Origin of the sequence: Nocardia sp. NPDC050378 (assembly GCF_040655675.1) — a bacterium.
Taxonomy (GTDB): Bacteria; Actinomycetota; Actinomycetes; order Mycobacteriales; family Mycobacteriaceae; genus Nocardia; species Nocardia coubleae.
Map to the genome: position 1 here is coordinate 743,716 of NZ_JBFAKI010000001.1, position 56,555 is coordinate 800,270.

Annotated in this window: 54 protein-coding genes (2 of these 54 only partly in view); 29 read left to right on the forward strand and 25 right to left on the reverse strand. The window is 67.5% G+C overall.

Annotation, left to right across the window (positions count from 1 at the left end; translation table 11 throughout):
* Positions 1-111 carry the final stretch of a polysaccharide deacetylase family protein gene (locus AB0I35_RS03495; RefSeq protein ID WP_357393973.1) on the forward strand. 588 nt of this gene lie to the left of the window's left edge, so only the last 111 of its 699 coding nucleotides appear in the window; its start codon lies beyond the left edge, outside the window; its stop codon occupies positions 109-111.
* On the opposite strand, the gene AB0I35_RS03500 is transcribed toward AB0I35_RS03495, so the two are convergent.
* The gene (locus AB0I35_RS03500) at positions 108-497 is read right to left on the reverse strand and encodes a helix-turn-helix domain-containing protein (RefSeq protein WP_357393975.1); all 390 of its coding nucleotides are present in this window, start codon (positions 495-497) and stop codon (positions 108-110) included. The genes AB0I35_RS03495 and AB0I35_RS03500 overlap by 4 nt on opposite strands.
* Positions 498-588: 91 nt before the next feature.
* On the opposite strand from AB0I35_RS03500, the gene AB0I35_RS03505 reads away from it, so the two are divergent.
* A complete protein-coding gene (locus AB0I35_RS03505) occupies positions 589-1,422 on the forward strand; it encodes an NmrA family NAD(P)-binding protein (protein WP_357393977.1) in 834 nt (277 codons plus the stop codon).
* 73 nt (positions 1,423-1,495) lie between these two features.
* Positions 1,496-1,879, forward strand: coding sequence for a hypothetical protein (locus tag AB0I35_RS03510; RefSeq protein ID WP_357393979.1), 384 nt, complete (start codon positions 1,496-1,498; stop codon positions 1,877-1,879).
* Here AB0I35_RS03510 and AB0I35_RS03515 read toward each other — a convergent pair whose 3' ends face one another.
* Complete coding sequence (locus AB0I35_RS03515; RefSeq protein WP_067484693.1) at positions 1,880-2,257, reverse strand: VOC family protein; 378 nt, start codon at positions 2,255-2,257, stop codon at positions 1,880-1,882. It lies immediately after the preceding gene.
* 82 nt (positions 2,258-2,339) lie between these two features.
* Positions 2,340-2,891, reverse strand: a complete 552-nt coding sequence (locus tag AB0I35_RS03520) for a carboxymuconolactone decarboxylase family protein (protein ID WP_357393980.1) — start codon at positions 2,889-2,891, stop codon at positions 2,340-2,342.
* 186 nt (positions 2,892-3,077) lie between these two features.
* Between AB0I35_RS03520 and AB0I35_RS03525 the strand changes: the two genes are divergently transcribed.
* Entirely contained in the window at positions 3,078-3,959 is an 882-nt protein-coding gene (locus tag AB0I35_RS03525) for an NERD domain-containing protein (protein ID WP_357393982.1), read from the forward strand.
* Positions 3,960-4,041: 82 nt separating this feature from the next.
* Here AB0I35_RS03525 and AB0I35_RS03530 read toward each other — a convergent pair whose 3' ends face one another.
* From AB0I35_RS03530 to urtA, 6 genes are all read right to left on the reverse strand, one after another.
* Positions 4,042-4,746, reverse strand: coding sequence for a GntR family transcriptional regulator (locus AB0I35_RS03530; RefSeq protein WP_357393984.1), 705 nt, complete (start codon positions 4,744-4,746; stop codon positions 4,042-4,044).
* 14 nt (positions 4,747-4,760) lie between these two features.
* Positions 4,761-5,453, reverse strand: coding sequence for an urea ABC transporter ATP-binding subunit UrtE (gene urtE / locus AB0I35_RS03535; RefSeq protein WP_357393986.1), 693 nt, complete (start codon positions 5,451-5,453; stop codon positions 4,761-4,763).
* Entirely contained in the window at positions 5,446-6,252 is an 807-nt protein-coding gene (gene urtD, locus AB0I35_RS03540; protein ID WP_357393987.1) for an urea ABC transporter ATP-binding protein UrtD, read from the reverse strand. The genes urtE and urtD overlap by 8 nt, the downstream gene beginning before the upstream one ends.
* On the reverse strand, positions 6,249-7,361 hold the full coding sequence (gene urtC / locus AB0I35_RS03545; RefSeq protein ID WP_357393989.1) for an urea ABC transporter permease subunit UrtC: 1,113 nt from the start codon (positions 7,359-7,361) through the stop codon (positions 6,249-6,251). The genes urtD and urtC overlap by 4 nt, the downstream gene beginning before the upstream one ends.
* Positions 7,358-8,242 (reverse strand): urea ABC transporter permease subunit UrtB, encoded by an 885-nt coding sequence (urtB, locus tag AB0I35_RS03550; RefSeq protein WP_067484718.1) that lies wholly within the window; start codon positions 8,240-8,242, stop codon positions 7,358-7,360. The genes urtC and urtB overlap by 4 nt, the downstream gene beginning before the upstream one ends.
* A 65-nt stretch (positions 8,243-8,307) precedes the next feature.
* Positions 8,308-9,558: an urea ABC transporter substrate-binding protein gene (urtA, locus tag AB0I35_RS03555; protein ID WP_357393991.1), complete on the reverse strand. Its 1,251-nt coding sequence runs from the start codon at positions 9,556-9,558 to the stop codon at positions 8,308-8,310.
* 319 nt (positions 9,559-9,877) lie between these two features.
* Here urtA and AB0I35_RS03560 point away from each other — a divergent pair, with 319 nt between their 5' ends.
* Positions 9,878-11,707 carry an acyl-CoA dehydrogenase gene (locus AB0I35_RS03560; protein ID WP_357150261.1) on the forward strand — a complete coding sequence of 610 codons (1,830 nt, stop codon included), beginning with the start codon at positions 9,878-9,880 and terminating at the stop codon, positions 11,705-11,707.
* A gap of 3 nt (positions 11,708-11,710) precedes the next feature.
* Here AB0I35_RS03560 and ramB read toward each other — a convergent pair whose 3' ends face one another.
* On the reverse strand, positions 11,711-13,117 hold the full coding sequence (gene ramB, locus AB0I35_RS03565) for an acetate metabolism transcriptional regulator RamB (protein WP_357393992.1): 1,407 nt from the start codon (positions 13,115-13,117) through the stop codon (positions 11,711-11,713).
* A gap of 94 nt (positions 13,118-13,211) precedes the next feature.
* Between ramB and AB0I35_RS03570 the strand changes: the two genes are divergently transcribed.
* The 5 genes from AB0I35_RS03570 (at position 13,212) to AB0I35_RS03590 (ending at position 17,322) form a co-directional block, all read left to right on the forward strand.
* Positions 13,212-14,717, forward strand: a complete 1,506-nt coding sequence (locus AB0I35_RS03570) for an ATP-dependent DNA ligase (RefSeq protein ID WP_357393994.1) — start codon at positions 13,212-13,214, stop codon at positions 14,715-14,717.
* A 63-nt stretch (positions 14,718-14,780) separates the two neighbouring features.
* Positions 14,781-15,944 (forward strand): inorganic phosphate transporter, encoded by a 1,164-nt coding sequence (locus AB0I35_RS03575; RefSeq protein ID WP_357393995.1) that lies wholly within the window; start codon positions 14,781-14,783, stop codon positions 15,942-15,944.
* 13 nt (positions 15,945-15,957) lie between these two features.
* Positions 15,958-16,239: a hypothetical protein gene (locus AB0I35_RS03580; protein WP_357393997.1), complete on the forward strand. Its 282-nt coding sequence runs from the start codon at positions 15,958-15,960 to the stop codon at positions 16,237-16,239.
* A gap of 10 nt (positions 16,240-16,249) precedes the next feature.
* Positions 16,250-16,588: a DUF3349 domain-containing protein gene (locus AB0I35_RS03585; RefSeq protein ID WP_067979280.1), complete on the forward strand. Its 339-nt coding sequence runs from the start codon at positions 16,250-16,252 to the stop codon at positions 16,586-16,588.
* Between the two features lie 74 nt (positions 16,589-16,662).
* A complete protein-coding gene (locus tag AB0I35_RS03590) occupies positions 16,663-17,322 on the forward strand; it encodes a TetR/AcrR family transcriptional regulator (RefSeq protein ID WP_067484741.1) in 660 nt (219 codons plus the stop codon).
* A gap of 56 nt (positions 17,323-17,378) precedes the next feature.
* On the opposite strand, the gene AB0I35_RS03595 is transcribed toward AB0I35_RS03590, so the two are convergent.
* The 3 genes from AB0I35_RS03595 to AB0I35_RS03605 all read right to left on the reverse strand — a co-directional run bounded on the left by AB0I35_RS03595 (position 17,379) and on the right by AB0I35_RS03605 (position 20,266).
* On the reverse strand, positions 17,379-18,392 hold the full coding sequence (locus AB0I35_RS03595) for an alpha/beta hydrolase family protein (protein ID WP_357393999.1): 1,014 nt from the start codon (positions 18,390-18,392) through the stop codon (positions 17,379-17,381).
* A gap of 242 nt (positions 18,393-18,634) precedes the next feature.
* Positions 18,635-19,654 (reverse strand): XdhC family protein, encoded by a 1,020-nt coding sequence (locus AB0I35_RS03600; protein WP_357394000.1) that lies wholly within the window; start codon positions 19,652-19,654, stop codon positions 18,635-18,637.
* Between the two features lie 15 nt (positions 19,655-19,669).
* Positions 19,670-20,266: an NTP transferase domain-containing protein gene (locus AB0I35_RS03605; RefSeq protein WP_357394002.1), complete on the reverse strand. Its 597-nt coding sequence runs from the start codon at positions 20,264-20,266 to the stop codon at positions 19,670-19,672.
* 125 nt (positions 20,267-20,391) lie between these two features.
* Between AB0I35_RS03605 and uraD the strand changes: the two genes are divergently transcribed.
* From uraD to puuE, 9 genes are all read left to right on the forward strand, one after another.
* A complete protein-coding gene (uraD, locus tag AB0I35_RS03610; protein ID WP_357394004.1) occupies positions 20,392-20,880 on the forward strand; it encodes a 2-oxo-4-hydroxy-4-carboxy-5-ureidoimidazoline decarboxylase in 489 nt (162 codons plus the stop codon).
* Positions 20,877-21,194: a hydroxyisourate hydrolase gene (gene uraH / locus AB0I35_RS03615; RefSeq protein ID WP_357394006.1), complete on the forward strand. Its 318-nt coding sequence runs from the start codon at positions 20,877-20,879 to the stop codon at positions 21,192-21,194. Before uraD ends, uraH begins: the two co-directional genes overlap by 4 nt.
* 24 nt (positions 21,195-21,218) lie before the next feature.
* Positions 21,219-22,091 (forward strand): factor-independent urate hydroxylase, encoded by an 873-nt coding sequence (gene pucL / locus AB0I35_RS03620; RefSeq protein WP_357394169.1) that lies wholly within the window; start codon positions 21,219-21,221, stop codon positions 22,089-22,091.
* Complete coding sequence (locus tag AB0I35_RS03625; RefSeq protein WP_357394008.1) at positions 22,088-23,449, forward strand: 8-oxoguanine deaminase; 1,362 nt, start codon at positions 22,088-22,090, stop codon at positions 23,447-23,449. Before pucL ends, AB0I35_RS03625 begins: the two co-directional genes overlap by 4 nt.
* Positions 23,450-23,676: 227 nt before the next feature.
* Positions 23,677-24,522, forward strand: a complete 846-nt coding sequence (locus AB0I35_RS03630) for an FAD binding domain-containing protein (protein WP_357394171.1) — start codon at positions 23,677-23,679, stop codon at positions 24,520-24,522.
* 61 nt (positions 24,523-24,583) lie between these two features.
* A complete protein-coding gene (locus tag AB0I35_RS03635) occupies positions 24,584-27,571 on the forward strand; it encodes a molybdopterin cofactor-binding domain-containing protein (protein WP_357394010.1) in 2,988 nt (995 codons plus the stop codon).
* Positions 27,568-28,818, forward strand: coding sequence for an aldolase/citrate lyase family protein (locus tag AB0I35_RS03640; protein ID WP_357394012.1), 1,251 nt, complete (start codon positions 27,568-27,570; stop codon positions 28,816-28,818). Before AB0I35_RS03635 ends, AB0I35_RS03640 begins: the two co-directional genes overlap by 4 nt.
* Positions 28,815-29,777, forward strand: coding sequence for an allantoicase (gene alc / locus AB0I35_RS03645; RefSeq protein WP_357394014.1), 963 nt, complete (start codon positions 28,815-28,817; stop codon positions 29,775-29,777). Before AB0I35_RS03640 ends, alc begins: the two co-directional genes overlap by 4 nt.
* Positions 29,774-30,718, forward strand: coding sequence for an allantoinase PuuE (gene puuE, locus AB0I35_RS03650; protein WP_357394016.1), 945 nt, complete (start codon positions 29,774-29,776; stop codon positions 30,716-30,718). The genes alc and puuE overlap by 4 nt, the downstream gene beginning before the upstream one ends.
* Here puuE and AB0I35_RS03655 read toward each other — a convergent pair.
* On the reverse strand, positions 30,674-31,792 hold the full coding sequence (locus AB0I35_RS03655; RefSeq protein WP_357394174.1) for a lipase family protein: 1,119 nt from the start codon (positions 31,790-31,792) through the stop codon (positions 30,674-30,676). The genes puuE and AB0I35_RS03655 overlap by 45 nt on opposite strands.
* Positions 31,793-32,303: 511 nt before the next feature.
* Here AB0I35_RS03655 and aceA point away from each other — a divergent pair.
* The 7 genes from aceA to AB0I35_RS03690 all read left to right on the forward strand — a co-directional run bounded on the left by aceA (position 32,304) and on the right by AB0I35_RS03690 (position 42,647).
* A complete protein-coding gene (gene aceA, locus AB0I35_RS03660) occupies positions 32,304-33,593 on the forward strand; it encodes an isocitrate lyase (RefSeq protein WP_067484780.1) in 1,290 nt (429 codons plus the stop codon).
* Between the two features lie 194 nt (positions 33,594-33,787).
* Positions 33,788-34,654 carry a 3-hydroxybutyryl-CoA dehydrogenase gene (locus AB0I35_RS03665; RefSeq protein WP_357394018.1) on the forward strand — a complete coding sequence of 289 codons (867 nt, stop codon included), beginning with the start codon at positions 33,788-33,790 and terminating at the stop codon, positions 34,652-34,654.
* 220 nt (positions 34,655-34,874) lie between these two features.
* Positions 34,875-37,199: a 5-methyltetrahydropteroyltriglutamate--homocysteine S-methyltransferase gene (gene metE / locus AB0I35_RS03670; RefSeq protein ID WP_357394176.1), complete on the forward strand. Its 2,325-nt coding sequence runs from the start codon at positions 34,875-34,877 to the stop codon at positions 37,197-37,199.
* A gap of 148 nt (positions 37,200-37,347) precedes the next feature.
* The gene (locus tag AB0I35_RS03675; RefSeq protein WP_357394020.1) at positions 37,348-37,848 is read left to right on the forward strand and encodes a DUF4365 domain-containing protein; all 501 of its coding nucleotides are present in this window, start codon (positions 37,348-37,350) and stop codon (positions 37,846-37,848) included.
* Between the two features lie 5 nt (positions 37,849-37,853).
* Positions 37,854-38,906, forward strand: coding sequence for a hypothetical protein (locus tag AB0I35_RS03680; protein WP_357394022.1), 1,053 nt, complete (start codon positions 37,854-37,856; stop codon positions 38,904-38,906).
* Positions 38,907-38,934: 28 nt separating this feature from the next.
* Positions 38,935-39,528: a hypothetical protein gene (locus tag AB0I35_RS03685; RefSeq protein WP_357394024.1), complete on the forward strand. Its 594-nt coding sequence runs from the start codon at positions 38,935-38,937 to the stop codon at positions 39,526-39,528.
* Positions 39,525-42,647, forward strand: a complete 3,123-nt coding sequence (locus AB0I35_RS03690; RefSeq protein ID WP_357394026.1) for a DUF87 domain-containing protein — start codon at positions 39,525-39,527, stop codon at positions 42,645-42,647. Before AB0I35_RS03685 ends, AB0I35_RS03690 begins: the two co-directional genes overlap by 4 nt.
* A 6-nt stretch (positions 42,648-42,653) precedes the next feature.
* Here the strand turns inward: AB0I35_RS03690 and AB0I35_RS03695 are convergent, their stop codons facing one another.
* The 3 genes from AB0I35_RS03695 to AB0I35_RS03705 are packed head-to-tail and all read right to left on the reverse strand — an operon-like array spanning position 42,654 to position 45,683.
* A complete protein-coding gene (locus tag AB0I35_RS03695; protein ID WP_357394028.1) occupies positions 42,654-43,385 on the reverse strand; it encodes a ZIP family metal transporter in 732 nt (243 codons plus the stop codon).
* 9 nt (positions 43,386-43,394) lie between these two features.
* Positions 43,395-44,594 (reverse strand): AI-2E family transporter, encoded by a 1,200-nt coding sequence (locus tag AB0I35_RS03700; protein ID WP_357394030.1) that lies wholly within the window; start codon positions 44,592-44,594, stop codon positions 43,395-43,397.
* Between the two features lie 36 nt (positions 44,595-44,630).
* Entirely contained in the window at positions 44,631-45,683 is a 1,053-nt protein-coding gene (locus AB0I35_RS03705; RefSeq protein WP_357150241.1) for an NAD(P)-dependent alcohol dehydrogenase, read from the reverse strand.
* Between the two features lie 118 nt (positions 45,684-45,801).
* Between AB0I35_RS03705 and AB0I35_RS03710 the strand changes: the two genes are divergently transcribed.
* Complete coding sequence (locus AB0I35_RS03710) at positions 45,802-46,881, forward strand: trypsin-like peptidase domain-containing protein (RefSeq protein ID WP_357394032.1); 1,080 nt, start codon at positions 45,802-45,804, stop codon at positions 46,879-46,881.
* Here the strand turns inward: AB0I35_RS03710 and AB0I35_RS03715 are convergent.
* The 8 genes from AB0I35_RS03715 to AB0I35_RS03750 form a co-directional block, all read right to left on the reverse strand.
* Positions 46,878-47,444: a vitamin K epoxide reductase family protein gene (locus tag AB0I35_RS03715; RefSeq protein WP_067484793.1), complete on the reverse strand. Its 567-nt coding sequence runs from the start codon at positions 47,442-47,444 to the stop codon at positions 46,878-46,880. The genes AB0I35_RS03710 and AB0I35_RS03715 overlap by 4 nt on opposite strands.
* A complete protein-coding gene (locus tag AB0I35_RS03720) occupies positions 47,441-48,205 on the reverse strand; it encodes a DsbA family protein (protein WP_357394034.1) in 765 nt (254 codons plus the stop codon). Before AB0I35_RS03720 ends, AB0I35_RS03715 begins: the two co-directional genes overlap by 4 nt.
* A 76-nt stretch (positions 48,206-48,281) precedes the next feature.
* Positions 48,282-49,127: a polyphosphate kinase 2 family protein gene (locus AB0I35_RS03725; RefSeq protein WP_357394036.1), complete on the reverse strand. Its 846-nt coding sequence runs from the start codon at positions 49,125-49,127 to the stop codon at positions 48,282-48,284.
* 15 nt (positions 49,128-49,142) lie between these two features.
* Positions 49,143-50,573: an alanine/glycine:cation symporter family protein gene (locus AB0I35_RS03730; protein ID WP_357394038.1), complete on the reverse strand. Its 1,431-nt coding sequence runs from the start codon at positions 50,571-50,573 to the stop codon at positions 49,143-49,145.
* Positions 50,574-50,609: 36 nt separating this feature from the next.
* On the reverse strand, positions 50,610-51,242 hold the full coding sequence (locus tag AB0I35_RS03735) for a class I SAM-dependent methyltransferase (RefSeq protein ID WP_067484801.1): 633 nt from the start codon (positions 51,240-51,242) through the stop codon (positions 50,610-50,612).
* Positions 51,239-52,498 carry a saccharopine dehydrogenase NADP-binding domain-containing protein gene (locus AB0I35_RS03740; protein ID WP_357394040.1) on the reverse strand — a complete coding sequence of 420 codons (1,260 nt, stop codon included), beginning with the start codon at positions 52,496-52,498 and terminating at the stop codon, positions 51,239-51,241. Before AB0I35_RS03740 ends, AB0I35_RS03735 begins: the two co-directional genes overlap by 4 nt.
* Positions 52,495-53,913, reverse strand: a complete 1,419-nt coding sequence (locus AB0I35_RS03745; RefSeq protein WP_357394042.1) for an AarF/ABC1/UbiB kinase family protein — start codon at positions 53,911-53,913, stop codon at positions 52,495-52,497. The genes AB0I35_RS03740 and AB0I35_RS03745 overlap by 4 nt, the downstream gene beginning before the upstream one ends.
* A gap of 159 nt (positions 53,914-54,072) precedes the next feature.
* Positions 54,073-54,753 carry a TetR/AcrR family transcriptional regulator gene (locus AB0I35_RS03750; protein WP_357394044.1) on the reverse strand — a complete coding sequence of 227 codons (681 nt, stop codon included), beginning with the start codon at positions 54,751-54,753 and terminating at the stop codon, positions 54,073-54,075.
* A 313-nt stretch (positions 54,754-55,066) separates the two neighbouring features.
* Here AB0I35_RS03750 and AB0I35_RS03755 point away from each other — a divergent pair, with 313 nt between their 5' ends.
* Complete coding sequence (locus AB0I35_RS03755; protein ID WP_357394178.1) at positions 55,067-56,281, forward strand: DUF445 family protein; 1,215 nt, start codon at positions 55,067-55,069, stop codon at positions 56,279-56,281.
* Between the two features lie 93 nt (positions 56,282-56,374).
* Positions 56,375-56,555 carry the start of a helix-turn-helix transcriptional regulator gene (locus AB0I35_RS03760; RefSeq protein ID WP_067484807.1) on the forward strand. 263 nt of this gene lie beyond the right edge of the window, so only the first 181 of its 444 coding nucleotides appear in the window; the start codon lies at positions 56,375-56,377; its stop codon lies off the right edge, out of view.

Here is a 56,555-nt window from a genome sequence, read left to right on the forward strand (position 1 = left end):
CACGTCATGCACGGCACCGAATCGGCGGCCGCCCTGCCGGGCATCGTCACCGGCTTGCGCGCACAGGGATACCGGTTCGCCACCGTCTCCGAACTGCTGGCGAAGAACTAGCCGTTGCCGCGGTAACCGGAGCGCGCCGCCCGTACCGTGTCGATATTGGTCTCGAGGACCTCGATCAGCGCGTGCAGCCGGTCGGCCACCTGCGCGCCCAGTTCGGTGAGGGTGTATTCCACGCGCGGCGGAATGGCCTCGAGGACTTCGCGATGCACCATGCCGTCGCGCTCGAGGGCCTGCAGGGTCTGCGACAGCATGCGCTCGCTCACCCCGTCGACCCGCCTGCGTAGCGCGCTGAACCGGAACGGGCCCTCCCGCAGCGCCACCAGGGCGAGCACACCCCACCGGCTCGCGACGTTCTGCAGCACCGACCTGGACGCGCAGTCGCGCGCGAAGACGTCGGCCTCCAGCGTCTGATCGGCGTCGAGGTGCTGCTCACTCATACCGGTGATCTTACCCTCCTTGACGACAGCGCCTACTGAATGCATAGTGCTTACTAATAGTTAGTACGTGTCGATCAGTTCGGAGGAAGTCATGACTGTTGCGGTGGCCGGAGCGAGTGGACAGCTGGGCAGGCTCGTCGTCGAGGCGTTGGTGGCGGCGGGGGAGCGGCCGGTGGCGATCGTGCGGGATCCGTCGAAGGTGGCCGATCTCGATGTCGAAGTACGCCGGGCGTCCTATGACGACGCGGTAGCGCTGGATGCCGCGCTGGTCGGTGTCGACCGATTGCTGCTCATCTCGGGCAACGAATTCGGCGCGCGGGTCGCCCAGCACACCACCGTGATTCGAGCGGCCGAACGCGCGGGCGTCGAGCTGCTGGCCTACACGAGCATCCCGCGGGCCGAGGTGAACCCGATGATCCTGGCCGCCGAACATCGCGGCACCGAAGAGGTGCTCGCGGGCGCGTCGGTGCCGACGGTGCTGCTGCGCAACAGCTGGTACTGGGAGAACTACAGCCAGGCCGCGGCCCTCGCCGCGCAGACCGGCGTGCTGCACGGCGCGATGGCCGAGGGTCGCGTCTCGGGTGCGGCCCGGGCCGACTACGCCGAGGCCGCCGCCCGCGTCCTCACCGGCGACGGGCACGCGGGCCGCGTCTACGAACTGGGTGGCGACGATGCCCTGTCCGGCCCGGACCTGGCTGCCGCGATCGGCGCCGCCACCGGCACGACGGTGCGCTACGAGAATCTGCCGACCAGCGAATACGCCGCCACTCTCGCTGCCGCGGGCGTGGACGAGCAGTTCGCCACGGTGCTCGCCGACTCGGACGCGGGCATCGCCCAGGGCTTCCTCGAGGTCCGCACCGGCGACCTCACGAAACTCCTCGGCCGCCCGGCCACCCCGGCTGCATCGGTCTTCGCGCCCGCCTGAGAACGGCCCCGGCGTCCGAGGCTTCCGTCGGCGCCCGGTGACGACTTCGGTTCGCACCGCTACAGTGCGGAGCGTGGCTCATGAAACTTCCCGTCGACGCGCGCACACCTACCTGAGCGGTTTGTTGTTCGTGGTCGGTGTCCTGCATTTCGTCGCGCCGAAGCTGTTCGACGGCATCGTTCCCAAGCAGTTGCCCGGCGAACCCCGGGCCTATACCTACGGCTCCGGGGTCGCCGAGCTCGGGGTGGCGACGGCGCTGGCGGTGCCGAGGACCAGGCGTTTCGGCGGCTGGCTCGCCGCCGGCTTGTTCGTCGCCGTCTTCCCCGCCAATGTGCAGATGACCGTCGACGTGCTTGGCAATCCCAAGTCCTCGCCCGCTTTCAAGGCCGGGGTGATCGCGCGGTTGCCGCTGCAGATTCCGCTGATCGTGGCCGCGTTGCGGGTCGCGCGCCGCTGATCACACCCACTGCACGAGCTGGATGACCACCCCGTTGGGGTCGGTCATCTGGAAGTAGCGCTCGCCCCATTCCTCGGTTTCGATGGGCGTCTCGATCGGGACGCCCGCGCCGCGCAATCGCTCGTATTCGCTGTCGATGTCGTCGACCACGAACACGACGAGCACACCCTCGCCCGCGCTGCCCGCGATGCGCGCCGGCTTGAACGACTTCAGGCCGGTGCGCAGGTAGATGACGTCCATGCCCGCGTCGGGCCGCCCGACGCTGACGAACCCGTCGGCGGCCATGTTCTCGGTGAAACCGAGGTGGTCGACGAGGAACTGGGCCGACGCCTGCGGGTCGTCCACATTGAGCGAGACGGCGGAAGCGGTGATCTGCATGGGCTCTCCTCGATGACGTTACTCCGTACTTTGTACGCTTTTAGTTTGCGAAGAATGACCACGAACCGCTCTATGAGCTGGATCACACCGTGAAGGTGTCGCGTTCGATCCGCAGCGTGGTGATGGTCGACGCCAGGCCCTCGTACTGGTTGACGAGCAACACGATCTCGATCAGCAACCGCTCGTCGTAGTGCGCGGCCAGCTTCGCCCACGCCGCGTCGTCGATATCGCGGGTGGTCACCAGCCGGTCGGTCGCGGTGAGCAGCGCCCGCTGACGCGGCGTCCACCCCTCCGCCTCGGGACCCGCCGCCACCCGGTCCACCTCGACGGCCGTGAGCCCGGCCTTGCGTCCGAGCCTGCGATGGTGGTCGGCCTCGTAACCGCAGTCGCGCAGATGCGCCACCCGCAGAATCACCAATTCGGCCTCCGCGCGCGGCAATCGCCCACCGGGCATGAGCTTGCCGGAGAAATGCAGCCAACCCCGGAACAGCCCACGCGTGCGACCGAGTGTGCTGAAGAGGTGGGCGTCCGCCGTGCCCGCCGCGCGAGAAAGTACCTGCCAGACAACCCAGTTGATCGGTCCGAGTTCACCCAACCGGCCGGGGGAAATGCGTGGTAGGGGCGTTGCGGCCATCGTCGTCCACCTCGTCTTATCGCTCGGTTCCGTCGGAATCGACAGCGTACTCGGCGGTACGCGCGCACGGTGGCGAGTCGGTTTTTCTTTGGTTTCCAGTGGTTTTCGCAACAGTTGCGCGTCATGATTTGGGTACCGCAGCGCGCAGCGGCGGTGAGGTCGCAGCAGTGGTAGGGGAACATCGCAATGCTGGTTCGGATCAGGCCGGGCGCGGAACTCACCGGCGCCGAGCGGGAGTTCGTCGAATGCCTGAGCGCCTATCCGAGCCCGGGGCTTGCCCTGATCGACCCGCAGGTGGGGGATCGGCGCCTCGACGCGGTGGTGGTGACGCCACGGGGGATCACGGTGCTCGACGTGTTGGGATTCCGGCGACGGCAGAGCGGGTTGCTCGCCAGGTCGAACACGGGGGCGTGGACGATCAGTGACAGTCCGCTGGAGTTGGAGGCCGGACCGTCGAGCGGGCTGACCGACCGGCTCGAACACGGTGTGCACGCGGTGCGGGTGGCGCTGGAGCACGCACTGCAGGAGAGCAGGCATGTGTGCGGCGCGGTGGTGCTCGTGCCGTACCGGGGTGTGGTGGTTCGACCGGCGCGCACCGCCTTACGTCCAGGCCTCGACGTGCTGGTCGCCAACACCGTCGACGCGCACGAACTGCGCGTCTACTTGGAGAACTTCTCGGTCGGCCCGCGCGAATGGACCGTCGAGAGGGTCCTCAACACCTGCGCCGCCCTCGGCCTGGCCGCCCTCGCCCCCACCCGTGCCGAGCTCACCGACGACGGCTTCCCGGACAAACGCCCCGATCCGGCGCCGCGCGCCCCACGCCCCCGTCGTGTCGAACCGCCCGCCCCGCCGACCGAACCGGCCAAGGAGGGCAAACTGGCAGGTTTGATTGTGTTCGGACTGGCTGTGCTCGGCATGCTGATCGTGCTGGTGATGGTGATCCTCGCCCTGCTCACCGACTCACCGTCCCCACGAACGGTCTCCGACATCACCGAGTCGACCACTCCCGCCCCGGTCACCGTCACTCATCGTCCCGCCCACTGCTGGCCGTTCCAGTCCGACTGTTGACTCCCGTCCGACACCGCTGCACCATCGTGGCTCGGGCCGAGCTATGACATACCGGGCTGGCGTCGATACCGCGACGCAACCGTCAATCACGCATAATCTCGCCGAGTTTCGTGAAGGCGATAGCCTGCTCGGCCCGGGCCCGCACATGCACGCAGGATGCGGTGATGTGGGTGACGAGGCTGTGCATGGCGCGCTCGCGGCGCCCGGCCAGCACGTGCTCGGCGATGGCGATGTGTTCAGTGGTCATCGCCGCGACTCGGTCGGTGGTCGGCACGTCCATCGTGCGCACCGGGCGAACCCGGATGTTGACCGCACTCAGAGCTTCGGCGAGGGCCGAATTACCCGCTGCCCGAAGCAGTTCGGTGTGGAACCGCTCATCGGCCGCGATCAGCTCGGGGCCCGGACGGGGCGGTGTGTCCCTGAATTCTCGCCAGCGCGTGAGTTCCGCGCGAACGGCGGCCAGGTCGTGTCCGGCCGGGGCCTGCGCCGAACCGAGCATCGACCGTTGAAACCCGCGTGTTTCCAGCACCATTCGCAACTCGAACAACTCGTCGAGTTCGGCCGGCCGTGGCCGGTACAGGTACAGCCCCTCCGGATGACGCTGCACCAGCCCGTCGGCCTGCAGCCGGGCCAGCGCCTCGCGCACCGGAGTGCGCGAGACGCCGTAGCGACGGGCCAGCCGTTCGGCGCGCAACCGTTCGGCCGGTGCGAGCCGACCGGTCGCCAGGTCGTCGCGCAGCGATTCGTACACGCGCTCGGCCAGCGAAACCCGCCCACCCCTGCCCATGACTCGGCCTGCGTTCAGATCGCCATCGCCGCGCGCACAGCCGATTCCGTGCCCGCCCCGCCCGGCCCGGTGGAACCGACGTGCCCCGAGTGCAGCACGTAGTACTGCTGGGCGGCCTGCAACGCGAAACCGATGTGTTGCTCCACCAGCAGCACGCTCAACCCACCGCGCCGCGTCAATTCGATGATCGTCCGCTCGATCTCGGCGACGACCGAGGGCTGGATGCCCTCGGTCGGTTCGTCGAGGATGAGCAGTTTCGGTTCGGTGATGAGGGCACGGGCGATGGCGAGTTGCTGTCGCTGACCACCCGAGAGCAGCCCCGCCTTGCGGGTGAGCAACTCGCGCAGGGCGGGGAACAGGTCGAGCGATTCGTCGATCAGTGCCTTGCCGCGCTTGCGACCGTCGGCCACCACCTGCAGGTTCTCGGCTGTGGACAGCTGGGGAAAACTCTGCTGGCCCTGCGGAACATAGGCGATGCCCCGTTTCACCCGCTGCGACGGCGAGAGCTTGCTGATCTTCTCGCCGTCGAAGGTGATGGTGCCCGACTTGGTCGGCAGCAGCCCGACGGCGGTGCGCAGCAGGGTGGTCTTGCCCGCGCCGTTGTGGCCCATGATGGCGACCACGCTGTCGTCGGGGACGGTCAGGCTCACGCCGTGGACCACTTCGGTGCGCCCGTATCCCGAACGGACCTCGTCTAGTTCAAGCATCGGCGGCTTCCTTGTCTGTGGTCGCCATGGCCGCGGTGCCGAGGTAGACCTCCTGCACCCGCGGGTCGGCCTGGACCTGTTCCACGCTGCCCTCGCTGAGCACCTTGCCGCCCGCGAGCACCGTCACCGAGGTGGCGAAGGACCGCATGAAGTCCATGTCGTGCTCCACGACCAGGACCACGCGGTCACCACCGATGCGGCGCAACAGGTTTCCGGTCTCCTCGCGTTCCTCCGCGCTCATGCCCGCGACGGGTTCGTCGAGCAGCAGCACCGAGGCGTTCTGCACGAGCAGCATGCCGATCTCGAGCCACTGCTTCTGCCCGTGTGCCAGCACACCGGCGGGCTTGTCGCGCAGCGCGGTGAGACCCGTTGTCTCCAAAGCCTCTTCGATGGCGGGCAGCACGGATCTGCGCGCCCGCAGCAGCGACAGCGGCGAGCGGCCCGCGCCCGCCGCGATGTCGAGGTTCTGCAGCACTGTGAGCTGCTCGAACACGCTCGCCGTCTGGAAAGTTCGCCCGACGCCGAGCCGGGCGATCTGGTGCACCTTCTTGCCGAGCAGTTCGATACCCGACTTCTGCGCCGACCCGGTGGCCGGGACCAAGCCGGTGATGGCGTCGATCAGCGTCGTCTTGCCCGCACCGTTGGGACCGATGAGGAACCGCAGGTCGCCCTGCAGCACCGTCAAATCCACGTCGGTGACCGCCTTGAAACCGTCGAAACTTACCGACAGACCACGGATTTCGAGGTAGTCGCTGTTCATGCCCGCATTGCCGCCGGGCTTGGGTTCGTGTGAAGTCATCGGGCCAGCACCTTCTCCTCGGTGACCACAGGGGGTGTTTCCGGTTTGCGGCTCTCGCGCCAGCCCTTGACCATCGGCCACAGTCCGGCCAGACCGGCGGGGATGAACCCGACGACCACGATGAACAGGACGCCCTGCAGGTAGGTCCAGCCCGACGGGAACGACTCCGACAGCGAGGTCTGCGCCCAGGCGACACCGATCGCGCCGAGTACCGGACCGAGCAGGGTGGTGCGGCCACCGATGGCGACCCCGATCAGGAACGCGATCGACGGGACAACACCGATATCGGCGGGCGAGATGATGCCGACGATCGGCGTGAACAGCGCGCCGGCGATACCGGCGAGGAACGCCGCGACCACGTACGCGACGATCTTGATATTCGCGGGGTCGTACCCGAGGAAACGCACCCGCTCCTCGGCGTCGCGGACCGCGATCAGCAGCTCGCCGTAGCGGCTGCGGTTGAGCTGACGGATCAGCGCCACCACCACGAGCAGCGTGCCCGCCGCGATGAAGAACAGCATCTGCCGGTTGGCCGGGTCCGAGAGGCGGAACCCGAAGAACGCCCGGAAGTCCGACAGCCCGGTGAAGCCGCCGATGGCCTGCTGACCGGTGAGCAGAATCGCCAGCGCCGCCGCGAGCGCCTGGCTCAGAATGGCGAAGTACGCACCGCGCACCCGCCGCTTGAACACGCCGTACCCGAGCACGGCCGCGACCAGTGCGGGCAGCACGAGGATGGCCAGGATCGCGACCGACGCGGATTCGAACGGCTGCCAGAAGCCCGGCAGTTCGCTGATGCCGGAGATCTCCATGAACTCCGGCACCTCGTTGCCCAGGCGCGCGGCGTCGGCGAGCTGCATGTGCATGGCCATGATGTAGGCGCCGATGCCGAAGAACACACCCTGCCCGAGGGTGAGCATTCCGCCACGGCCCCAAGCCAAGCCGATGCCCGCCGCCACGATCGCGAAGCAGAGGAATTTGGCGAGCAGGTTCAGCCGGAAGTCGCTCAGCACCGCCGGGGCGACGGCGAACAGGATTATCGCCGCGACCGCGAACCCGGCCAGTGGACTGAGCCGGGAATAGGCGCGTAGGCGTTCAGTCAGTGCGTTCATGCCAGGCTCCTCGTCCGCACGGTGAACAGACCCTGCGGGCGGACCTGCAGGAAGATGACGATCAGCACGAACACGATCACCTTCGCGATCGACGCGGTGGTGGAGTATTCGATGAAGGAGTTGAGCAGCCCGAGCGCGAACGCCGCGATCACCGTGCCCTTGATCTGGCCGAGCCCACCGATCACGACCACGAGGAAGGCGTCGATCAGATAGCTCTGCCCGATGGTCGGGCTGGTCGAACCGATGAGCGTGAGCGCGACACCGGCCACACCCGCCAGGCCCGAGCCGATGAAGAACGTGCTGATGTCGGTGAATCTGCTCGATATGCCGCTGGTTTCGGCGAGACCACGGTTCTGTACCACCGCACGGATGCGGCGGCCCATCGGTGTCGTCTTGAGGACGGCGGCCAGCGCGGTCACCGCGACGATCGCGAGCACGAGGATGAAGATGCGCGTCTTGGGCACCACCGCACCGGCGATAGTGATTCCGCCACTGAGCCATTCGGGCACCAGCACGTTCTTGGCCGGCGCGCCGAAGATGTCACGCGCGGCCTGCTGCAGCACCAGGCCGACACCGAAGGTGACCAGCAGGGTGTCGAGCGGGCGGTCGTACATGTAGCGGATGAGCCCCATCTCCAGGACGGCACCGAGCAGGCCACCGATCAGGAAACCGGCGAGCAACGAGACGGCCAGCGACACACCGGCCGAGGAGAAGACCTGCTGCACAACATAAGTGGTGTAGCAACCGGCCATGATGAACTCGCCGTGCGCCATATTGATGACGCCCATCTGACCGAAGGTCAGCGACAAACCGAGCGCGGCGAGCAGAAGAATGGATCCCAGGCTCAACCCTGTGAAGAGCTGGCCGATCAGCACGTCCATGGTGGTGGACTCCTAGCGAAAGCGATGTGGGACGCGCGCGCGGCGCGTCCCACACCTGTCGGCTGTTACTTGAGGCCCTTGGCCCACTCGTAGGACTTCAGGTACGGGTCGGGCGTGATCGCCTTGCCGGAGTCCCACACCGTGTAGATCAGGCCGTCGGGGCGGATCTCACCGATGCGGGCGACCTTGGTGACGTGGTGGTTGGAGCCGTCGATGGTGACGGTGCCCTCCGGCGCCTCGAAGCTCACGCCGTCGGCCGCGGCCTGGATGTCGGCCACCGCGAACGACTTCGCCTTCTCCACCGTGTTCTTCCACAGGAACACCGAGGCGTACGCGGCTTCCATCGGATCGGAGGTGGGCTTGTCGGCGCCGAAGGCGGCCTTGTAGTCGGCGACGAACTTCTTGTTCGCCGGGGAATCGACGGTCTGGTAGTAGTTCCAGGCGGTCAGCTGGCCGGCGAGGCGATCCGCGCCGATACCCACGACCTCTTCCTCGGCGATCGACACCGAGACCACCGGCATCTCGGCGGCCTTCAGGCCCGCGTTGGAGTACTCACGGAAGAACGCCACGTTGGAGTCGCCGTTGAGGGTGTTGAACACCGCGCCCGCCTTGGCGGTGCGCACCTTGTTGACGATGGTGGAGAAGTCGGTGGAGCCGAGCGGGGTGTAGTCCTCGCCCTTGATCTCGATGCCGTTGGCGGCGGCGTAGGCCTTGATCTCGCGGTTGGCGGTCTGCGGGAAGACGTAGTCAGAACCCACCAGGTAGAGGGAGGTGATGCCCTTCTGCTTCAGGTAGTCCAGGGCCGGGACGATCTGCTGATTGGTGGTTGCGCCGGTGTAGAAGATGTTCTTGGAATCTTCCAGACCCTCGTACTGCACGGGGTAGTAGAGCAGCGAGTTCAGGCTCTCGAACTTGGGCTTCATGGCCTTGCGGCTCGACGAGGTCCAGCCGCCGAACACCGCGGCGACACAGTCGGAACTGATGAGCTTCTCGGCCTTCTCGGCGAAGGTCTTCGGGTCGGAGGCGCCGTCCTCGGGAACGATCTCGATCTTCTTGCCGAGCACCCCGCCCGCCGCGTTGATCTGGTCGACCGCCAGCTTGGTCGAATTGGCAACGGTGACTTCGGAAATCGCCATCGTGCCCGAGAGCGAGTGCAGCGAACCGACCTTGATGGTGTCTTTGGTTGTGTCGACGCAGGACGCCGCGGTGGAACCGGTCGAGGCGTCGTCGCGGGCGCCGCAGCCGGTGAGCAACAGGCCGGCCAGGGCTGCCGCCGTGGGGACGGCCAGTGCCCTGAGCACACGGGAATCAGACATGGGGCGTTCTCCTCATCAGGTGTAACGGCGGCGCACGCGCGCCACAACGAACACACCGCTGCCTGGCTGTACACCGGGTTGTATACAGCGGCGGTATTCGTGTGCGGAACAGTAGATGGAACATGTTGCAGCGGAATATCTCCCGATCACGTGCCCGTTTCGTCTGTTTCGTCCGTGTGAATTGTTCGGCGGGGAGCTACGGCGTGGCTACGGTTGCGTAGCCACGCGCCCGTGCGGCACGCTGACGATTCGTACGACGTCGAACAGCCGGAATCTCGCGGCGCTCGGGCCGCGGGGTGGTCAGTCGAGGAGGAGCCCAGTGGGGCACTACAAGGCCAACGTGCGTGACATCGAATTCAATCTCTTCGAGGTACTCGGGCTCGACAAGCTCCTCGACACCGGTGCCTACGGCGACCTGGACTCCGACACGGTGCGCCACATCCTCGACGAGGTGCGCAGGCTGGCCGAGGGCCCGATCGCGGAGACCTTCGCCGAGGCCGACCGCAACCCGGTGACCTACAACCCCGACACCTTCGACATCACCGTGCCCGAGCCGCTGCGTAAGACCGTGGCCGCCGTGCACGAGGCGCAGTGGTACCGGCTCGGCATGCCCGAGGGCATGGACGGCACGCCCGCGCCCAACGTGCTGCTGTGGGCCATCAACGAGCTCATCATCTGTGCCAACCCCTCGGCCAGCTTCTTCAACATGGGCCCGCTCATGGGCTCGGTGCTCTACGAGATCGGCACCGAGGAGCAGAAGCGCTGGGCGCGTGGGGGTTTCGAGCGCGGCTGGCAGGGCACGATGGTGCTCACCGAGCCCGACGCGGGCTCCGATGTCGGCGCCGGGCGGACCAAGGCCATCCCACAGCCCGACGGGTCGTGGCACATCGAAGGGGTGAAGCGGTTCATCTCCGGTGGCGATGTGGGCGAGGCGGCCGAGAACATCTTCCACCTGGTGCTGGCCAGGCCCGAAGGCGCGGGGCCGGGCACCAAGGGCCTGTCGCTGTTCTATGTGCCGAAGTTCCTCTTCGACCCCGACACCATGGAGATCGGCGACCGCAACGGTGTGTACGTCACCGGGCTCGAGCACAAGATGGGCATCAAATCCTCGCCCACCTGCGAACTCACCTTCGGTGCCACCGGAGTGCCCGCCAAGGGTTGGCTGGTGGGTGAGGTGCACAACGGGATCGCGCAGATGTTCAAGGTGATCGAGAACGCGCGCATGACGGTCGGGGTGAAGTCGTCGGGCACGTTGTCGACCGGGTACCTGAACGCGCTCGAATACGCCAAGACGCGGGTGCAGGGCGCGGATCTCACACAGATGACCGACAAGACGGCACCGCGCGTGACCATCACCCACCATCCCGATGTGCGCCGGTCGCTGGCTATGCAGAAGGCGTACGCGGAGGGGCTGCGGGCGGTGTACCTCTACACGGCCGCGCATCAGAATGTGGATGTGGCGCAGCTGGTTTCGGGTGCCGACCCGGAGATGGCGCACCGCATCGACGATCTGCTGCTGCCGATCGTCAAGGGTGTCGGCTCCGAGCGGGCGTATCAGTTGCTCACCGAATCGCTGCAGACCTTCGGCGGGTCCGGGTATCTGCAGGACTACCCCATCGAGCAGTACATCCGCGACGCCAAGATCGACTCCCTCTACGAGGGCACCACCGCCATCCAGGCCCAGGACTTCTTCTTCCGCAAGATCATTCGCGACGGCGGCGCCGCGATGGGCCACCTCAACGCCCAGATCACCGCGTTCCTGGCCAACGATTCCGGCCGCTTCGCCACCGAACGCGCCCTGCTGCGCACCGCCCAGTCCGACGTTGCCGCCATGGCCGCCACCCTCACCGGCTACGCCATGGCAGGACAACAAGACCCCGCCGAGCTCTACAAGGTCGGCCTGGGCTCGGTCCGCTTCCTGATGGCCGTCGGCGATCTGCTCATCGGCTGGCGCCTGCTCGCCCAGGCCGAAATCGCCGCCGCCGCCCTCACCGGCGAATCCTCCGCCAAGGACCGCCCCTTCTACCAGGGCAAAGTAGCCGTGGCCTCCTTCTTCGCCAAGAACGTCCTCCCCGAACTCACCGCAACCCGCTCCGTCCTGGCCGCCCTCGACACCGACATCATGGCCATCCCGGAAGAGGCCTTCTGAGCGCTACTTGATGAGGTACGGGGAGACGGAGCTGCGGTGTTCGCTGATGTCGAGGGACTTGCCCAGTGGGGGGAAGGCGCGTTGGGGGCAGTTGGAGCGGACGCAGACTCGGCAGCCCGCGCCGATGGGGGTGGCGGTGGCTTCGCCCAGGTCGATGCCGTCGGCGTAGACGACACGGGAGGCGTGGCGTAGTTCGCAGCCGAGGCCGATGGCGAAGGTCTTGCTCGGCTGGCCGTAGCGGGTGGCGCGGCGCTCCACGGTGCGCGCGACCCAGAGGTATTTGCGGCCGTCGGGCATCTGGGCGATCTGGGTCATGATCTTGCCCGGATAGGCGAAGGTCTCGTAGACGTTCCACAGCGGGCAGGTGCCACCACTGGCGGAGAAGTGGAAACCCGTGGCGGACTGACGTTTCGACATATTGCCCGCGCGGTCGACCCGGACGAAGGAGAAGGGGACACCGCGCAGCGACGGGCGTTGCAGGGTGGAGAGGCGGTGGCAGATGGTTTCGTAACTCTGCGAGAAGAACGCCGACAACCGCTCGATGTCGTAGCGGAAGTCCTCGGCTACTTCGTGAAAGTGGTTGTACGGCAACACGGTCGCGGCGGCGAAGTAGTTGGCGAGGCCGAGCATGGCCAGCTTGCGTGACGCGTCGGAGGCGAAATTGCCTTCCTCGACGAGCTTTTCGAGCAGCGGCCCACATTCCAGATACGCCAGCTCGGCGGCGAGTTTGAAGGTCCGCTGTCCGCCGGACAGATGCGGGGAGATCTCGAGCTGCTTGGTCTGCGGATCGTAGGTGTGCAGCACGCCCTCGCCGAGGTCGATGCGCTCGCTGATCCGCACGCCGTGCGAGCGCAGCAGCCGGGCGATCTCGGTGCTCACCTCGCCGCCGTGGAAGCGGATGCGCGCGGTGAGATCCTCTGCGGCGGTGTCCAACTCGTGGATGTAGTTCTGGCGCTGATAGAAGTAGTCGCGCACTTCCTCGTGCGGTTTGCTGATCGCGGCACTGCCGGAGCCGTCGGCGAAACGGTCCTCGGTGGCGGCGGCCAGCTGGGCGCTGGTGTTGCGGTACCGGTTGTGCATGGCGACCAGGGCCCGCGCCATCGACGGGTGCGCCGACACCATGTCGGCGATCTCCTTGGTGTCGGCCTCGATGCCGAGCTCGGCATCCATCACGACTTCCTGGAGTTCGGCGATGAGCCGGGTGTCGTCCTGCGCGGAGAAGAAGGTGGGGTCGACGCCGAAGACCTCGTTGATGCGGGTGAGCACCGGAACCGTCAGCGGCCGCACATCGTGCTCGATCTGGTTGAGATAGCTGGCCGAGATCTCCAGCTTCTGGGCCAGCGTCACCTGGCTCAGCCCACGCTCGGTCCGCAGCTGGCGCAGCCGCGCACCGACATAGGTCTTGGCCATATGTCCAGTTTATGGGCGCTTTCGCAGGGTTGCCAACCGATTCTTAGCAGCGTGTGCTGAGCGATGTGTCACACCCGCGCGCTACGGTCGAACGGTGCTGTTCAGCGATGTCGTCGCGACCTCGGAGCAGGTTAGGGCAACCCGGTCGCGCAAGGAGAAGACCGCCGCCCTCGCCGCGTTGCTCTCGGCCGCGGGTCCGGCGGAGATCGGCACTGTCGTCGCCTGGTTGTCGGGTGAACTCACCCAGGGCCGGATCGGTGTGGGGTGGCGAACGGTCACCGGGCTGGGCGCGGCGGCGAGCGATCAGGCCCGACTCACGGTCGAACAGGTCGACGGCTACTTCACCCGGCTGAAGGGCGTGAGTTCAACCAACAGCCGCCGCGAAATACTCACCGAGCTGTTCACGGCTGCGGCCGAAGCGGAACAGTCCTTCCTGATCCGGCTGCTCACCGGCGAACTGCGCCAGGGCGCGCTCACTGCCCAGGTGGTGGAGGGCCTGGCCCGATCCACCGGCATCGGCGTCGACGTGATCCGCCGCGCGCACATGCTCTCCGGGAACCTGCCCGCCGCCGCGGTCGCCGCGATCACCGGCGGCGAGGACGCGCTGCGGGATTTTCGTCTCGAGGTCGGCAGGCCGGTCGCGCCGATGCTCGCCTCTCCGGGCGGTTCACTGGACGAGGCGCTGGCCGAACTCGGCCCGCAGGTGAGCGTCGAACACAAACTCGACGGCGCCCGCATCCAGGTACACCGGGCGGGGGAGCAGGTGTGGGTGTTCACCCGCACCCTGCGCGACATCACCGCGGGCGTACCCGAACTGGTCGAGCTGGTTCGCGGCCTCGACTGCACGAGCGTGGTGCTCGACGGCGAGACCCTCGCGCTCACCGACGCCGGTCGCCCGCGCCCGTTCCAGGAGACGATGAGCCGCTTCGCCACCGTCGGCGACACGCGCGAACTGCTGCTGCACCCGTACTTCTTCGATTGCCTGCACCTGGACGGCGAAGACCTGCTCGACGAACCCCTGCGCGTGCGCCGCACCGCACTGGACCGGGTGGCCGGACAACACGCCATCCCGGCACTGGTCGCGCCCGACGCCGAGGCGGCCGCCGAGTGCTACGACGACGCGCTCGCCGTCGGCAACGAGGGCGTGATGGTCAAGTCGCTCGAAGCGCCGTACGCCGCGGGCAGGCGCGGCAAGGCCTGGCAGAAGGTCAAACCCGCGCACACTCTCGACCTGCTGGTCATCGGCGCCGAGTGGGGCTACGGCCGCCGCACCGGATTCCTGTCGAACCTGCATTTGGCCGCGCTCGACCCTGACACCGGCGAACCGGTGATGGTCGGTAAGACCTTCAAGGGCCTCACCGACGAACTGCTGCGCTGGCAGACCGAGGAATTCCCCCGGCACGCCACCCACCGCGACGCCCAGACGGTGTATCTGCGCCCGGATCTGGTGGTCGAGATCGCGCTCGACGGCGTGCAGACGAGCACTCGATACCCCGGCGGCGTCGCCTTGCGTTTCGCCCGGGTGCTGCGGTACCGCCCCGACAAGGAACCCGCCCAGGCGGACACCATCGAAACCGTGCGTGCGCTGGGCGGACGCTGACCCGCCACGACTTTGGGGGCAACACTGCGGCAATCCGCGACGGCGATACGACACACTGTTCGGGTGAGCGCCGAACTTGTGGTCCTGTTGATCGTCATCGTCACAGCTCTCGTCTTCGACTTCACCAACGGCTTCCACGACACGGCCAACGCCATGGCGACCTCTATCGCCACCGGTGCGTTGAAGCCGAAGACGGCCGTGGCGATCTCGGGTGCGCTGAATCTCATCGGCGCGTTCCTCTCGGTGGCCGTCGCCGCGACCGTCGCCAAGGGGATCGTGCGGCTCGACGAGGTGCAGGGCCAGGATCTGTTGGTGATCGTGTTCGCGGGGCTCGTCGGCGGCATCCTGTGGAATTTGTTCACCTGGTTGCTCGGTCTGCCGTCGAGTTCCTCGCACGCCCTGTTCGGCGGGCTGATCGGCGCCACGCTCGCCGCGCTCGGCTGGAGCGGCGTCATCTGGGTGTCGGGCACCGAGGGCGTATTGGTGAAGATCGTGCTGCCCGCGGTGCTGGCGCCGGTGGTCGCCGCGCTGGTCGCCGCGATCGGCACCTACCTGGTGTACCGCATCACCCGCGGGGTGAGCCGGGACAAGACCGACGAGGGCTTCCGGTGGGGCCAGATCGGGTCGGCCTCGCTGGTCTCGCTCGCCCACGGCACCAACGACGCGCAGAAGACGATGGGCGTCATCTTCCTCGCGCTGGTGGCCTACGGCTCGATCGACGCCGATGACCACATGCCGCTGTGGGTGATGGCCTCGTGTGCCTTCGCCATCGCCCTCGGCACCTATCTGGGCGGGTGGCGCATCATCCGGACCCTCGGCAGGGGCCTGGTCGAGATCGAGTCGCCGCAGGGCCTCGCGGCCGAATCCACGTCGGCGGCGATCATCCTCACCTCCGCGCACTTCGGGCTGCCGCTGTCGACCACGCAGACCGCGACCGGCGCCATCCTCGGCACCGGCATCGGTAAGGGCGCCGAGGTGCGCTGGGGGGTGATGGGCCGCATGGTTGTCGCATGGATGCTCACACTGCCCGCGGCAGGCGTGGTCGGCGCGATCTGCTGGCTGGTGGCGCATCTGATCGGCGGGCTGGCCGGAGTGCTCGTGGTGTTCGCGATACTGGTCTTCGGAGCGCTGGCGATCTACCTGCGCTCGCGCCGCGACCCGGTCGACCACCACAACGTCAACGAGGAATGGGCCTCGGCCGAACCCGATCACCCGCGGCCGGAATAGGAGGACACCGCCCATGCACACACTGTGGCTGAATCTGCGTGAACTGTGGGATGTGCTGATCGCCGCCCTCGTCCTCGGCGCGGGCGTGCCCGCCGTCTTCGCCTTCGCCGTGCGCTGGTGGGCCAACGGCGAAACCGTCGACGCCGACGGGCGGGTGCGGCGCAACCCTCTCGCCCTGGCGGGCGCACTGATCTGCGTCGTTCTCATCGTCGTGCTGGTGATCTGCGGAATCCTGTTCACGGCAAAGGCTTTCATCGCGTACCAGTTCGGCATCCACCTGTTCGGACAATCCTGAGCGAGGACCAATGACCGACTCGTCATCCACCCCACCGGTACGGCCCGGTCTGATGTCGCGGGTGCTCGGCTGGCTGCGCGCCGGCTACCCGCAGGGCATTCCGCAATCGGACTATGTCGCGCTGTTCGCGGTGCTGCACCGCAACCTCACCGATTACGAGGTGGTGGCCATCGGCGAACAGCTGATCGCGGCCAATCCGAACCGCGAATCCATCAGCCACGCCGAGATCGCGGCCGCTGTCGCCGATTTCGCGAAACAGCAGCCCGCCGCCGAGGATGTGTCGCGGGTGGCTTCGCACCTGGCGGCCGGTGGCTGGCCGCTGGCCGAACCGATCGACGACTCCGAGTAATTCGCCGTGTGCCAATAGAATTGGTGGCTGACGATTCCACCGGATTCGTGCCGTTCGCGCGCTAGCATGCACGGGTGGTACGGCGTGCGGCAGAAGTCGAGAGTGGTCGAAGTTATGGTGGATTGTCGCGCGAGCAGCGAATTGCCCTACGCCGGAGCCGTTTGACCGACGCGGCACTGGAATTGTTCGGAACCCGTGGTTATTCGTCGACCTCGATCGAACGATTGTGTGCCACTGCGAATGTGTCGACACGCAGTTTTTACGAAGACATCGGCAGCCGCGAAGCGCTGCTCATCGCGCTGGTCGACCGGCTCAATTCCGCCGCGCTGCAACGACTCGACGAAGCCCTCGACCGCACCCGTGAACAGCCGCTCGTGGTGCGCGTGGTGGAAAGTTTCCGCGCGTTTCTCTCGGTGACCTGCCGGGATCGGCGGGCCGCACGGGTTTTCTACGTGGAGATCGTCGGGGTGAGCCCGGCGGTGGAGGAATGGCGGCGCGCGCAGCGGCGTTCGATTTCGGCGCTGCTCACCCGGGAGGCGCAACGCGCCGCCGAACGCGGTGAGGCGCCCTCGCGCAGTTTTCACCTGTTCACCCTCGCGCTGATCGGCGCGGTCACTTCGCTCGCCCAGGAAATGGTGCACGCCACCGTGCCGGGCGACGCGATCTCGGTCGACGAGATCTGCGATCAGATCGCCTACTTCATCCGTTCCGGTCTGCCCGCGCGCACGGCCTGAGGAACGAGAACGGGAGGCGCCCGAAGGACGCCTCCCGTTTCGACGTTTACCGCGAATCAGATACCCATACCCTGGGCGAGCAGCGGCCACGAATCGTGCAGCGCCTGCTCCCAGTAGGGCCAGTAGTGGGTGCCCATCGGGGTGAACTGGTAGGTCGCCGGAATATTCAGCGAATCCAGCTTGGCCTTCAGGTTCTGGCTGCAGGCGTTGGTCGCCGCCTCGATGCCGACACCGAGGCCGAGGTTGATCACACCCATCGGGCCGGGGGCGTTGCTGAGGTAGTACTCGACATCGGCGTTGGACGGCATGCCGCTACCGCTGGAGATGTAGAGGTTGGTGCCGCGCAGCTTCTCGGCGTTGATGACCGGGTCGTTCTCCACCCAGGCCGGGTCGTTGTCGGCGCCGTACATGTTGGCGGTCTTGCCGCCCGCCCACGTCTCCACCGAGAACTTGACGGCCTGCTTGCCCAGCGGGTCGGCGATCTGCGCGCAACCGCTGTAGGCGGCCACCGACTTGAACAGGCCCGGCTTGGCCTCGGCCAGCTGCAGCACCGAGGTGCCGGAGGTGGACAGGCCGGCCAGCGCGTTCAGGCCGGTCGAGTTGAGGGTGCTGTCGAGCAGCGGCGGGAGCTCCTCGGTGAAGAAGGTCTTCCACTTGTTCAGACCCAGCTTGGGGTCTTCCTGCTTCCAGTCGGTGTAGTAGCTGCCGCGACCACCGATGGGCTGGATGACATTGACCTGCTTGTCGGCGAGGAACCCGAGCGCGTTGGTCTGCGCGGCCCAGCTCGCGGTGCCCTCACCGGCGTCGAGGCCGTTGAGCATGTAGAAGTTGGGCGCGGGCTGCGACTCGTCGACGGGGCGCTGCACGTCGATGGTGATGTCTTTCTTCATCGCCGCCGAGTACACCTTCAGGTGCCAGGTGCGGCCTTCCTTGACCACCGAGGTCACCGAGGACGCCTTCTCCGGCTGGGCCGAGGCGCCACCGGCGAGCGCCGCCACCGACATGGCGGCGGTCAGGGCCACGGCCGTCGTACGCAGCGCGGCGACATTTCGTAGTGCAGAAAGTTTCATCGAACAGTCGGTTCCAGTCCACGGGCCGTGTCGGCGCCGTCATCGCAGTGGGTCCCCTCGCCGCCCGAGCTAAGTCACCCGGTGACGATAGGGCTGTCAGATCCTCCGATACTCTATGTCCTCCGTCGGAGTGAAACTGTTACGAGTCCCAATCCGTGGACACAGCGGCGCGAAAATACGCGCAGGTGAATCGGAAATACCGGCGATAACAGGCGCCGTTATTCGGCTGTTCTCGCCACGGACTAGATTGCCAGACCCACCGAGGACGAGTTACCGAAATCACGGTGCGCGGCCAGGCGAAGGCCCGCGCGCGAGGCAAGGAAGTCGGCGGTGATGAATACGGCGGTTTCGGCCGGGGTGCGCGGGCCTGATTCCAGGCCAGCGGGGACGTGCAGCCGGGCCAGGGTCGGCTCGTCGAAGCCACCCGCGCGCAGGTCGTCGAGGCGACGGGCCTGGTCGGCGGGAGTGCCGAGGGCCGCGAGATAGCCGAGTTCGGGCAGGCGAAGAGCCACGGTGAGCAGCGGAATCTCGAAGCGCGGCTCGTTGGCGAGCACGACAATGCCTGTGCTGCTGTCGATTTCGCCTGCGGCGGACAGCGTGTTCAGGTAGCGGTGCGGCCAGTCGACGACCACCTCGGCGCCCGGGAACGACGCCGGGTCGGCGAACTCGGGGCGCGAATCGCAGATGCTCACCCGGTAGCCGATCATCCGCGCCTGGGCGGACAGGGTGGCGGCGTAGGCGTTGGCGCCGAAGATGAGCAGGCGCGGCGGCGGGCAGTAGGAGGCGACGAACAGGTCCGACTCCGGGAGGGCGACCAGCTCGGTGGCGTGTTTGCGGTCGGTGATCAGGTGCTGGCCGATGACGTCGGGATCCTGGTTCCACACCACGGTGAACACGGTGACCCGGCGATGGGCCTGAATGTCGGCGGCGACGGTGGGGAATTCGGGGAAATCGCGGCAGGAGAACGGTTCGACGAAGATGTCGACGAGGGTGCCGTCGTCGGAGGACGATTCCAGCCCGGTGAGCATGCTGTAGCGGCGTAGTTGCCGGATACCGGTGCGCGCGGCTTCCATCGCCGCCTCGTACACGGTTTCTTCCAGCCTGCCCGACGCGATGGATCCGAAGACGCCGCCATTGGGGGTGACGAGCATTGCCGATCCGATCGGCAGGGCGCTGGTTCCGATCGTGCGGACTACCGTTGCCAGGCCACCGGTAGCGCCCGAATGCCACACTCGCAGAAGGTCATCGACGATATCGCGCATATCTCAAATCTCCGATCACCGTGCGCCGACTACCGGGAAATCGCGATCGGTCCCTGTCGCCAAGTCGTCGCACGTGACGCACACCATATCGTGTCGGGTGCCCAAATAGGAACCTGCACCCGCATCCCCAACGGCTGCAGCGTAAATGGCTTCCCAGTGCTTGTTCTCTATCACAACTGGATGGCCCGGAGTGTCGTGGAACACACTACGAGCCAATCCGCTCTCGCTCGCGCGGGCCGCGGCGAGCACTCGGGCCACCACTTCGGCACCGATATCGGGAGTGTCGACGGGGCGGAAGGCCACATATCGGGTACCCGCCCGCGCTGCCTCGGCCAACCCCGCGCGCACCGTCGCCGACAGCCCGGTGGCCCAGTCGGCGACCCAGTGCCACCGAGTGCCGGGCGGCAGGTTCAGCGCCGCCGGGTCGGGTCCGGTGGCACCGAGCAGCACGATCACCGGGTCGCAGCCGCCGTCGCGCAACGCGGTGATCGCGGCGGTGAGCCAGGCACCGTTTTCGGCGAGTGCCTTGGGTTTGCCGTAGCGGGTTCCGGCGCCCGCCGCGAGGACGATGCCCGCGCACGAGTCCTGCGTGAGCGCTTCGATCCGGGGCATGCAGGTGAAGGTAATGGCGCAATGTTGCCGGTCGATTACGGCCGGGGAGCGCGCGGGCGACGACACGGGTACGTCGGCGGTCGGCTCGAGTGGCGGGCCGCCGGTATCGGGGAGATGCTGGATCGATGACTAGGGAAGCGATCGGACTCGCGGGCTTCAACTCGTTGCCCGCCGATGCCGCTGAGCAGGCATTGCTTGCCTGTTGCTCGTCGCCGCGCTGGGCGAGGGCCCTCGCGGCCGCCCGGCCCTATGTCAGCGTGGTGTCGTTGCTCGATGCCGCCGACGCGGCCCTCGACGCTCTCGGCGAGGCCGAGATCGACGCCGCGCTCGCCGGGCATCCCCGCATCGGTGAGCGGGCCACCGGCACGGCCGCGCACGAACAGTCCGGTGTCTCCGGCGACGGCGTGCGGGCCCGGTTGGCCGAGGGCAACCGGGCCTACGAGGAGAAGTTCGGGCACATCTACCTGGTGTGTGCGGCAGGTCGCGGCGGCGAGGAACTGCTCGCCGTGCTGCGGGCTCGACTGGACAACGATCCGACGACCGAAAGGCGGGTTATGCGAGACGAATTGGCGAAGATCAATCGGCTGCGCCTGACACAGCTGGTGGCGTCATGACCGGGCTGAGCACGCATGTGCTCGATGCCGTACGGGGAGTCCCCGCCGAGGGGGTCGCCGTGTGGTTGGTGCGCGGTGAGTTGCGGCTCACCGAGGCATTGACCGATGCCGACGGGCGAGTGAAAGAGCTCGCCGCAGGGCTCAATCCGGGCGAATACCAGTTGTACTTCGATACCGGCAGTTACTTCGCGGCCCAGGGCGTCGAGACGTTCTACCCGGAGGTCTGTATCGCTTTCACCGTCGGCGAGCAAGCGCATCTGCATGTGCCGCTGCTGCTTTCGCCGTTCGCCTATTCGACCTACCGAGGGAGTTGAGCCGTGGCGCTGACCGGCCCGATCATGTTGACCGACAACCGATACGGCAAGGCCGAGAACCGGGTGGTGCGGTTCTACAAGGAGAACGCGCGCCACGAGATCCGCGATGTGAATGTCACGACCACCCTGCGGGGTGACTTCGAGGCGGCCTATACCGAGGGCGATCAGCGGCAGGTACTGCCGACCGATACGCAGAAGAACACGGCGTTCGCCTTCGCGAAGAAGGTCGGCCTCGACACTGTCGAGGATTACGCGATCGCGTTGGCGAGGCATTTCCACGAGACCGTCGAGCCCGTCAGCAGTGCTCGCGTCGATGTCGAATCCTATGGCTGGCAGCGGGTTTCGATCAACGGTGCCGAACACGATCACACCTGGGTGCGGCAGGGGCCCGAGGTGCGCATCGTGGCCGCGACGGCCGCCGATGCCGGGACCTGGCTGCTCGGCGGGATCAAGGATCTCGTGCTGCTCAAGTCGACCGGGTCGGAATTCGCCGACTTCCTCGTCGACGAATACACCACTTTGGCGCCAACGAATGATCGCGTCCTGGCCACCTCCCTCGACGTGCACTGGCGATTCGCCGAAATCGACGGCATCGACTGGGACGAGGTGTTCGCCGGGATCCGCGCCACCCTGCTGGAACTGTTCGCCACCACCTATTCCCGCGCCCTGCAGCAGACTCTCTACGCGATGGGAACCGCTGTGCTGGAACGTTTCCCGATGCTCGCCGAGATCCGCCTCGCGGCCCCGAACAAACACCACTTCGACTACGACCTCGACCGCTTCGATATCGAGAACAAGGGCGAGGTGTTCTGGGCCGCCGACCGCCCCTACGGTTCGATCCACGCGACCTTGCAGCGTGCCGACGCACCCGATGCCGGAACGGCGTGGTCGGCATGAGCGGGCCGGATCTGGTTGTCGACGGGTGTGCGGTAGTCACTGTCGATGCGTCCGGGACCGAGTATCGGCGCGGGTGGGTTTCGGTGCGTGGCAACAGGATCGATGCGCTCGGGGAAGGTGCGGCACCGGTGTTCGGTCCGGAGACCGCGCGGATCGATGGGCGGGGCTGCCTGCTCACACCAGGATTGGTGAACACCCATCACCACCTCTACCAGTGGATCACCCGTGGGCTCGCCGCCGACAGCACCCTGTTCGAATGGCTGAGAACCCTGTACCCGGTGTGGGCGCGGATCGACGAGAAGTCGGTGCGGGTGGCCGCGACCGGCGCTCTGGTGTCGCTGGCCCGTACCGGGTGCACCACCTCCGCCGACCACCACTACCTGTTCCCGCACGGTGGTGGTGACCTGCTCGCCGCCGAGATCGCGGCCGCCGCCGAGGTGGGGTTGCGCTTCCATCCCACGCGCGGGTCGATGGACCTGGGGCAGAGCAAGGGCGGGCTCCCGCCCGACGACGTGGTCGAGTCCATCGACGACATCCTCGCCGCGAGCACCACCGCGATCGAGCAGTGGCACGACCCCTCGCCCGACGCCATGGTGCGCATCGGCCTCGCCCCCTGTTCCCCGTTCTCGGTGACCGCCGATCTGCTGCGCGAATCGGCCGCCCTGGCGCGCTCGGCCGGGGTGCGGTTGCACACCCACCTCGCCGAAACCGTCGATGAGCTGGACTTCTGCCGCGAGAGTTTCGACTGCGCGCCAACCGAGTACATGGAACGGCTCGGCTGGCTCGGTGACGACGTCTGGTACGCCCACGGCGTGCACCTCGACGACCACGCGATCTCGGCGATGGCTCGCACCGGCACCGGCATCGCCCACTGCCCGACCTCCAACGGCCGTCTCGGCGCGGGTATCGCCCGCACCGCCGACCTGGTCGCGGCGGGCATTCCCGTCGGCCTCGGCGTCGACGGGGCGGCCAGCAACGAGTCGAGCTCGCTGATCGAGGAGCCACGCAACGCCCTCCTCTACGCTCGCGCCGTCGGCGGCCCCCGGGCCATGACGGTGCGCGGGGCACTCGAACTCGCCACCATGGGCGGTGCCCGCGTCCTCGGCCGGGCCGACGACATCGGCTCGATCGAACCCGGAAAACTCGCCGACCTCGCCCTCTGGCGCCTCGACACCCCCGCCCACGCGGGCATCGAAGACCCGGTCGTCGCCCTGATCCTCGGCTCCGCGCCGCCACTGGCGGCCCTGTTCGTGAACGGTCGCGAAGTGGTCCGCGACACCGTGGTCACCACGGTCGACGAAGCGGCGGTGGGCGCCGATGTCGCCCAGGCCCAGGCCACCCTCCTCGCCGGAGCCTGATCCCCCGGAACGCCCCGATCAAGATCACCACGCGGTGGTGGCGGGACCTACTCGGCCGATCCCGCCACCACGGCGTGGTGATCGAGCGACCAGGTGCGGTATGCGGGTGGCGGGGCACACTGGAGGGTGGATATCGGGTTTACCGTGGCGCAATCCCGAGTGGGTGTCGCGCAACATCGTGGCAACTCGCCGCCCCTAGTGTGGCTGGTGAGGTAAGCGAGGTGGATGTGGATCTGGATACCGTGCGGGAGGTGGTGCTCGCTCGCCGGCGTGCCGATTTGGCGCAGGTCGGGGCGGGAAGCGCGGTGCTGGCCGGCGGGACCTTTCTCTACTCCGAACCGCACGATCATCTCGACCGGCTGATCGACATCACCACGCTGGGCTGGCCGCCGCTCGTCGAGACCGCCGAGGGTCTCGAAATCGCCGCGACCTGCACGCTGGCCGAGTTCGCCGGTGCGCGTCCCGGTCGGGAACTCGGCTCGAAGACCCTGCGGCCGGATTGGCCGGGGACGGAATTGTTCGCGCAGGCGTGCCGGGCGCTGCTCGCCTCGCACAAGATCTGGCGCACGGCCACGGTCGGCGGAAACGTATGCCTTTCCCTGCCCGCCGGTGCCGTACTCGGTGCGCTGGTCGCGCTCGACGCTCACGCGGTGGTGTGGCCGCATGCGGGTGGTGAACGGCGAATCGCGTTGTGCGAGTTCGTGACCGGCCCTGGAATGAATGTGTTGCCGTCGGGATCGGTGATCCGCTCCTTTGTCGTGCCGCTGCGGAATCTACACGCGCACACCAGTTTTCGGAAGATCGCGTTGGCTCCACTCGGACGTTCCGGTTCCGTTGTGATGGGCAGGCGGACAACGGATGCCTGCGCGCTGACGATCACGGCGGCGACGACCCGTCCTGTCGTCCTGGATTTCGACGGACCGCCGGACGTGAACGAGCTCGCCTCCGCGCTCGCCGAGATCCCGCCGAACATCTGGTTCGACGATCCACACGGCGCACCGGACTGGCGCAGGCACGTTACCCACCTGCTGGCGGCCGAGGTTGTCGCCGACCTGGCGGAGGGTCGGTCGTGAACCCGGCGACAAGCGTCGATGGTGTGCCCGAGCCGGCGATCCGGTACGAGGGAGGTGGACCGTGCGGCTAGAAGTCGACGGCCGCGTCGTGGAAACGGCGCCCAGGCCGGGCCAGTGCCTGCGCACCCTCCTGCGGGAGCAGGGCACTCTCGCGGTGAAGAAGGGCTGCGATTCCGGCGACTGCGGCGCCTGCTCGGTCCTGCTCGACGGCGCCCCGGTCCACTCCTGCCTGATCCCCGCCCACCGCGCCGCCGACAGCACCGTCACCACCGCCGCCGGACTCTCCGGCGAAGCCGGACCGAACACCGTGCAGCGCAGTTTCGTCGACAATGCCGCATTCCAATGCGGCTTCTGCACCGCCGGAATGGTCGTCACCGCCACCGGGTTACTCCGTAACCGCACCGATTCGGAAATCACCGAGGATGAGCGCGCGGAGTTGATGAAAGGAAACCTGTGCCGCTGCACGGGTTACCGAGCCATTACCGACGCCCTCACCGCGTGTGCACCACTGTGCACAACTCGTGACGCCACCCCTGAACCGCCTCCCGGTGCGGAAGCACGAGTCGGAGTGTCTGGCGATGCCGCCGTTGAACGGCCCCCCGGTGTGGAGGCACGAGTCGGAGTGCCTGGCGATGCCTCCTCCGTGCCTCCGGACGATGGGCATCGGTGGAGGGTCGAGGGCGTGACGACTGTGTCCGTGGGCGAGGGCCCGGCGGTTGCGGGCCGCGAGGTGAACGCGGTCGCGGAGCTGGTGCGGGGCGAGCAGTTCGGGGCGGGGCAGGTCGGGAAGGGTGTGGGGGCGCCCGCTGGGGAGCGGGTTGTGCGGGGTGGGGAGGCTTTCACGTTCGATATCGCGGTGGGGGACCAGCGGGGGCCGGGGGTGGCGCCTTGGCATATCGCCGTGTTGAGCAGCCCGCACGCGCATGCGCGGGTGGTGTCGATAGACATCGCGGAGGCGGCGGCCGTGCCCGGCGTGCGGGCGGTGCTGACGGCGGCAGACGCACCGGGGGTGGCGTTTTCCACGGCACGGCACGAATTCCGGGAGGACGATCCCGACGACACCTTCGTCCTCGATCGCACGGTGCGTTTCGTGGGGCAGCGTGTCGCGGCGGTGGTGGGGGAGACTCTCGATGCGGCGCGGGCGGGGGTGCGGGCGTTGCGGGTGGAGTACGACGTTCTGCCCCCTGTGTTCGAGCCGACGGAGGCGCTCGGAGACGACGCGCCGAAGCTGCACGGGGACAAGTCGGATTCCGCGCGTATCGCCGACCCGCAACGCAACGTGATCGCGGAAATACACGGTGGTGTCGGCGATTTCGATCGTGGTATCGAAGAAGCGGCGCGTGTGGTCCGTGGTGTCTGGCATTCACCGCGCGTGCAGCACGTGCACCTGGAAACGCACGGCGGAATCGGCTGGCTCGACGACAACGGCAGGCTCGTACTACGCACTAGCACCCAGGTTCCGTTCCTGGTTCGGGACGAACTGTGCCACCTGTTCGGCCTAGACCGTGACCGGGTGCGGGTATTCGCGGCCCGGGTGGGCGGCGGGTTCGGCGCCAAACAGGAAATGCTGGTCGAAGACCTCATCGCGCTCGCCGTCCTGCGCACCGGGCATCCGGTGCAATACGAATTCACGCGGACCGACGAATTCACCTCTGCCACCTGCCGTCACCCGATGCGCGTGGCGGTCACCGCCGCCGCCGACAAGAATGGGCTGCTCACCGCATTGTCGGTCGACGTGCTCGCCGACGCGGGCGCCTATGGCAACCACAGCGCGGGTGTGCTGTTCCATTCCGTCGGCGAATCGGTGGCCGTCTACCGGTGCCCGAACAAAAAGGTCGACGCACAAGCGGTGTACACCAACAACATTCCCTCCGGCGCCTTCCGTGGTTACGGGCTCGGTCAGGTGATCTTCGGCGTGGAATCCGCCATCGATGAACTGGCCCGCCGGCTCGACATCGACCCGTTCGAGTTCCGCAGGCGCAACGTGGTCGTTCCGGGCGACCGCTTCACCGGCGCCGAAGTCGACGAAAGCGACCTCACCTTCGGCAGTTACGGCCTGGATCAGTGCCTCGACACCGCCCAGCGGGCGCTGCGTCGCGGCAACGGCGCGCAGGCGCCCGGCCCGGACTGGCGCGTCGGCGTGGGAACGGCCGTGGCGATGATCGCGACCGTTCCACCTCGCGGCCATCACGCCGACGCGTCAGCGCGCCTGCTCGTCGACGGACGCTACGAGATGCGGGTGGGCACAGCCGAATTCGGCAACGGCACAACCACCGTCCACGCCCAGCTCGCCGCGACCGCCCTGGCGACATCCGCCGACCGGATCGTGATCCGCCAATCCGACACCGACCTGGTCGGGCACGACACCGGCGCTTTCGGCTCGACGGGCACCATGGTCGCGGGCAAGGCGTCCTACGCCGCCGCACTGGAACTGCACGCGATGATGCTGGCGCGAGCGGCCAAGGTGAGCGGCCATCCCGAACGGGATTGCGTGCTGGAGGCGGACGGTGTGCGCTGCGGGGACGAACTCGTCACCGCCGCGCGACTCCTCGCCGACGGCGACCTCAGCGCTCACGGAACCCATTCGGGCACACCGCGTTCGGTGAGTTTCAACGTGCACGCTTTCCGGGTAGCCGTGCGTCCCGCGACGGGTGAGGTGCGAATTCTGCAATCGATCCAGGTGGCCGACGCGGGCACCGTGCTCAATCCGGTGCAGTTGCGCGGTCAGGTGGAAGGTGGTGTGGCGCAGGCCATCGGCACCGCGCTCTATGAGGACATGCGCACCGACGCCGGTGTGATGACCACCCGCACCCTGCGGCACTATCACGTACCGCAATTCGCGGACCTGCCACGCACGGAGGTGTATTTCGCCGAAACCAGTGACGCGCTCGGCCCGCTCGGCGCCAAATCGATGAGTGAGTCACCCTACAACCCGGTGGCCCCGGCCCTGGCGAACGCGATCCGCGACGCCATCGATGTCAGACCCGACCGATTGCCGATGACCGCCGACCGGATCTGGCGGCTCGCGAGGAAAGGAACGGCCGAGTGAATACCCGACTGCCCGAACATATCCGGGCACGCGTCGACGCAGTCCTCGATTCCGTCGACGCGGAGCTGCGGCTGCGATATCCCGGCCAGGGGACGCGGATTCAACCGGTGCACACGGTGTATGTCCCCGCCGACCGCGCCACCGCCGACACCCCCGCGGAATGGGGCGCCACCGCGCTGGAACTGCTGAATCGCCATGCCGACTTCCTCGCCGGTCTCGACACCACCGATTCCCTTCCCGCGGTCCGGGTGGGCCTATCCGCTCGACCGGTGCAGGACCTGCGGATAGATTTCGAGGACGGATACGGTTTCCGCGCCGACGATGTGGAAGACGCCGCCGCGACAGCAGCGGGAAAGACCGTGGCATTGCTGGCCGAAAAGCCTGGCGCACCCGGTTCGTTCGGGATCCGGATCAAGGGGCTGGCGAAGGACGAACGCAGGCGAGCGCTGCGAACATTGGAATTGGTACTCGACGGCGTCGCCGACCTATTACCCGGGTTCGTCTTCACCGTTCCGAAAATCAGGGCCGCCGAGCAGGTCTCGGCCATTGTCGACATCTGCTCCGGCATCGAACGCGCCCACGGACTTCCCGACCACACCCTGCGCTTCGAACTGCAGATCGAAAGCCCGCAGGCGATCATCGCCCCCGACGGCACAGCCCCCATCGCCCGCATGCTTGCCCTGGCCGACAACCGCTGCAGTGCACTGCATTTCGGCACCTACGACTACACCGCCGCCTGTGGAATCGCCGCCACCGACCAGGCGCTCGACCATCCGGCCGCCGACCACGCCAAGACGGTGATGCAGGTCGCCGCCGCCCAGACCGGTGTGTGGATCTGCGACGGCTCCACCCAGATCGTGCCGGGCAGCGATCCCGAATTCGCTTTCACCAATCACTACCGCCTGGTGGAACGTGCTCTGCGCCGCGGCTACTACCAGGGCTGGGACATGCACCCCGGCCACCTGGTCACCCGCTGGCTGGCCACCCACAACTTCTTCCGTACCGCCACCGATGTGGCCGTCCCACGCCTGCGGGCCTACCTGGGTCGCGGCCAGGAAGGGGTGGTCGACGAACCGGCCACCGCCGAAGCCCTGTCGACCACGGTGGTGCGCGCCCTGCGCTGCGGTGCGGTCGGCGATGACGAGTTGCGCACCCGCGCACCGGAACTCACCGAGCGGACACTTGCCGACCTGATGACCCGCCGGTGGTCGAGCCGAGAAAGTACCGAAGCACGGGAGATCCGATGACCGACGACTTCACCCACCTGCCCGACCTGGCGGTCCGGCCGCTCGGCGGGTCGGTGATCTGGGCGAACGACGAGTTCTTCGCCGAGAAGGAAAACCTCGTCAACCCCGGCCCGCCCGAATACCGGCCCGCGACATTCGGGCACAAAGGCCAGATCTACGACGGCTGGGAAACCCGCCGCCACCGCGGCAAGCCCGGTGACGACGCGGCCATCGTCCGCCTCGGCGTGCCGGGCGTGATCCGCGGCATCGTGGTGGACACCGCCTGGTTCAAGGGCAATTACCCGCCCGAGGTGTCGGTCTCGGCGCTGGCGATCGACGGTTACCCCACCGCCGAGCAGATAGCCGAACGCACCGACTGGGTGCCGCTGCTCGACCGCGTGAAGGTCGCGGGTGACTGCCGGACCCCGTTCGCCGTCGACGACGAAAACCGCTGGACCCACGTCAAACTCACCATGCACCCCGACGGTGGCGTCGCCCGGCTCCGGATCCACGGCGAGGGCAGACCCGACCCGGCACTGCTCGGCCTCGGCCCACTCGACCTGGCCGCCCTCGAGAACGGCGCCCTGATCCTCGACTGCTCCAACCGCTTCTACAGCTCACCCAACCAACTGCTCTACCCCGGCCAGGCGCGCGTCATGGGCGACGGCTGGGAAACCGCGCGCCGCCGCGACGACGGAAACGATTGGGTGCGCATCAAACTCGCGGGTCCCGGCGCCATTCGGCTCGCCGAAATCGACACCTCCTGCTTCCTCGGCAACAGCCCCGGCGCCGCCTCGCTCACCGGCTTCACCAGCGACGGAACCGAAGTCGAGATCATGGCGCGCACCGACCTGCTCCCCGACACCCGCCACCGGTTCGCCCTCACGCCCGCCGGCGCGTCGGTCGAAGAGGTTCGCCTCGACATCTACCCCGACGGCGGCCTGGCCCGCCTGCGGCTCTACGGCGAGCTGTCCGCATGAGCGGGCCACGCGACTTCATCGGCTACGGCCGCACGCCGCCGGACCCGCGATGGCCCGGCGGCGCGCGGATCGCCGTGCAATTCGTGCTGAATTACGAAGAGGGCGGGGAGAACAACGTCCTCGACGGCTCACCGCATTCGGAAACCTTCCTGTCCGAGATGACACCGGCCGAAGCCTTCCCGAACCGGCACATGAGCATGGAATCGCTCTACGAATACGGTTCACGCGCCGGCCTGTGGCGAATATTGCGCGCCTTCGAACGGCGCGATATCCCGCTCACCGTTTTCGCGGTCGCCCGCGCGATGCGACGCAATCCCGAAGCGGTCGCGGCCTTCCTCGAACTCGGCCACGAAATCGCCTGCCACGGTCTGCGCTGGCAGTCGTATCAGCTCGTGGATCGCGACACCGAACGCGCCGACATGGCCGAGGCCGTGCGCGTCCTCACCGACCTCACCGGTGAGCCGCCACGCGGCTGGTACACCGGCCGCGACTCACCCAACACCCGCGAATTGGTCGTCGAGCACGGCGGTTTCGTCTACGACGCCGACTCCTACGCCGACGACCTGCCCTACTGGACCACGGTGCGCGGGCAGCAGCACCTCGTGGTCCCGTACACCCTCGACACCAACGACATGCGCTACTGCTCGCCCGCCGGCTTCGCCACCGGCGAGGAGTTCTACGCCCATCTGCGCGACGCATTCGACGTGCTGTACCGCGAAGGGACCGAGGGCAGCCCGAAGATGCTCTCGATCGGCCTGCACTGCCGCATCGCGGGCCGTCCCGCCCGCACCGCTGCCCTGGAACGCTTCCTCGACCACGTGCAATGCCACGAGAACGTGTGGATCACGCGCCGCATCGACATCGCCGAGCACTGGCGAACGACGCATCCGCCCGGATCAGGCGAACAGGTCCCGGACGAACGGGAGCGAGTCGACCAGTGAGGCGTTGACCGTGCCGTCGTGGTCGGTGGGATAGGTGCGGGTGGTCACCGGCTGGCGGTTGGCCTCGAGCACCGCGAAGTAGCGCAGGGTCGCGGGGGTGACGACGTCGGTGTCGCGCAGGCCCTGGGCCAGCAGCAGCGGGCGGTCGTAGCCGGATTCGGGCAGGCCCATGTACTCGCCGAGCAGGCCGCGCAGGTTCGGGATGGACGACAGCGGGCGGGCGAACATGCTGCCCACCGATGGTTTCGTGGCGGCCAGTTCGTCGCCGAGGGGGCCGATGCAGGCGGTCTGGGCGCGCTCGAGCCAGGTGCGGCCGGTGTCGGTGAGCAGGCCGTCGATGCCGAGGTCGGGGTAGGTGGTGCGCAGGCCGCTGAGGATGTACAGGACGTAGGCGGTCAGGTGCGAGCTCAGGGCGATCGGGGGCACACCCGGGCCGACGAGGCCGATGACGTCCTCGATGTAGGCGGGTACGCCCGTGCCGACGGCACCGCGATAGTCGAGTTCGGGGCCGCCGAACTCGGTGGCGTAGCGGGCGGTGAACACCGCGGCGCCGCCGCCCTGCGACTGGCCGACAACGGCCCACTTGTTCGACAGCGACGGGTATCGCACGGTCGCGGCGCGCACGGCGTCGACCACATTGCGCGCCTCGACCACCCCGTTCAGATACGGGTGCTCGCCCGGACCGCCGAGACCGGCATAGTCGGCCGCGACGACGGCGTAGCCCTGCTTCAGCCAGGTGCCGAGGTAGGCCCAGTCGCGTTCGACGGCGGCGGGACCGGCCACGCTGTAGGCGCAGTCGTCGCCGAGGCCGACGGTGCCGTGTGCCCAGGCGATCACCGGCCAACCGCCCGCGGGCGCTTCACCCGGGGGGAAGTACACGGCGGCACTGGTGGTGGTCGGCTGGTCGCCCGCCGTGGTCGAGCGGTAGATCAACCGCTCGGCGCGGGCCGAACCCGGCAGCGTCGCCGCGGCCGGCAGGGCCTCCACCGAGACGACCTGTCCGCCGGTGGGTTCGGCGTGCGCCGGAACGGCCGGCAGCACGGTGAGCGCGGCCATCGCCGCGATCGTCAGCATCCTCGACTTGCGCACGGTCCCTCATTCCCTTCGTCGGACAGCCCGATTCTGCCCCGTGCGCCACCGGGGTGACACGCCGGCCGGGGGTTGCGAAGTGACGACACGCACATGATCGATGCCCGGCGTGGTGTGTGAAACGACTCACAGCCTGGAAGGCTCGAGGGCGTCGGCACCCACCCGGCCGAAGATCGCTAACAGTACGGGCGTTATGCTAAAACTCCTGGTCAGCACTACCCATCGGTAGCCGCAGTGCTTGCAATCACAGGGCAAATTTCGCAAAGTTAGCAACAGCGGCGGCAAACCTAGCTGAGATTCACACAACCAACAGGTAGACGGCTATTTCCGGGTGTGCCATTGTTTGGAAGTACACCCCTCAGGCCCTAGCTAGTCCTAGCAAGCCTGCAAATTGCTTCAGCAGTACGAACCGTGCAACCGAAAGCGTTCAGCCGCCGGTTGTTTGAACGGCCGGACAGCGCGGAGCACCGACCACACCGAGGAAGTGGAGTCAGAGATGTCGACTGCCGGCACCCCGAAGACCGCTGCGGAAATCCAGCAGGATTGGGACACCAACCCGCGCTGGAAGGGCATTACCCGCAACTACACCGCCGAGCAGGTTTCCAAGCTGCAGGGCACTGTTGTCGAGGAGCACACCCTCGCCCGTCGTGGTTCGGAGATCCTGTGGGACCTCGTGAACAACGAGGACTACATCAACTCCCTCGGCGCCCTCACCGGCAACCAGGCCGTGCAGCAGGTTCGCGCCGGCCTGAAGGCCATCTACCTGTCGGGTTGGCAGGTCGCCGGTGACGCGAACCTGTCCGGCCACACCTACCCCGACCAGTCGCTGTACCCGGCGAACTCGGTCCCCTCGGTGGTCCGTCGCATCAACAACGCGCTGCTGCGCGCCGACGAGATCGCCAAGGTCGAGGGTGACACCTCGGTCAAGAACTGGCTGGCCCCGATCGTCGCCGACGCCGAGGCCGGCTTCGGTGGCGCCCTGAACGCCTACGAGCTGCAGAAGGCCATGATCGCGGCCGGCGCCGCGGGCGTGCACTGGGAAGACCAGCTCGCCTCGGAGAAGAAGTGCGGCCACCTCGGTGGCAAGGTGCTGATCCCCACCCAGCAGCACATCCGCACCCTGACCTCCGCGCGTCTGGCCGCCGACGTCGCCGACGTGCCGTCGGTGATCATCGCCCGCACCGACGCCGAGGCCGCCACCCTCATCACCTCCGATGTGGACGAGCGCGACCGCGAGTTCCTGGACGGCACCCGCACCGCCGAGGGCTTCTTCGGTGTGAAGAACGGCATCGAGCCCTGCATCGCGCGTGCCAAGGCCTACGCCCCCTACGCCGACCTCATCTGGATGGAGACCGGCGTGCCGGACCTCGAGGTCGCGCGCAAGTTCGCCGAGTCGGTTCGCAGCGAGTTCCCCGACCAGCTGCTGGCCTACAACTGCTCGCCTTCGTTCAACTGGAAGGCGCACCTGGACGACGCGACCATCGCGAAGTTCCAGCGTGAGCTCGGCGCGATGGGCTTCAAGTTCCAGTTCATCACCCTGGCCGGCTTCCACTCGCTCAACTACGGCATGTTCGACCTGGCGCACGGCTACGCTCGCGAGGGCATGACCGCGTTCGTCGACCTGCAGGAGCGCGAGTTCAAGGCCGCCGCCGAGCGTGGCTTCACCGCCATCAAGCACCAGCGTGAGGTCGGTGCCGGCTACTTCGACACCATCGCCACCACCGTTGACCCCAACACCTCGACCGCGGCTCTCAAGGGCTCGACCGAAGAGGGTCAGTTCCACTGAGTTGCTTTGAGTAGCAACGGATTTCCTCTACACCAGTAGGGGTGTACGCCCTCCCCTGCCGATCAGCCCCGGCAGGGGAGGGCATCCCTATATGGTGGGGCCGAAACTATATGGTGGAGCGAAACCACTGTCCGGTTTTGGGGTTTAGGGCCAAAACCCGCGGCGCCAGCCGCAATTAGACACAGGAGTGGGACGTGAGCGACAAGATTCAGCGCGTCGGCATCATCGGCGCCGGACAGATGGGCGCGGGTATCGCGGAAGTGTGCGCACGCGCGCACGTCGACGTCCTCGTCTACGAAACCACCCGTGAACTGGCCGCCGCCGGTCGTGCGCGCATCCTGCGCTCGCTCGATCGTGGCGTCAGCAGCGGCAAGATCACCGAGCGCGAGCGTGAACAGGCCGCCTGGCGGCTGCGCTTCACCTCCGACCTCAGTGACTTCGCCGACCGTCAGCTGGTCGTCGAGGCCGTTGTCGAGAACGAAGAGGTCAAGACGGCCATCTTCAGCGAGCTGGACAAGGTCGTCACCGACCCCGACGCCGTGCTCGCCTCCAACACCTCCTCCATCCCGATCATGAAGATCGCTGTCGCCACCGCCAATCCTGAGCGCGTGGTGGGTCTGCACTTCTTCAACCCGGTGCCGGTGCTGCCGCTGGTGGAGCTGGTCACCACGCTCAAGACCAGCGAGCCGGTTGCTCGGCGGGCCGAGGCGTTTGCCGCCGATATCCTGGGCAAGCAGGTTGTCCGGTCGGCCGACCGCTCCGGGTTCGTGGTCAACGCGCTGCTGGTTCCGTACCTGCTTTCGGCTATTCGGATGGTCGAGTCCGGGTTCGCCACCAAGGAAGACGTCGACAAGGCCATGGTGCTCGGGTGTGCGCATCCGATGGGGCCGCTGGCGTTGACCGACCTCGTCGGGCTCGACACGGTGAAGTCGATCGCGGACTCGATGTACGCCGAGTTCAAGGAGCCGCTGTACTCCGCGCCGCCGCTGCTCATGCGCATGGTGGAAGCAGGTTTGCTCGGTAAGAAGACCGGCGCCGGTTTCTACCAGTACGGAAACTAGGTTCCACGCACCGACGGCCGCCTTCCTCCCCGACGAGACGAAGGTGGCCGTCGGTGTTTCCAGGGGTGTTCGCAGGGGGAACGGCGCACTGCCGACCGCTCGGCTTAAGCTGCTGTAGGCCGTTCGTGCACGCGCGAACCGGCTACTCGTCGAGCGCAGTAATTGCGCGGCGCCCGGTTGCCGGGCGACCACGCAGGTGATGGAAAGGGATGTCCCGTTCATGGTCAACGTCACCGATGGATTCGGGTCGAGCGTTCTCGGATATCCGCGGATCGGTCCGCACCGGGAACTCAAGCGCGCGCTGGAGTCGTACTGGCGTGGGTCGCTCGAGCGGGAGGAGCTGCTCGCGGTAGGCCGGGACATCCAGGAGCGTCAATTCGACGAGCTGGCCGCCACCGGGCTCACCCAGGTGCCGGGCAACACCTTCTCCTTCTACGACCACATCCTCGACAACGCGCTGCTGTTCGGTGCGGTGCCGTCGCGGTTCAAGCCGCATCAGGAGGGCCTGCACCCGCTGGACTTCTACTTCCTGATGGCGCGCGGTAACCCGGATCTGCCGCCACTGGAGCTGGTGCGTTTCTTCGGCACCAACTACCACTACCGTCAGCCCGAACTCGACGCCGACTCCACGTTCTCGCTGCACCCCGACGCCCTGCTCGACGAATGGGACCGGGCGATGGCGCGCGGGATCGAACTGCGCCCGGTGGTGCTCGGGCCGGTGTCGTTGCTGCTGCTGTCCAAGGCCGGCCAGGTGCCCGGCGAAGCGGAGTTCGACACGCTGAGCCTGCTCGACAAGCTGCTGCCGTTCTACGAGGAACTGTTCGAACTGCTCGCCAAGCGCGGGTCGACCTGTGTGCAGCTCGACGAACCGTGCTTCACGGGGGAGCAGTCCGACGCGGCGCTCGCGGCGTTCGAGAAGACGTATCAGCGGTTGTCGAAGGCGCCGCTGCGCCCGCGCATCCTGGTCACCGGCCAGTACGGTGATTTCGGTGAGGCGCTGCGAATCCTGGCGGCCAGCAACGTGGAGGCCATCGGGCTCGACCTGGCGTCCTACCGGATGACGCCCGAGGAGCTCGCCGAGATCCCCGGTATCCGCCGCAAGCGGATCTACGCCGGTGTCATCAGCGGCACCAATGTGTGGCGCGCCGACCGTTACGTGACGCTGAACTACCTGAACTCCATCGCCGAGGTCTGCCCCGATCTGGTGGTGTCGACCGGCACCACGCTGCTGCACGTGCCCTACGACGTGCTCGCCGAATACGACATCGAGGGCAATGTCGCCGACCGGCTCGCCTTCGCCAAACAGAAGGTGGGCGAGGTCGTCTCGCTGGCCAAGGCGCTCACCGAGGGCCCGTCGGAGAAGTGGCGCAAGCGTCCCACCTCGGTGCACTTCAAGCAGAAGCACGCCGTGCGGCAGCGGGTCTACGCGATCACGCCGGACATGCGCGAACGGGTGCCCTATGCCGAGCGGGCCGTCGCCCAGCAGGAACGGCTGAACCTGCCCTTGGTCCCGGCCACCACACTCGGGTCGTTCCCGCAGAGCAGCCGGTTGCGGCAGGCGCGTCACGAAGTCGCTGCGGGCCGGTTGTCCGAGCAGGACTACCGCAAGCAGGTCGAAGCCGAGATCGAGGCGACGATCCGGTTGCAGGAGGACATCGGTCTCGACGTGTTCGTGCACGGTGAGCACGAACGCAACGACATGATCCAGTTCTTCGCCGAACAGCTCGACGGCATGGCGACCACCCGCTTCGGCTGGGTTCAGGTGTACGGCTCGCGCTGCGTGCGGCCGCCGATCATCTACGGCGACGTTGCCCGGCCCGCGCCGATGTCGGTGGACTGGACCACCTACGCCCAGTCGTTGACCGACAAGCCGGTGAAGGGCATGGTCACCGGGCCCGTCACCATGCTCGCGCGCTCGTTCGTGCGCCAGGATCAGCCGCTCTACGAGACGGCCGACCAGGTGGCGCTCGCGATCCGCGACGAGGTGGTCGACCTGGAGAAGGCGGGCATCGCCATCATCCAGGTCGACGAACCCGCCATCCGCGAGCTGCTGCCCGCGCGCCCGCAGGGTCGCGAGGAGTACCTGCGCTGGGCGGTCGGCGCGTTCAAACTCGCCACCTCCGGCGTTCGTCCCGACACCCAGATCCACACCCACATCGGCTATTCCAGCCGCAACGAGGTGGTCGACGCGATCGAACAACTCGACGCCGACGTCACCGCGATCGTCGCGACCCGCTCGATCGAATGGGTCATGCAGGCCCTCACCGAGGACGTCGCCACCGGCCACGGCCTCAGCCACGGCGTCGGCCCCGGCGTCTACGAGAGCCGCTCGGCCCGCATCCCCGACATCGACGAACTCGACGAACTCCTCACCCAAGCGGCCGATGCGGTTACCCCGCAACGGCTGTGGGCCAACCCTGACGGTGGGCTGAAAACCCGCCACTACTGGCAGCTCGATCCGTCGCTGCGCAACATGGTCGCCGCGGCCCGTCGCGTGCGGCGCCGGGCGTTGGCCACGCAGGCCGAACAGGCCGTCGCGAAGTAGCGCCTGAACCGAAGGGGCACACCGAATCCGGTGTGCCCCTTCGCCATATCCGCGCTCGGTACCGAAATTTCTGAACGGCAGCGCATCCGAGGTTCCAGCGGCTAGAGTTCGCCCTCGGCAGTGTCGGGTTGGGTCCAGGAGGGGCGCGGTGCTGGATCCGAACAATCATCAAGGTGCGTTCGGCGAGGACTACGTTCGGGTACTCGCCTCGGCGGCCGGCTTGGTCTGGTCGACCGACAGCGTCGATGTCGATGGTGTCGACCTGACGATCAAGAAGCCCGGCAAGACTCCGTACGGGTTTTCGCCACAGATATCGGTGCAGGTGAAAACGGTTTCGAGGCCACGGTTCCAGCGGGGACACCTGGTCTTTCCCGGCTTGACCCACAAACAGTTCAACCAGCTCGCCGGTCCGCACTTCGCGACACCTCGGTATCTGTTCGCCATCCACGTGCCGCGGACGGCCGATCATTTCGCCGATGCCGTAACCGGTGCGATGACGCTGCGCCACTGCGGATACTTCCTGTCGCTGCGTGATCGCACCCGGTTCGCTGTCGACGACACCAAACACACCGTGGCGGTGCATATTCCGCTCGGCAATATTCTCGATGCCGAGGCGCTGCACGCTCTCGTCGCCGGAACGCCACGGTAGCCGCGATGCCGACCATGCCCCGGCACGAGGAGGTGACCGGGTATCTGCGAGCCCAGGGTTGGACGCCGCGCGAGCCGTGGGGTGGTGGCACCGTGTGGTCGAACGGCGACTTCGAAGTGCTCGTGCCCGATGGCGGCGTGGTCGACTACGGCATACGGATGCGTGAACTGGCCTTGTGCGTGGCGGATTTCGAGCAACGGCCGCTGGACATCGTTGTGCGCGACATCGTCTCGGGTGGAGTCGATGTGATCGGCTACCGTGCGGGCCACGACGGTGACGAGATCTCGCTCGAGACCGGCGCCGCCGCGCTCGCCGCGCTGCGCTCGTTGCTGGCGACCTGTGTCGATCAGGCTGCCGAGCGGGAGATCACGGCGTGGTCTATGCGCAGATATGCCGTTGCCCAGCTGCTGGCCGCCACCACGCTATTGCCGCACCGCGACTCTTTCGGGTTCGACGTATTTCTCGGCGGACCCGGCTCACGGCTGGGCCGCACCTCGGCGGTCCGGCTGCTCGATGTCGCCGCGACCGTGCGCGAGGCCGCCGGCGGTCGGCACGGGTGGAGCGACGAAATCCGCCACGACACGATCGACGCTTTCGGTGCGCTCGGATCGGCTGAGCAGCATCCGATGCGTTTCGCCCTGAGTTTTCACTGGTCACGTCAGGTCCCACGACCGGATGTCGTCGTCGAGTTCCCGCGTACGACAGTCGAAGGGTTGGGGCGGATGCTGAACGTCGCGGTGGCGTCGTCACCACCGCCGGACATGGTCCCCGACCCGGATGTGGCCGAGATCGAGGCTGTGGTCGACGGGACCGTTGTCGGTGTCGACAACGATGCTGCCCTCAAAGCCGTTGTGCGAGGGACACTCCGGGTCGACGGGGCGAGCACCGGTCGGCAGCGCCGCATCACCGTGCGCCTGCGTACCGCGCAGGAGTATGCCCGAGCGCTCGCCGCGCACAGTTCCGGCACGAGAGTCCGTGTAAGCGGGATCTTCGTCGGCAAACGGGATCTGCAGGTGTCCGAAAACGGATTCTTCGTCGTCGACGGCGACGAATCGTGAGAGAACGGATCGAACATTGTCGGATCAGATGAGCCCACGCGAACTCGCGGTGCTGCTGACGCTGCTCGCGGAAGCGCGCGAACTCACCAACGCCGAACTCTTCTCAGTGGCGGGCGTGACGCTGGACGGTGCGCCGCGGCGCCGACTCAACGATATGGGGCTGGTTGTCAGTGAGAAGGTCGGGCGCGCGCTCGTGCACGAGCTCACCGAAGAAGGAGTGCAGTGGTGTGCCCGCGAGCTCACCGGTCCCCGGCCTGCCAAATCGGGGTCGTTCGGTGGTGCGCTGTACGCGGTCCTGGCCGGGCTGCACCGTCACCTGGACGACAGCGGCCGGCAGCTGACCGACATCTTCCAGCCCGACGTGCCCGGCCAGATCCTGCGCAAGTACGCCGAGCTCACCAAGGGTAAACCGGACCAGATCCGGATCGCCGACCTGCGCAACGATCTGCCACACATTCCGCCCGAGGATTTCACGCGCGCGATGACAGCACTGGCCGATCGCGACGGCGTGCACGTGCGCGCGGAAGCCGATCGCAAGACACTGACCGAAGACGATCACGCCGCCGCCGTGGTACTCGGTGGAACCGCGCGCCACCTGCTCACCGTCGAGGCCGGGCGTTGAACGAGCAGCAGCGCCGTGCTCTGGCGCGGGTGCAGTTCAGCACCGCACTCGGCCCGGATTCGATCTGGCGCCCCCAGACTCACCACGTCGAGGACCTGCATCGCCGGGCGTCCGCCGAGATCGCCCGGGCGATCGAACTGGCCGAGGACCGGCCGGAGATCTCACCCACCGGGTTCATCGTCAACGGTGATCCCGGCGTCGGGAAGACCCACCTGCTCGGCTGGATTCGTCAGTATGTCCACGAGCGCGAGGGCTATTTCTTCATGCCCAAGCTGATCGATGGCGAATCGTTCTGGGACGGTGCCGTCCACGGCGTCACCAATCGGCTGACCGGAGCCGACGGCGGTCAATTGCGCAGGCTGCTGATCGCCCTGGCCCGGCGGGCTGGGTGCGATCCCGAACATGTCGCGCGGATCGCGGGCCCGATGCGGCCGAAACCCGAGGACCTCGAACGATTCCTGGACGACCTGTCCGGCCCCGAGCCGCAATTGGCCTACGAATGCCGCGACACCCTGCGGGCGCTCGTGCTGTTCCGGGCGGGCGGCTTGCTACGCGATATCGGCGACAGCTTCCTCGTACTCCGGGAACCGCTGGAACCGGACATCGCCGAGCAGTGGGGTTTCCGCCGCGCACAGCGCAACGCGCAGCTCATATTCCACGATCTGATCCGCCTGTTCGCCGCGGCGGGGCCGGTGGTGATCGCACTCGACCAGATCGATGCCGTGCTCGCGGAGTCGGCAGCGGGCGGCATCCGGGTGGCCCATCACGCGGACAGTTTGATGAAGCTGCGGGAGGAGACGGTGCGCACCATCATCGTCGCCGCCTGCATCCCCTCCACCTGGCAGCGTTTGAAGGATCAGGGGCTGACCTCGTCGGCCGACCGGTTCACCGAACTGTATCTGGACACCGCGCTACCCGGCGCCGAGGTGGCGGCGGCGGTTGTCGCCGGGCACCTCGCGGTCCAGTACGACGAGGTCGACTTCACACCGCCCTATCCGACCTGGCCGATTCGGCCCGCCGCCTTCGACACCGACGACGTGGCTCGCTCCACCCCGCGCAAGCTGCTGCAATCGGTGGCCGAGCACGTGCGGACCTGTCTCGCCGACGAACAACTCCGTGAACTGGACGACTTCGCCGTGTTGGATTCAGATTCGGGACCGAAAGTTCCCGCGGCACTCGCCGACCCGAGCGTGTTCGACGCGCAGTTCGCCGCCCTGCGAGCCGCAGCCGACATCACGGCGCCGCTCGACCCGGCCAGGGAGGACGAACTCATGGTCGGGTTGCTCAATGCGGCCCTGCAGTGCTTCGTCCTGGAACGGGCCGCCCGCGACGACCTCCGCATCGACGACGCGACCTCCACGGGCCGCGCGGTCCACGCTCGGCTGCGCCGCACGATCGACCCGGTGCTCGAGGTACAGGAGCATTGGAGTTTCCGGGCGATCGCGCACACGCACCACCTGGCTGTGCAGTCCCGGATGCGTTCGGCCGTCATCGAATCCGGGATCGAGGAGACCAACGATCTGCGTCATCTGACGATCCTGCGCAACATCCCGTACTCCAACGGGCCGAAAACCCGTGCGATGCTGGACGACCTGCAGGCCGCCAACGGAACGACCCTGCCGATCGGCCAGGACGATCTGCGCACCTTCACCGCGTTGCAGCAGCTGATCGAGGACCCGAAGCCCGGATTCGACGCCTGGCTGGTGCAGCGCGCGCCCGCCGGGCAGACGCAGCTGTTCCGGCGGATCTTCGGTGACCTACCCGAACCGGTCGACGGGCCGACGCGATCCCGGCCGGGTGAATCCGAACCTCCCGCCGCCCAGTCGGCTTCAACGGCCGTCGACAGCGGTCCGGACATTGCCACGGACGACTCTCGAACCGACGGGCCGACGATCGTTCTCGGGCGGGGACTCACCGACGACGCCACCTTCAGCATTCCGCTCGACCTCCTGCGCAAACACCTCGTCTTGTTCGCGAGCAGCGGTTCAGGAAAGACCGTCCTGCTCCGGCGGCTGGTCGAAGAGGTTGCTCTGCACGGTGTTTCGGCCATCGTGCTCGACGTCAACAACGACCTCTCACGGCTCGGTGATGCGTGGGAGCAACCCCCGGCCGGTTGGGGGCCCGGTGATGCCGAGAAGGCGGCGCAGTACCTGACCGAGACCGATGTCGTCGTGTGGACGCCACGTCGTCAGGCCGGACGGCCACTGATCCTGAACCCGCTCCCGGACTTCGCGGCCGTGCGTGCGGATCCCGACGAACTGCGCACCGCGGTGGAGGTGGCGGCCGGTGACCTGCTGGCGCGCTCGGGCATCGCGCGAACCAAGGCGGCACAGGCACGCGCGGTGCTGTTGCAGGCCCTCCTGCATTTCGCCCGGTCGGGTGAGCCGAAACTGGAGGGCCTGATCGCCCTGCTGTCCGACCTACCCGACGGCGTGAGCAGGGTCCGCAACGCGGCCGCGCTCGCGGCCGAAATGGCCGACGGGCTCACGGTCTCCATGATCAACGATCCGCTGTTCGGCGGTGACGGTGAACCGGTGGATCCCGGCGTGCTGCTCACCCCGGCGCCGGGCAAGCGCGCGCGGGTGTCGGTGATCAGCTGTGTCGGTCTGCCCGACACCGATCAACGGGCCAGATTCATCAGCCAGCTGCAGGTGGCACTGTTCACCTACTTCAAGACCAACCCGGCCGGTGACCGTCCGCTCGGTGCCCTGCTCGTGCTCGACGAGGCGCAGATGCTCGCACCTTCGGGTAAGAGCACACCCGCCTCGGCCAGCACACTCATGCTCGCCGCGCAGGCACGCAAGTACGGGCTCGGTATCGCCTACGCCACCCAGGCACCGAAAGGTCTGGACAACAAAGTGGTCGGCAATACCGCGATCCAGTTCTTCGGGCGGTTGGGGACGGCGGCGCAGATCCAGGCGGCGAAGGGTATCGCCGCCACATGGGGTGGGAATGTGGACGATATCGGTCACCTGAAGACCGGCCAGTTCTACGGTGCCAGCGAAGGCCGGTCGTTCCGCAAGCTGGCCACACCGCTGTGCTTGAGCCATCATCCGCCGAGTCCGCCGACCGAAACGGATGTGCTCGAGCGTGCCCGCCGCGGTCGCGAGCAGCCGTAGTCCGGCTCAATGGCTCAGCGCCGACACCACGAACATCGCGCCGACACCGAGGATGGTGAGGAAGAGGGTGAGGCGGGAGGGGTGTTCGGCGTGGGCTTCGGGGAGGATGTCGGCGGTGGCGAGGTAGAGGAGGAAGCCGGCGAAGTAGCCGAGGTAGAGGCCGATCCATTGTTCGGGGACGTGGATGAGGGTGCCGAGGATGGCGCCTGCTACCGGGGCGAGGGCGTCGAGGGCCAGGAGGGTGATGGCGCGTTTGCGGGCGTGGCCGTAGAGGGTGGGGATGGTGAACGTGTTGAAGCCGTCGGCGAAGTCGTGGCAGATGACCGCGATGGCTACCGACAGGCCGACGGTGGCACCCGCCTGGTAGCCGATGCCGATGCCGAAACCGTCGAGGGTGCTGTGGAAGATCAGGCCCATCGCGGCGAGCAGGCCGACGGATTCGAAACCGTGGTGGTGTGAACCGAATTCGTCCTCGTGGCCGGTGTGGATGGCGACCGCACGTTCGATGATGTGCAGGCTCATGAACCCGAAGACCGCCGCGATCAGCGCCACCGGCACACCGAACGCCTCGTCGGGTGACTGCTCGAGCGCCTCGGGGATCAGGTCGAAGGCGACCAGGCCGAGCATCACCCCGGCCGCGAGACCGAGGACCAGGTGCTTGCGGTCACCGATGCGCATGGCGACGTAACCACCGAACAGGGTGGACAGCATGGAGACCACAGACAACAGAATCGCCATGGTGCGGGCCTATTCGTCGGCGGATCGGTCGGGCTCGACGGGTGTCTTCGTCCGGGACCTGGACAACCACCGGCGCTTCTGCTTCGGCGGTGGCCCGGCTTCCTCGGTCACCCGATACCGCCGTACGTAGGCCCCGGCGAAACCTTGCAGGGTCGCGGTGACCGGGATGGCGAGCAGCGCACCGGTCGGCCCGAGCAGCGCCGCTCCCGCGATCACCGCCCCGAACGCCACCGCCGGATGCATGTCGAGGGTGGTCGCGGTGATCCGTGGCTGCAGCACATAGTTCTCGAACTGCTGATACGCCACGATGAACAGCAGGATCCACAGCGCGGTGATCGGGTCGCGCACCAGCGCGACCAGCACCGGAAGGGCACCGGCGAGATAGGTACCGACGGTCGGGATGAACTGCGAGACCACACCCACCCACAGCGCCAGCGCGAACGCCGACGGCACATCGAACACCCGCAGCGCCACATAGTGCGCGATCGCCGAGCACAGCGCGAGCAGCGCGCGCGAGTAGATGTAGCCGCCGGTCTTCTCCACCGCGATATCCCAGGCGCGCAACACATGTTTCTGCTGGCGCGGCGGGAGCAGCGAACACACCCAGGTGCGGAAGCGCGGTCCGTCGGCGGCGAAATAGAACGTGAACAGCAGGACCCCGAGCAGCTGGAACAGCGCACCGATCGCGACTGTGCCGATGCCCCAGACGTTTCCGGCCAGACCCACGAGATAGCCCTCGATGGTCGAGCTCCACTCGGTGGCGTATTTGGTGAGGTCGGCGCCGGACAGGTTCTGGTCGAAGGTGCGGTTGATCCAGTCGACCACGTCCTGGATGTAGCCGGGTGCGTCCTGCACGAGCATGGTGACCTGGTCGATGAGCAGGGCGCCGAGGGTCCCGAAGAACGCGACCATCACCACCAGTAGGACGAGGAACACCGCACCGGTGCCCGCGCCACGCGGAATACCGTGCCGGGCAAGCCAATTCACCGCTGGCTCGATGGCGAAGGCCAGGAACAGCGACACCAGCAGGATGGTCAGCAGGCCCTGCAGTTTGCCGAGCACCCAGAAGCCCGCGATCAGGATGACGAGGGCCAGGGCGGTGTAGAGCAGGGCGCGCGGGAACCAGCTGGGCGGGGTCCGCACCGTCCAGGTGATCGGCAGGGCGCCCACCGCGGCCGGTGTGTCCGGGCGCGTATCGTCGTCGGCCACGACGTCACGGTACCCGGCGGTGGGCGCCGGACCGGCCTAGATGGACGCGGTGTCGATCACGAAGCGGTACTGCACATCGCTGGCGACGACCCGGTCGTAGGCGGAATCGATGTCGTCGGCGGAGATGAGCTCGATCTCGGCGCCGATGCCGTGCGCGGCGCAGAAATTCAGCATCTCCTGGGTCTGCGCGAGACCGCCGATCATCGAGCCCGACAGGGAGCGGCGGAAGCCTGCCAGATTGCGGCCGGTGACGCTCATCGGCTTCTCGGGCAGGCCGAGGATCACCAGGGTGCCGTCGAGGGCGAGCAGCCGCAGGTAGTTGTCGATGGGCAGATCGGCCGAGACGGTGTTGATGATGAGGTCGAACTCGCCGCGCAGCCTGCGGAAGGTCTCCTTGTCGCTGGTGGCGTAGTAGTTGGTGGCGCCCATGCGCAGGCCGTCGTCGCGTTTGCGCAGCGACTGGCTCAGCACCGTCACCTCGGCGCCGAGCGCGGCGGCGATCTTCACCCCGACGTGCCCGAGCCCACCCATGCCGATGATCGCGACCTTCTTGCCGGGGCCCGCGCCCCAGTGGCGTAGCGGCGAGTACAGGGTGATGCCCGCGCACAGCAGCGGTGCGGCGACGTCGAGGCCGATGCCCTCGGGAATGCCGACGACGAACTTCTCGTCGACGACGATGTGGGTGGAGTAGCCGCCCATGGTGTAGCCGCCGGGCTGGACGTCCTCGGGGACGGGGTTGTTGTAGGTCCAGGTGGCGCCCTTGGCGCAGTACTGCTCCTCACCGGCCAGGCACGGTGCGCACTTGCCGCACGAATTCACCAGACAGCCCACTCCGACGCGGTCGCCCACCTGGTACTTGCGCACCGACGACCCGACCGCGCTGACGATGCCCGCGATCTCGTGCCCCGGCACGCACGGGTACCGCGCACCACCCCATTCGTCGCGGGCGGTGTGGATGTCGGAGTGGCAGATGCCCGCGAATTTGATGTCGATCGCGACATCGTCGGGTCCGAGCGCACGGCGTTCGATCGCGACCTTCTCGAAGGAACCGTCGGCGGACGGCAGGGCATAGGCGGCAGCAGTGCTCATGGGTATATGCCTACCGCTGCATACGAGGTTTGCCAACCGCCGCGTGGCGGATGTCGATCAGGCCGGACCAGAGCCGGGTCACAATGGAAAGGGTCGGCCCGCGAGAGAGGACGTGCGCGTGCAACGTGGATCACGGGTGCTCATGGCGCTGGTCGTCGCGCTGCTCGCCCTCGGCGGTGTCCTCGGATATCGCGGTGAGCTGGGGTTCGAGCGGGCCGCGCCGCAGGAATTCGTCGCGGCGACGCCCGCGCCCGTGCCGCTGGATCCAGGCCTGGTCGCCGCTCGGGTGCAGCCCGCGCTGGTCAATATCTCGGTCGACGCGAGCCGGTTCGGCACCGCGGCCGCCGGGTCGGGCATCGTGCTCACCGGTGACGGGCAGATTCTCACCAGCCACCACGTCATCAAGGGCGCCGAGGACGTGTCGGTCACCGACGTGGGTACCGGTCTGCGCTATCCGGCCACCGTGCTCGGTTACGACTCGAGCGCTGATGTCGCCTTGCTGGCGCTGGCAGGCGCCTCCGGCTTGCCGACCGCGCGGATCGGTTCCTCGGCCGGGCTGCGATTACGTCAGGATCTGCTCGCCATCGGTGACGCGGGCGGCGACGGTGGCGAGCAGACCTCAGTGGCCGGGCCGATCACCGACCTGGATGCCAGCATCGTCGCGATGAACTCCGCGGACCTGAGCCGCAAATCGTTGCGCGGGATGGTGGAGATCGCGGCACCGGTGGTGGGTGGGCAGTCCGGTGGGGCACTGGCCGACGGAACGGGCGCGGTGGTCGGCGTCATCACCGCCGCCTCCGGTGATCGCGGCACGCAGGACCGGCAGCCCAAACCCGCGCACGGTTACGCGGTGCCCATCGACACGGCCATGCGGATCGTCGCCCAGATCCGCTCGGGCACACCCACCGACACCGTGCACATCGGGCCGACCGCCACCCTCGGCGTGCAGATCGTCGACGCGAAACCGGCGGGCGCGCGAGTCGACTGGGCCTTCTTCGGGCAACCGGCCCGGGCCGCCGGGATCACCGACGGTGACGTGGTCACCGCCGTCGACGGCGAATCGATCACCACCGCCCGGGCGCTGAGCGCGGCCATCGGCAGGCGCAAACCCGGCGATGTGGTCCGCCTCGACGTCACCGCGCCGGACGGCAGCATCCGCGTCGTCGACGTGGTGCTCGCCGAGGGCACACCCAACTAGACCTTGCTCAACCAGTAGTCCTGGAACTTCAGGAACATCAGCAGCAGCACCACGGCGTAGAACACGACGACGAGCGTCCAGCGCCACTCGGCCAGGATTCCCATCGGCCCACGCGAGCCGCCCCAGGTCTCCTGGGTGGCCACCGCGAACAGCACCGGCACCGCCACCCACACCACCATGCAGTACGGGCACAGCGCGTTGATGCGATACAGGCTCTGGAAGATCAGCCAGCAGATCGCGGCGACACCGAGGACCGTGCCGACCCAGAGCGAACCCCAGATCCAGCGCGGGAAACCCACCCCGATCACCGAGAGCACGCCGAGGGTCACCACCACCGAGAACCCGACGATGCCGATGATCGGGTTCGGGAAGCCGAACACGGCGGCCTGCTGGGTCTGCATGATCGACCCGCACGACAGCACCGAGTCGAAATTGCACGAGGCCATGTAGGTGGGATCGGTGAACAGCTTGAACCGTTCGACGGTGAGTGTGCACGACGCCAGCCACCCGGCCAGCCCGGCGATCAGCAGCAGCCAGGCCGAGCGTGCCGACGCGGTGATCACTTGGCCGCGTCGGCGATCACGGACGCCAGGCCGTCTTCGGTGTAGACGGCGTCGCTCTCGATCAGCTCGCCGTTCACGAAGACCGACGGGGTGCCCTTGAGCCCGCTGGTCAGCAGGGTCTGGGTCGTCTTGGCGAGCGGGTCGGCCATGGCCTTGTCGTCGATGCAGGTGGCCACGGCCGGATCGGTGTACCCGGTCTCGTTCGCGATGGCCACGAGCTGCTCGTTGCTCAGGCCCGCGCCGCCCTCGGCCGGCTGACGGTGGAACATCAGCTGCAGCCAGGTCGGGAATTTGTTCGCGTCCGAGCGGGCCACGCAGTAGGCGGCGTTGCCCGCGCGCGAGGAGTACTGGTTCGTCGACGCCTTGTCGAGGAAGGAGATGATCTGGTACTCGACCGAGGCGGTGCCGTCGGCCGCGGCCTTGGCCAGGGCGAGGCCGTTGGCGGTCTCGAACTGCTTGCACGCCGGGCACTGCAGGTCGGCGACGACGCGCACCTTCACCTTGGCGTCGGGGTTGCCGATCAGCACGCTGCCCGACGGGGTGACCGTGCCGACGGTCGCGGGCAGCTCGGGCAGGCCCTCGGCCCCCGTGGTACCGCTGCCGGTACTGGTGTCGGAATCGGATCGGTTCATCGCGATACCGATACCGATCGCCGCGACCAGCGCCACCAACACCGCGGCGACACCGACCTGGATCGCCAGCTTGCGCTTCTTGTCGGCGGCCTCCGCCGCCGCAAGCGGATTCTTGCTGCCCGTGCTCACCGTTGTCACACGCCTTTCGCTCGTCTGCTCCACGACATCATGCGGGCCGAACCTGAGAGTTTGTTCAAAGACAGGGTCAGGACTGATCGAGCAGGCGCAGCTGTTCGGCTACGTCGAAATTCGCGCCGGGCCAGTCCAGGTCCAGGCCGGTGAGCGCGTCGATCAGTAGTTCGGTGACAGCCAGCCGCGAATACCATTTCTGATCGGCGGGCAGCACGTACCACGGAGCGTAATCGGTATTCGTGCGATCGAGAACGGCCTGGTAGGCCTTCTGGTATTCGGGCCAGAAGGCGCGTTCGGTGATGTCGGCCGGGTTGAACTTCCAGTACTTGTCCGGCCGTTCCAGGCGGGCGCGCAGCCTGCGCTTCTGTTCGTCGAGCGAGACGAACATGGCGACCTTGACGATCGTCGTCCCGGAATCGGCGACCTCTTTCTCGAAGGCGTTGATCCGGTCGTAGCGCTGCTCCCATTCCGACTGCGGAACCAGGCCGTGCACCCGGACCACCAGCACGTCCTCGTAATGGGAGCGGTCGAAGACGCCGAGCTGGCCGGGAGCGGGCAGCCGCTTGCGGATGCGCCACAGGAAGTCGTGCGCCCGCTCCTCCTCGGTCGGCACCCCGAAGGAGGCGTGGTCGACGCCCTGCGGGTCGACCGAACCGATCACGTGCCGCACGATGCCACCCTTACCCGCGGTGTCCATGCCCTGCAGGATCAGCAGCACCCGGCGGTCGCCACCGGTGCGTCCGTGCGCGAACAGCTTCTCCTGCAACACCGACAGCACCTCGCCGCGTTCGGGCAGCATCGACTTGCCCAGTTGCTTGCCGCCGAGGAAACCGGGCGTGGCCGAGGTGTCGATATCGGCGACGCGCAGCCCGTCGGCGCGCAGGGCGGAGGTGACGGGCTCGGTCCACAATTTCGCCATCAGCCATGCCTACCACTAGTCGCGGCGCGTCTGCCAGCACGCCACCCCGGCGAGGTCGGCGATCTCGGCCCGGTGCACGTACACCGGGTCCTCGCCCGCGCGGAGCTGGGCGCGGTAGTCGGCGAGCAGCCGGAACGCCACCGCGCCCAGCGGCAGGATCGCGGTGAGGTTGACCAGGGCCATCACGCCCATGAACACGTCGGCCAGGTTCCAGATCAGCGCCACCGAGCCGAGCGCGCCGCCGAACACCGCGACCAGCACCAGCACCCGGAACACGGTGAGCAGGCGCGGATGATCGGTGATGAACTCGATATTGGCGCGGCCGTAGTAGAAGTTTCCGATCATCGAGCTGAACGCGAGCATGAACACCACCGCGGTGAGCACGTGCCCGGCCCAGCTGCCGAGGGTGGTGTGCAGCGCGGTCTGGGTGAGGTCGGCGCTGTGCCGCTCGGACAGGTCCGGGTCGCTGGTCAGAATGATGAACGCGGTGATGGAGCAGACGAGCAACGTGTCGAAGTAGACGCCGAGCGACTGCACGAGCCCCTGCTTCACCGGATGCGAAACATCCGCTGCCGCGGCGGCGTTCGGGGAGGAGCCGAGACCGGCCTCATTGGAGAACATGCCGCGCCGGATGCCCTGGGTGATGGCCATGCCGATACCGCCGCCGACCACCTCCCGCAAGCCGAACGCCCCGCCGACGATATCGGCGAACACCCGTGGCAGGTCGTCGAGATTCAGCGCGACCACGGCGATGCCGAGCAGCAGATACACCATGGCCATCACCGGGACGAGCACCTCGGTGATGCGGCTGATGCGGCGCACTCCACCGAAGATCACCAGGCCGAGCAGCCCGACCAGCGCCAGCCCGACCAGCGGCGCGAACCAGTCGCCGTCGATCGCCGTGAGCGAGGCGCGGCTGGTGGCGACGATGGTGTTGGCCTGCACGGCGTTGAAGACGAAACCGAAGGTCACCGTGATGACCACCGCGAAGATCAGGCCCTGCCAGCGCCGGCCGAGACCGTGCTGCATGTAGTAGGCCGGGCCGCCACGGAATGTGCCGGGTTCGTGTTCGGGTCGCTTGTAGAGCTGGGCGAGTGTGGATTCCACGAATGCCGACGAGGCACCCAGGGTGGCCATCGCCCACATCCAGAACACCGCGCCCGGCCCGCCGACACTGATGGCGGTCGCGACGCCCGCGATATTGCCGGTGCCGACTCGCGCGGCCGCCGAGATGCTGAACGCGCCGAACGCCGACACCGACCGCTTGCCGTCCGCGGCGGGGGTGCCCTTCTCGGCGACCACCCGGAACATCTCCGGCAGGAACCGCAACTGCACGATGCCGGTGCGCACGGTGAAATACACCCCGGCCACGATCACCAGTGGGATCAGCAACCAGTTCCAGAACACGTTGTTGATGTCGACGATCACCGAATTCAGCGTGTCCATGCCCGGCAGGCTACCGCCGGGCTACCGCGTGTCGGCTCAGGCGGGGCGGGTCGCCTCGACGTATTGCATGAAACGGTGCACGCGCTGGGTGATTTCGGTGAGCCCGGAGGTGGCGAACAGAGTGGGGAAGGTGTCGCGGTCGAACAGGCGAAGGCCGCTCACGCCCGCGGCCAGGGTGCTCGCCTTGCCGAAGAGGTTGTCGTCGCGGTAACTGGTGGTGATGGCGATGCGACCGCCCGGCGCGAGGACGCGGATCATCTCGCGGGCGGCGGCGATCGGGTCGGGGATCAGGTACAGGGCACCGAAACAGCAGACGGCATCGAAGGTTTCGTCGGCGAAGGGCAGGGTGCGGGCGTCGCCGCGCACGTAGCCGACGCGTGGTCCCGCGTTGTCGGCGGCGGCGCGCGCCAGCATCGGCGCGGAGTAGTCCAGGCCGGTGACGAAACCGTCGCCGCTGAGGTGTTCGCTCAGGTAGCGCGTGAAATTGCCGGGGCCGCAGGCCAGATCGAGCACCTTCTCTGGCCCGCCCAGGCGCAGCGAGCGCACCGCGTCGCGACGGTCGTCGCCCGTGGTGCGGCCGCTGGCCAGGTAGAACAGGGTGGGACGCCAGGCGTGCTCGTAGATCGCCGCGAGCGCGGGTGCGTTCATGGCTTTGCGGGCCAGGTTCACTGCCGTGCGACCTCGATGGTCATGCCTGCCGCGCGCAGCCGCTCGGTGAGCGCCTCGCCCATGGCCGACGCGGGGGTGAGAACGCCCGCGCGTTCGGGCAATTCGTCGAACGCCAGGCACAGACCGCTCTGGCCGAGCAGCACGGCGGTGGCCTGGTAGCCGGGGTCGCCGGTGCCGGAGAACGTCGCCTGGTACTTGGCGCCGGAACTGGTGCGGGCGAAGGTCTTCATGGTGAACCAGCCGCTGCGGCGGGCCTTTTCGTCCGGGCCCGTGCCGGGCTTGGGCAGGATACGGTCGAGCAGCTTGCGACCGAACGCCACCCGCGACAGCACCGCGCCCGAGGTCATCCCCGCCACGATGCCGCCCGCGATACCCGCCGCGACCAGCGGTGCGGTCGCCGAGGTACCCGCGTTCATCACCTCGCGGTAGCGGAACTGCTTGCCGTAGGGCCAGCCGAGCAGACCGTTGCTGCGGCGGACCACCTTGGTGTTGTGCGAGGCCATGATGAACGTGGTGACCCAGCCGTGCAGGCTCGGATCGATACTGTCGGCGCGGGCGAGGGCCTGGTCGGTCTGCCTGCCGACATCGGGATCCATGCTGCGATCGGGGCTCAGCGAGTACGGGTGCGCCAGGATCTTCGCGCGCCCGGAATCGGCGGCGATGTCCTCCATCATGGCGCGCCCGGAGTCGATGGTTCCGCCACTCATCCCACCCTTGAGGTAGGCGACGAGAGTGGTGTCCTCCAGCTCGCCGGTGTTGTCGGCGACGGAGGCGCGGTAGATCTCGTACACGCTCAGATCCGACGGAATCGAATCGTAGCCACAGGAGTTCACGATCTTGGCGCCCGAGTCGACGGCGGTCTGCTCGAACTGCTCGATCGCGTCGTGGATGAACAGCGGTTCACCGGTGAGGTCGGCGTAATGGGTGCCCGCCGCGGCGCACGCACCGAGCAGCGGCAGACCGTAGCGCAGGTACGGGCCGACCGTGGTGACCACGACCTTGGTGCGTTCGGCCATCGTCGCGAGCGAGGCCGCGTCGGTCGAATCGGCGACCACCAGATCCCAGGACGCGGCATCGGGGCCGAGTTCCTCGCGTACGGCGGCGAGCTTGTCGCGCGAACGGCCCGCCAGCGCGATCTTCGCGGTGGCGGGGGCGGCGGTGAGCAGGTACTCGGCGGTGAGTTTGCCGACGAATCCCGTGGCGCCGAACAGGATCAGGTCGAACTCGCGGTCTTGCGGCACGGAGGAGCCTTTCATCGGGTGGTTGCCTTGCGGGGGCGCGTCTTCTTCACCGGTTTCGGTGGGTGGGTGCGCAGCCAATCATGATGGGTGATGCCCAGTTCGGTGATCGGCGGCTCGTCGTAGAGCCATTCGCGGGCGATCGAATGCCAGTTGTTGGTCGCGTCGAGCTGGCCGAGCATGCCGAAGGTGAGGAAGTCGGCGCGGCGGGAGAACAGGTGCTCGGGCGGTAGATTCTGCTGCTTCATCCCGGTGAACTCGCTGGCCCTCGGGTCGACGGCGAGCAGGAACGCGCCGCTGGCCAGCTCCGGGGTGATGGTGAGGACCTCGTCGACAAGACACCACTCGGAGGCGGCGAGCACGTATTCGAGACACTCCTCGGCGCCGATCTCGTCGGGCGAATCGATGACGCCGCGATCGATCATCAACTGGCGCAGGTCTTCCGAACGTTCCTCGGCGGCCGCGCGCAGGCACAGTTTCTCGAAGTGCACCAGTTTCGGGTCCATCCGGTTGAACAGGCCGAAATCGAGGAACGCCACCCGGCCGTCGGGCGCGAGCAGCACATTGCCCGGATGCGGGTCGCCGCAGAACTCGTTGAACGTGAACAGCGAACCCACGTAGAAGCGGTAGACGATCTCGCCGATCCGGTTGCGCTCCTCATCGGGCAGCGTGCGCATCTCGCCGAAACCGGCGCCCTCGACGAACTCGCTCACCAGCACCCGGGTGGTCGACAACTCGGGCACGGCCGACGGAACGAAGATGAACGGGTGGTCGCGGTAGAGGTGCGCGATCTCGCTCTGCGTCGCCGCCTCGGCCCGGTAGTCGAGTTCGGCTTCCATGTTGAGCTTCAGCTCGTCGAGCACGGCCGGGGTGATCCACGGCATGGCCGAGGCGAGCACGCGGCGGAACATGGTGAGGTTCTTCAGATCGGCGCGGACCGCCACGTCGACGCCGGGATACTGCACCTTCACCGCGACCCGCCTGCCGTCGGCGAGGGTGGCGCGGTACACCTGGCCGATCGAGGCGGCGGCGATCGGCTCGGGGTCGAACTCGGCGAACACCTCGTCCAGCGGGCGGCCGTAATCCTGCTCGATCACCGCGCGCATGTTCTCGAACGACACCGTCGGTGCCGCGTTGCGCAACACGGCCAGCCGCTGCTGGAAACGCTCGCGATGGTCCTCGGGGACCAGGTCCAGATCGAGCACCGACATCATCTGGCCCAGCTTCATGGCCACGCCCTTCATGGTGCCGAGCACCATGACCACCTGCTCGGTGGTGCGGATCATCGACTCCTCGGCCATCTTCGCGCGCACTGCCTCGGACCTGCCGCGCATCGACAACCGGGTCTTCTTGGAACGGATGACCGAACTCGCCGCCACTGCCCCCAGCTTCGTGCCACGGGCAAGCCGGGATGTCGGCACGTTCTTCGCCATCGAGGTACCTCCGTTGGTGCCGACGTGCACGCTGCCCGAACGCCTGACGGCGCACGGCAACCTAGCGGTGACACAAGCCACAGCGCCCCGCTCGGTTCAGCGTAACCAACCGCGCGGCGATGTCGAGCCCGGGACGGCGATATCTGGTATCAGACCTGGTCAGAGCTCCGGAAGTGGCGGTAGAACGTGTGTCTGCTCGGTGAAGACAGCGGGGGAGCCACCCGCGCGAGCGATGCCCTCGATCGCGCTCCAGGCCATCATCGTGAGGTAGTCGATGACATCCTGGCGTGGCATCGCCTTGTCGGTGGTGGTCCACCAGTGGGTGGCCAGCTGGATGCCGCCGACCAGCACGTAGGACCACAGCATCGCGCCGTCGGTGCGGATGCCCTTGGCCCCGGCCCGATCGATGAGCACGGCGGTGACGACCTCGGCGAACAGGCGCTCGAACTCGGCGAGCGAGGCGTTGTCGCCGCTGCCGTTGTGCATGATGAACCGGTAGACCTCGGGGTCGTCGTCGACGGTCCCCACGTATTCGGTCATGGCGGCCCGCACCAGCTGGTACTCGTCGGCATCGAGGCTGATGGCGCCGTACACGCGCGGCAGCAGCGTGGTCTCGATGAAGCGCTGCATGGTGGCGTGCACCAGGTCGTTCTTGTCGGCGAAGTACCGGTACAGCACGGTCTTGGACACGCCGATCTCGGCGGCGATCTCGTCCATGCCCGCCTGCGCGCCGCGGACGCGGATGGCGTTGAGGGTGCCGTCGACGAGCTCCTCGCGCCGGTCGATCTTGTGCTGGCGCCACCGCCTCTTGCGGCCGTCGACGGGACCCGCGCCGCGCACGGCGGAACCCCGACCGGTCTGCTCGCCGATCTCGACAAGGTCTTCGGTGGACAGGACAGCCCCCTTGCGATCGATGTGGCGTCTCTCGCGATACAGCTTATGCCTGCCGATGTGGGGTGGCGCTCGTTTAGGCGACGTTGGGGGATTTACCACAGGCCGGCGTCGGCGCGACGGCATTTGGCACAGCAGAATGGGGGCCATGGAGAAAGCTCCCGGCAACACGGCGGTGCTCACGCCGCGCACCGCACCGGCGCAGCCCGCCGGGTTCGCGGATCTGACCGACGAGGCGGGCAAACGACGCGACCTGTTCAAGATGAAGGCCCTCGCCACCGGCTTCCTGCTGGTGGCGACAGTGATCTATCTGCTGTGCCGCTGGCTCGAGTCGCGCGGTGGCGGCGGCGCGTGGGTCGGTTATGTACGCGCGGCCTCGGAGGCGGGCATGGTCGGCGCGCTGGCCGACTGGTTCGCGGTGACGGCGTTGTTCAAGCATCCGCTCGGCTTGCCCATCCCGCACACGGCGATCATCCGCAAGAAGAAGGACCAGCTCGGCGAGAGCCTCGGCGCCTTCGTCGGCACCAATTTCCTCGCTCCCGATGTGGTGTCGGCCCGGCTCGACGCGGCCCAGATCTCGCTGCGGGTCGGGCGGTGGATGGCCACACCGGCCAACGCGGCGCGGGTGGCGCAGGAGAGTTCGACCATCCTGACCGCCGTGGTCGGCGTGCTGCGCGACGAGGACGTCGAGCAGATCATCGACAACACCATCGTCAAACGCATCGCCGAACCGCAGTGGGGCCCGCCGCTCGGCCGGGTGCTCTCGGAGCTGATCGCCGACAACCGGCAGCTGCCGCTGATCGATCTGCTCGCCGAGCGGGCGCATCAGTGGGCGCTCGGTTCACAGGAGACGATCGATCGGATCGTGCTGCGCGACGCGCCGCAATGGGCGCCGAAATTCGTCAACACATTGTTGTCGGAGCGGATCTACCGCGAATTGGTGGAATTCACCTGGAAGGTGCGTTCGGACCCCGAACACGAACTGCGTCTGGCCGCGACGCGATTCCTGCAGGATTTCGCCGACGACCTGCAACACGACGATGCCATGATCGCCAAGGCGGAAAAGGTGAAGGCCGAGATCATGGGCCGCGAACAGATCACCGGAATGGCGGAGGCCACCTGGCGTGCGGCCAAGCGGTTGATTCTCGAGTCGGCGAACGACCCCGATTCCACGTTGCGACGCAAAGTGGCGGAGAATGTGCAACAGCTGGGTGAACAGTTGCGTGACGATCCGGCGATGCGTGGGAAGGTCGATGGGTGGATCGACCGGGGGGCGCGCTATCTGGTGGGTAACTACGCCGCCGAGATCTCGACCCTGGTGACCGATACGGTCGCCCGCTGGGACGCCGACGAGGCGAGCCGGAAGATCGAATTGCAGGTGGGCCGGGACCTGCAATTCATCAGGATCAACGGCACGGTCGTCGGATCGCTGGCCGGCCTGGCGATCTACACGATCTCGCAGCTGCTGTTCCACTGATCCCGGGCGTTCGCCCGGCGGCTGCTAACTGTAGTGCTTGCAAGAGCTAGCACCCTGACCTAGTATTGACCGTACAACGCCAGAAGGTGAGTGATGGCAGACCAGCCCGAGAGCCTGACGCACGCGGCTCGAGATATCGGAGGGTTCATCAGGTCCCAGCGCGAAGCAGCGCAGGTGTCCCTGCGTCAACTCGCCGCCCTGGCGGGGGTGAGTAATCCGTACCTGAGCCAGATCGAACGCGGATTACGTAACCCCTCCGCCGAAGTACTCGCGC

Excerpts from the sequence above, each read along its gene's own strand:
- AB0I35_RS03500 (WP_357393975.1), bottom strand. The coding sequence starts at position 497 with ATGAGTGAGCAGCACCTCGACGCCGATCAGACGCTGGAGGCCGACGTC.
- AB0I35_RS03505 (WP_357393977.1), top strand. The coding sequence starts at position 589 with ATGACTGTTGCGGTGGCCGGAGCGAGTGGACAGCTGGGCAGGCTCGTC.
- AB0I35_RS03515 (WP_067484693.1), bottom strand. The coding sequence starts at position 2,257 with ATGCAGATCACCGCTTCCGCCGTCTCGCTCAATGTGGACGACCCGCAG.
- AB0I35_RS03520 (WP_357393980.1), bottom strand. The coding sequence starts at position 2,891 with ATGGCCGCAACGCCCCTACCACGCATTTCCCCCGGCCGGTTGGGTGAA.
- AB0I35_RS03525 (WP_357393982.1), top strand. The coding sequence starts at position 3,078 with ATGCTGGTTCGGATCAGGCCGGGCGCGGAACTCACCGGCGCCGAGCGG.
- AB0I35_RS03530 (WP_357393984.1), bottom strand. The coding sequence starts at position 4,746 with ATGGGCAGGGGTGGGCGGGTTTCGCTGGCCGAGCGCGTGTACGAATCG.
- urtE (WP_357393986.1), bottom strand. The coding sequence starts at position 5,453 with ATGCTTGAACTAGACGAGGTCCGTTCGGGATACGGGCGCACCGAAGTG.
- urtD (WP_357393987.1), bottom strand. The coding sequence starts at position 6,252 with ATGACTTCACACGAACCCAAGCCCGGCGGCAATGCGGGCATGAACAGC.
- urtC (WP_357393989.1), bottom strand. The coding sequence starts at position 7,361 with ATGAACGCACTGACTGAACGCCTACGCGCCTATTCCCGGCTCAGTCCA.
- urtB (WP_067484718.1), bottom strand. The coding sequence starts at position 8,242 with ATGGACGTGCTGATCGGCCAGCTCTTCACAGGGTTGAGCCTGGGATCC.
- urtA (WP_357393991.1), bottom strand. The coding sequence starts at position 9,558 with ATGTCTGATTCCCGTGTGCTCAGGGCACTGGCCGTCCCCACGGCGGCA.
- ramB (WP_357393992.1), bottom strand. The coding sequence starts at position 13,117 with ATGGCCAAGACCTATGTCGGTGCGCGGCTGCGCCAGCTGCGGACCGAG.
- AB0I35_RS03580 (WP_357393997.1), top strand. The coding sequence starts at position 15,958 with ATGCACACACTGTGGCTGAATCTGCGTGAACTGTGGGATGTGCTGATC.
- AB0I35_RS03585 (WP_067979280.1), top strand. The coding sequence starts at position 16,250 with ATGACCGACTCGTCATCCACCCCACCGGTACGGCCCGGTCTGATGTCG.
- AB0I35_RS03595 (WP_357393999.1), bottom strand. The coding sequence starts at position 18,392 with ATGAAACTTTCTGCACTACGAAATGTCGCCGCGCTGCGTACGACGGCC.
- AB0I35_RS03600 (WP_357394000.1), bottom strand. The coding sequence starts at position 19,654 with ATGCGCGATATCGTCGATGACCTTCTGCGAGTGTGGCATTCGGGCGCT.
- AB0I35_RS03605 (WP_357394002.1), bottom strand. The coding sequence starts at position 20,266 with ATGCCCCGGATCGAAGCGCTCACGCAGGACTCGTGCGCGGGCATCGTC.
- uraD (WP_357394004.1), top strand. The coding sequence starts at position 20,392 with ATGACTAGGGAAGCGATCGGACTCGCGGGCTTCAACTCGTTGCCCGCC.
- uraH (WP_357394006.1), top strand. The coding sequence starts at position 20,877 with ATGACCGGGCTGAGCACGCATGTGCTCGATGCCGTACGGGGAGTCCCC.
- pucL (WP_357394169.1), top strand. The coding sequence starts at position 21,219 with ATGTTGACCGACAACCGATACGGCAAGGCCGAGAACCGGGTGGTGCGG.
- AB0I35_RS03625 (WP_357394008.1), top strand. The coding sequence starts at position 22,088 with ATGAGCGGGCCGGATCTGGTTGTCGACGGGTGTGCGGTAGTCACTGTC.
- alc (WP_357394014.1), top strand. The coding sequence starts at position 28,815 with ATGACCGACGACTTCACCCACCTGCCCGACCTGGCGGTCCGGCCGCTC.
- puuE (WP_357394016.1), top strand. The coding sequence starts at position 29,774 with ATGAGCGGGCCACGCGACTTCATCGGCTACGGCCGCACGCCGCCGGAC.
- AB0I35_RS03655 (WP_357394174.1), bottom strand. The coding sequence starts at position 31,792 with ATGCTGACGATCGCGGCGATGGCCGCGCTCACCGTGCTGCCGGCCGTT.
- aceA (WP_067484780.1), top strand. The coding sequence starts at position 32,304 with ATGTCGACTGCCGGCACCCCGAAGACCGCTGCGGAAATCCAGCAGGAT.
- metE (WP_357394176.1), top strand. The coding sequence starts at position 34,875 with ATGGTCAACGTCACCGATGGATTCGGGTCGAGCGTTCTCGGATATCCG.
- AB0I35_RS03680 (WP_357394022.1), top strand. The coding sequence starts at position 37,854 with ATGCCGACCATGCCCCGGCACGAGGAGGTGACCGGGTATCTGCGAGCC.
- AB0I35_RS03685 (WP_357394024.1), top strand. The coding sequence starts at position 38,935 with ATGAGCCCACGCGAACTCGCGGTGCTGCTGACGCTGCTCGCGGAAGCG.
- AB0I35_RS03695 (WP_357394028.1), bottom strand. The coding sequence starts at position 43,385 with ATGGCGATTCTGTTGTCTGTGGTCTCCATGCTGTCCACCCTGTTCGGT.
- AB0I35_RS03705 (WP_357150241.1), bottom strand. The coding sequence starts at position 45,683 with ATGAGCACTGCTGCCGCCTATGCCCTGCCGTCCGCCGACGGTTCCTTC.
- AB0I35_RS03725 (WP_357394036.1), bottom strand. The coding sequence starts at position 49,127 with ATGGCGAAATTGTGGACCGAGCCCGTCACCTCCGCCCTGCGCGCCGAC.
- AB0I35_RS03730 (WP_357394038.1), bottom strand. The coding sequence starts at position 50,573 with ATGGACACGCTGAATTCGGTGATCGTCGACATCAACAACGTGTTCTGG.
- AB0I35_RS03740 (WP_357394040.1), bottom strand. The coding sequence starts at position 52,498 with ATGAAAGGCTCCTCCGTGCCGCAAGACCGCGAGTTCGACCTGATCCTG.
- AB0I35_RS03745 (WP_357394042.1), bottom strand. The coding sequence starts at position 53,913 with ATGGCGAAGAACGTGCCGACATCCCGGCTTGCCCGTGGCACGAAGCTG.
- AB0I35_RS03755 (WP_357394178.1), top strand. The coding sequence starts at position 55,067 with ATGAAGGCCCTCGCCACCGGCTTCCTGCTGGTGGCGACAGTGATCTAT.